Genomic DNA, 57,671 nt, shown 5'->3' on the forward strand with positions numbered 1-57,671 from the left:
CTCAGAGACTTGGTATTCATTTATTGTCCGAAGACATTAAGAATCCATGTCACTTTGAGTGCCCACACAGATTGTCTGATAAATTGTTAAAGAGCAGTGCAACGCGGCTTTCGCTCACCGTTGCGAGGTGGCGTATATTACGCTTTCCTCTTTCAGAGTCAACCCGTTATTTCAGGATTTTTTCTCTTCAACCGAACCGCTTGTTGTGTGAAGTGATTCACATCCGCCGTGTCGATGGAGGCGCATTATAGGGAGTTCCCGAACGACCGCAACCGAAAAGTTGCAAAAAAATGACTGACTGCTGCATTCCCCAGCAAAACCCCGCCTTATACCATTTTATGCACATAGTTATCCACAATCATGCACGGATCCGGACGCGATCCCACGAATTGAGCGGGAAGATCAACTATACTAGCGGCAAATACTCTCCTCTGTGCAGGCCGCTTCATGACCACACAACGCCTCACCCGTGACTGGCGTCTCCCTACCGCTGGGTTGATGCTGCTGGCAATTCTCTTTGCCGGTTTTACCCTGCATACGCACTGGAACGCCTTTATCCAGTGGTGTCTTGCCACGCAAATTACCCTGCACCGTTATCTGGTGATGTACCTGCTGCAGCTGAATAACCACCAGTACAGCGGTGGGTTATGGCTGTTAACGGGGGCTTTCCTTTATGGTGTTCTTCATGCCATCGGACCTGGGCACGGAAAATTCATTGTGACGACCTATCTGACCACCAATAAGGAAAGCGAGCTGGCCGCCCGGGTCGTCCCCTTCCTGGGTAGCCTGATGCAGGGCGTCAGCGCCATTCTGTTTGTCTTTATTCTAGCGGTGGGGTTCAACCTCGCCTCAGGGGATATCAGTACCAGCCGCTGGTACGTGGAGAAGATCAGCGCAGTACTTATTGGCGCATTCGGCGCATTTGTCATTTACCAGGCGCTGAAGAGTCTGCGCCCGCGCAGGATGTCTGTCTCAGCCATTAAGCCGCTTCATCAGCACGACGAACACTGTGGCTGCGGCCATCACGGCGTAGGTACAGACCTGACGCAGGGCGACTGGAAAACCCGTCTGGGCGTAATTCTGGCAATTGGGGCACGCCCGTGCAGCGGGGCGATCATGATTCTGATGTTTTCGAACGCGCTGGGCATCATTACCTGGGGAGTGGCCGCAGTCATGACTATGTCTTTGGGAACCGCGCTCTCTATTGTGGGGCTTTCCCTGGCTGTACGGTACGCCCGCGAACGTACGGTGACCTGGTTCGGAGAAAGCGCCTCATTAAGATGGCTGGTGCCGGCAGTCAAAATAGCCGGAGGGGTAGTCCTGATCCTGTTCGCGACGGTGCTGTTCCTGACGGTGATCCCCATCAGTGCCAATGGCGACTACATCGCCGCCGGATGCTAATAAAAGAAAACCCGCCGTTGGCGGGTTTCTTTATTACTCGTTGATGCGTGGATGCTGATCCACCAGTCGGGAGCGTTTTTTCTGCAGCTCTTCAATCTCGGCGTCAATATCCTCAATCTTCTGCTCTACATTATCGTAGTGCTCACGCAGGATCTCTTTCGCTTCCTGAATATCCGATGCCGCAGGCGTGGCGCCTTTCAGAGGACGATTCGCCGTCTCCTTCATGGTAATACCGGTAATCAAACCAATCACCGCGATCACCATCAGGTAATAAGCCGGCATCATCAGGTTCTGCGTGCTCTCCACCAGCGAGGCGGCAAGCGTCGGGGTCAGACCGGCAATCAGTACCGAGATGTTAAAGGCCGCGGCCAACGCGCTGTAGCGAATGTGGGTCGGGAACATCGCGGGCAGCGTTGAGGCCATCACCCCGATAAAGCAGTTAAGGATCACCGCCAGCATCAGCAGACCGGCAAAAATCAGCCCCAGCACATCGCTGTTAATCAGAATAAATGCCGGGATTGCCAGCGCAAACAGCGCAACGCTTCCCAGAATAATGAACGGTCGACGGCCAAAACGGTCACTCAACAGGCCCATAATCGGCTGTACAAACAGCATACCGACCATGATGGCGATAATAATCAGCACACCGTGATCTTCCGAGTAGTGCAGGTTATGCGACAGATAGCTCGGCATGTAGGTCAGCAGCATGTAGTAGGTCACGTTGGTCGAAATCACCAGACCAATACAGGTCAGCAGGCTGCGCCAGTGCTTAGTGGCAATCTCTTTGAACGATACCTTCGGACCATCCTGCAGCCCTTCACGGTCACCCTGTTCCAGCTTATCGACATGCTGCTGGAACGCAGGCGTCTCTTCAAGCGCATGACGCAGGTAGAGACCAATGATCCCCAGCGGCAGTGCCAGGAAGAACGGTATACGCCAGCCCCAGTCGAGGAAGTTCGCTTCCCCCACTACGGTTGAAATCAGCACCACCACGCCCGCGCCCAGAACGAACCCGGCAATGGAGCCGAAGTCCAGCCAGCTTCCCATAAAGCCGCGCTTACGGTCGGGGGAATACTCGGCAACAAAGATCGAGGCGCCGGTATATTCACCGCCCACGGAGAAGCCCTGTGCCATCTTACAGATCAGCAGCAGGATCGGTGCCCAAATGCCGATGGTGGCGTAAGACGGGATAAGACCGATACAGAATGTACTGATCGACATAATGACGATGGTGATAGCCAGGATCTTCTGACGACCATACTTATCACCGAGCATACCGAAGAACAGACCGCCCAGCGGGCGAATCAGGAAGGGAACGGAGAACGTACCCAGTGCGGCAATCATCTGCAGGCTGGGATCGGCCCCGGGGAAAAACACTTTACCTAACGCATAGGCCACAAAGCCGTAGACACCAAAATCGAACCATTCCATCGCATTACCGAGCGAGGCTGCGGTAATCGCTTTACGCAGTTTTGCGTCATCAATAATGGTGACGTCGCGAAGCGTGATGGGTTTAATCTTTTTCCTTCTCAGCATAGCTATCCTCGTTGACTCGGCCCTGTCTGTTTCACAGTCCAGTTTACGTTCTGTGAACCATGGGATCCGCTCCATGCGAATCGCCTTATTCAAGCGTAGCAGGTTTACTTACATTGACGTTTTACGTCGATACAACCGAACCTGTTGACGCCTGCCTGGGCAGTTAATGACCTTTTTACCCTACCAGCGTTTATATTTGTGATCAACTTCACACATATTTCAGCGTCAGGTCAACTCGTTCCCGGATTTGTCAATGAGTGCAAATAAGCACTTTCTCATCCCCGCCTTTAGAGCCCCTTCACACACATCATGAGTTCTTTCTCAACAAAAAAACAAACCACGTTTTCTCACATCCAATTTACATAAATTTTCATCATCAGGAAGCCATCGATGTTTTTACATTGAATATGTGACAAAGATAACTAAAACGATGTTTTATTTTCATTGAATCAATATTCCATTGATCGCATGATAAATCCGAATACAACGTTTCATGTGTTTTCCAATGAGGTTAATCGAGAGCACGCATTTATTTTCATTGCAGGGTTATCGAGAAATGCCTCTCAAGCAAAAACGCCAATCAATTGAATTTATTGACTAATTTTTAGCACCGTTCGCCCGTCAGGCGGGGTCAGATGTGAGGATTGTCTATGAAGATTAAAGCCACGATAGAACGCATACCCGGCGGTATGATGCTGGTTCCGCTGGTACTGGGCGCCATCCTGAATACCCTTGCCCCTGATACCGGGGCTTATTTTGGCGGTTTCACAAAAGGCATGATAACGGGCACGGTTCCGATTCTTGCTGTCTGGTTTTTTTGTATCGGTGCATCCATTAATTTACGGGCGACGGGTACCGTATTACGGAAATCCGGTACGCTGGTAATAACCAAAATAGCGGTAGCCTGGGCAGTAGCGATGATATGCGCGATGTTCATCCCGGAGACTGGAATTCAGACCGGGTTCTTCGCGGGATTATCGGTGCTGGCGATTGTCTCAGCGATGGATATGACTAACGGCGGATTGTACGCCAGCCTGATGAATCAGTACGGGACAAAAGAAGAGTCCGGCGCATTTGTGTTGATGTCTCTGGAGTCTGGCCCGCTGATGACGATGCTGATCCTGGGGTCTGCTGGCCTGGCCTCTTTTGAACCCCACCACTTTGTCGGTGCGATCCTGCCCTTCCTGATCGGCTTTGCCCTTGGCAATCTCGATCACGATCTGCGTGATTTCTTCAGCAAAGCCACGCCGGTGCTAATCCCGTTCTTCGGCTTCGCGCTGGGGAACACCATCAATCTGAAGGTTATCCTTGATACCGGCCTGCTGGGTATTGTGCTGGGTGTCGCCGTAATTATCATTACCGGTATCCCGCTAATCATTGCCGACCGCGCGATCGGCGGAGGAAACGGCACAGCGGGCGTCGCCGCCTCTTCAGCCGCAGGCGCTGCCGTCGCCAACCCGGTGATTATTGCCCAGATTAACCCGGCCTTCGAACCGGTGGCCGCTTCCGCGACGGCGCTGGTTGCGGCCAGCGTGATTGTCACCGCGATTCTGGTGCCGATCGTCACGGCGCTGTATGCGAAACGCTACGGGAATATGCAAGAGACCCAGCCTGAACCGAAACCAATTGAAATGAATCATTAACGCGCCGCACCAAACCATTCCCTCTCCCCCCCGGGGAGAGGATCAGGGTGAGGGGAAGAAGGGATTCACCCAAAAATCTCTTCCACCATCCCGTCCACCAGCCGTTTTGCCGAACAGAGCCTCGGCATTCCCAGCGCGACGGTCTGCCAGTTTTGCGTCACTGACCAGCTCACCGGATGCTTATCCGCCTGACACCAGTCCCCCAGCCAGCCCAGCATGTCTTTATGATCGATCAATCCCGGCGAAGCTGGCGTTGTCAGCCACTGGTGATAAAAATGGCGGGTCGTGGGGGAGGCATTGATGCCCTGCGCCAGATAGTTAGCCGCCATGCTGCGCAGGTTATCCTTAAGCATTGCCGCCACATCTTCGTTCGCGAGACGGCACGCGTCGCCAAATGCCCCCCAGCGCAGCTCCTCCAGGACGATAAAACAGCGCCCGGCCAGCGACCAGCCATCATAATGCCCGGCCCGCCAGCGGGTAAAAATTTGCTCGCTGTGCTCACCCGCCTGCACCGTCAGGCCGCGCTGGGTCAGCGCCTTTTCCTTATAGGCTGCGCGTTGGGTAAAATGAGACACGAGATCGGCGTACTGCTGCGTCAGTCCGGGGGACTGCAGGGTGCGCGGGTGAGTCTGCTGACGCAGCGCTATCAGCTTCTCTGCCATCAGCGTCAGCGCGAGATGACCCGGATCAAGCATGCTGGCCAGTTTTTCCGCCAGCCCCAGACGCAGCCCCGCATTTTCATTGAGCATCCCCGCCATCGCCCAGGGGCGTAGCCGGGTATGCGTCATGATTTCCTGCGTCAAACGCTCACGAAACTGCAGCTGCTGTGGTCCCAGGCGAGGATGACGCGCTGCGTCTCCCCCCTGCACCAGATCGACCATAAATTTTGGATTAATACACTCCAGCGTTCGCCCGGGGCCGTCCAGTAGTGGTGTTGTCATGGTTGCTCTGCCGCGAATAGGGTTTGAATATCATCGCGTAACAGTCGGGTATCTTCCTGTATCCACGTCGCAGTAGTGATGCTTTGCTTCAACAACTGGCAGAGCGCTCGGGTTGAGTGCTCATTTTGCTGACGCACTGCGAGGCTATCACGCAAGCTTTCCTGTAACCCGGTCAGGCACAACGAAAATTCTGCAAAGAACGTCGCCATTCCTGCCGTAACAGAGACATCGACCTGCGCGGACAAAGCTTTACGTATTTGTTCACAAAACTGATCAATATGTTGCTTAAATTTGTCATGTAGCTGCGCAATGTCGATAACATACCGCGTGCGCGTTTCCACATACTCGTCCCAGCCCCAGCCCGGATTATTGAGCCAACGAGAGACCGTTTCACGCATGCTGCTCCCGCTGGATGGGGGGACGGCCTGGCTGTCGTCCTGCGCAATCGCATCGTTGAACAGCGCCCGCGTATTGAAGTTAAGCTGGCTTGCCTGAAACGCCGGGAAGCTGATCCGCGCCCGAAAACCCGCATGGCTCAGATGCTCTTTAATACGCGTTTCGATGGGACGCATGGCTTCGTTCAGAGAGCGCGCCAGCGTGGACTCCAGCTGATCGAAGCGTAACGCCAGCTCCCGGCCGATCTTCGTCTGGGCATCCAGCATCACCTGCTCGCAGGAGGCGCGTAATTTACTCAGCGCAATCTGCGCCTGCCCTTCATCGTCCAGAACCAGCTGCTTCAGCACCTCACCGCGAAGGTTCGGCCGGTCGGTGCCTGGCAAATCAAGAATCGGGTGCGTGCTGAACACCAGGTCAATCTCATGGTGTAGCGCGGTTTTTTGGGACCCGATAAAGTCCGCGGTAGCGCTCAGCGCTTCCTCAACCTCGTGTTTCACCTCATCGCTCACCACGCACTGACGCGTCTGCAAAAGCGCCATGTCCTCTTCCAGACGTGCGATATTCAACTCCAGCGCCTCAAAGGCCACCGTCAGCCCCTGATAGCGGAAATCGAGATACTCGCGGGCATTTTGCGCGTAGTTGAGCAGCTTATGCGAGGCTGAACGCAGCGCGTATAGCGAGGCATTGGCATAGGCTGCGTAAATCAGTTTGCGTATCGGTTGCTCGAAGAGCGAATCTTCCCAGAGCAAATCGGCAGAATGTCGGATATGGTCGATATCGTCCAGGTCCGCCGTACGCCAGCGACGTCCGAGTGCCGCTTCGGCAAAATCCTGCACCCAGGGTTGCTCCTGATGATCCGGCAGTTGCCCGTGCGTACTCAGCTCGTAGCGCGCGCGGTTCGCCAGATACGCCCACATGGACGAAACGGGATAAATCTGCCCAGGCGAAATATTGCCTTTCATTAAGGTGCCGGAGATCATCGCCCGGATTTGTTCTTCATCGTCGCTATTGCGATCTTTCTGATCGAATTTATTCACCAGCGCATACAGCGGCACCGATTTTCCCGCCGCGGAAATGGCCTGGCGGACTTCTTCATCAGAGATGGATTTGAGCTGGGTATAATCCATCACGGCCAGCACCGCCGATGCGCGGGAGAGTTGCTCGCTGAGCATTTTTTGCAGATGCGGCTGTCCGGCCTCGTTCGGCCCGGGCGTGTCGAGCAGCGTCAACTGCCCGAGGTGGGCATCCAGGCCCGCAAGATGCACGAACTCCACTTCAATGACCGGGATATGTTCGATCGCCGCATATTCTGAGAACGGAAACGCCACGCCCAGCGCCTGGGAAAGTCTCACCAGGTCATTGAGGCTTTTCAGACAATGAAATATCGGCTGCGCGCCCAGATGGTGCTTCTCAAACGCTTCCCCTTTTTCAATGCGCTCCAGCAGCGTATTCATGTCTTTATCAATTTCCAGACGCTGGGCCAGCTTCCCGCGATCGTAATCGCATAGCTGTTTCTGAAGCAGTTGGATCAATTCATCAATCGGGGAGGCATGAGAGAAATGCAGCACCGGCTCCTTCTGGCCCGGCGTGTGGCGGATCAGCGTCGGCAGCGCCGTCATCGGACGATTGCGGTTCGGCAGCACTTCGGTACCCACAATCGCATTAATAGTGGTCGATTTTCCCGCTTTCATGGTGCCCACAATGGCCAGGACCATTTCCAGCCGGGTTATTTTCCGTAATTCATTATTCAGCATCGCCTGCTGCGCGTCGACGCCGCGCGCGCTAAAATGCAAAGGTAAAACGTTGTTCGTTTCGCCTGTAATAGCAGCCGCAGTGCTCTCCAGCATTGCAGTCGGCATTGATTTCAACGTATCAAGATTTTGCAGGGCAAGCTGTAACAAACGCTCCGCTTCCTGACTTAATTCAAAAATGGTCTGTGTGTGCATGATAAAAGCCTTTCCTTAACGCAAATTTATTACTTTTATTAAGCCACTTGTTTTAATTATGTCGTTCAGGCTTATATGATCACGTGTGGAAAACATGTTCGCCGAAATATAACTGATTGAAGATAATCAGAAATAATTCACTATCCTTGCATGGCGTGTATAGCTTCTCTCCTGGCCCGTTAGCCAAAAGAAAAAAGCGTAGCCCATTTTTAAGAAACTTCAGGATATATCATCATTATTTATCCACCTAAAAAGAGAGGTAATGCGCCACTGCCATAAGATATGTAGGGCAGTGAAGTCCGGCGATAAATAACAATGTGTCGCTTCACCTTATCCGAAATGGCAGAGCGTAGCAATTTGCTGCAATAAAATATTCGATATATTTATCGTCATTTCTTCCCACCGTGTTAATGGGTGTAAGCATCGCTTAACTGACTGACAGAACGTGTCACTCCCGATACGCTTTTTGCCTTTTTTAATTCACAATATCACCGACAACGGTGTGGATTTGCGTTATACTTGCCGCCTTTTTCGGCACCCTGCCGTCATTTTGCTGGCACTTTCCAGCGCGTTTACACTTTTGAGGATACCGATATGTCACTTCCACACTGCCCAAAATGCAATTCTGAATACACCTATGAAGATAATGGCATGTTCATCTGCCCGGAATGCGCTCATGAATGGAATGATGCCGAGCCGGCTCAGGATGCTGATGCGCTCATCGTGAAAGATGCGAACGGCAATCTGCTGGCGGACGGTGACAGCGTTACCGTCGTTAAGGACCTGAAGGTGAAAGGCAGTTCTTCCATGCTGAAAATCGGCACCAAAGTGAAGAATATCCGTCTGGTTGAAGGCGATCATAATATCGACTGCAAAATTGACGGCTTCGGTCCGATGAAACTGAAATCTGAGTTTGTGAAAAAGAACTGATTTACCCGCCCGGTGGCGCTTCGCTTGCCGGGCTTTCGGGAACTACACTTAATGGGCTTTTCTTACGTGAGGTAAAGATTATGCCGTTAAGTCCCTATATCTCTTTCGCCGGCAACTGCGCTGAGGCCACCGCCTTCTACCAGCAAGCCGTCGGCGCAGAGCTTCTCTATAAAATTACCTTCGGCGAAATGCCAAAAAGCGATAACAGCGATGAAGGCTGTCCGTCCGGTATGCAATTTCCGGATTCGGCTATCGCCCACTCCAACGTCCGCATTGCGGGCAGCGATATCATGATGAGCGACGGGTTGCCGCCCGGCAGTAACGCGCAGTACGCGGGCTTTACGCTGGTGCTCGACACCCAGGACGTCAATGAAGGCAAGCGCTGGTTCGACAACCTTGCCGATGGCGGGAATATCGAAATGGCCTGGCAGGAGACCTTCTGGGCGCACGGTTTCGGTAAAGTCACCGACAAATACGGCGTGCCGTGGATGATTAACGTCGTCAAGCAACAAACGTCGTAGGCAGGACACGCGCAGCGCATCCGCCCACAGCGCCGGTGGCGCTGCGCTGACCGGGCCTACGATGATTGTCATCAAACTCCGCTCAACTCTTCAAACTCCCGCAACCTGCACTTAACCCAAATGTCACATTGATGCGCCAGCATGAGGCCACATTTATCGTGAGGCCCAGCACATGCAAACTGTCATCCGCGTCGAGAAACTGAGCAAGACCTTCAATCACAACAAGGCTCTGCATGCCGTTGATCTGACCGTCCGGCAGGGCGACATGGTGGCGCTTCTCGGGCCTTCCGGCTCGGGTAAATCCACCCTTCTGCGCCATTTGAGCGGGCTTATCACCGGCGATAAAACACCGGAAAGCCACGTCGAGCTGCTGGGTAATACCGTGCAGCGCGCCGGGCGTCTGGCGAGCGATATCCGCAAGAGCCGTGCCCAGACGGGCTACATCTTCCAGCAGTTCAACCTGGTAAACCGCCTGACGGTGCTGGAGAACGTGCTGATTGGCGCGCTCGGCAGCACCCCGTTCTGGCGCACCTGTTTGCGCTGGTTCACCCCTTCCCAGAAGCAGGAAGCCTTACAGGCGCTGACCCGCGTCGGCATGGCGCACTTCGCCCACCAGCGCGTCTCCACCCTGTCCGGTGGACAACAGCAGCGCGTGGCGATTGCGCGCGCGCTGATGCAGAAAGCGCAAATCATTCTCGCTGACGAACCCATTGCCTCGCTGGACCCGGAGTCCGCCCGCATCGTGATGGAAACCCTGCGCGACATTAACCAGAACGACGGCATTACCGTGGTGGTCACGCTGCATCAGGTGGATTACGCCCTGCGCTATTGCGAACGCATCGTCGCCCTGCGTCAGGGACACGTGTTCTTTGATGGCGCGAGCCATCAGTTTGATAACGAACGTTTTGACCATCTCTACCGCAGCATTAGCCGCGTCGAAGAGAACGCGCAGGCTGCTTAATTAAACCCGATCCGAGGAAAGTACATGAGCTACAAAGCCGTTGCCGCGCTGGCCTTTACCAGCATGTTCAGCCTCAGCACCCTGTTAAGCCCGGCGTATGCACAAGAGCAGGAAAAAGCGCTGAACTTCGGCATTATTTCGACGGAATCACAGCAAAACCTGAAACCTCAGTGGGAACCGTTCCTGAAAGATATGGAAACCAAACTGGGGATCAAAGTGAACGCCTTCTTCGCCCCGGACTACGCGGGCATCATCCAGGGGATGCGCTTTAATAAAGTAGACATCGCCTGGTACGGCAACCTCTCCGCCATGGAAGCGGTGGACCGCGCGAACGGCCAGGTCTTTGCCCAGACCGTCGCGGCAGATGGCTCCCCGGGCTACTGGAGCGTGCTGATCGTCAACAAAGACAGCCCAATCAACAACCTCAATGACATGCTCGCCAAACGCAAAGAGCTGACCTTCGGCAACGGCGATCCGAACTCTACCTCCGGCTACCTTGTCCCTGGCTACTACGTCTTCGCCAAAAACAACGCCTCCGCCAGCGACTTCAAGCGCACGGTGAACGCCAGCCATGAAACCAACGCTCTGGCCGTGGCCAACAAGCAGGTGGATGTTGCCACCAACAACACCGAGAACCTCGACAAGCTGAAGACCTCCGCACCGGACAAGCTGAAAGAGATCAAGGTTATCTGGAAATCCCCGCTGATCCCCGGCGACCCGATCGTGTGGCGTAAAAACCTGTCCGAAAGCACCAAGGACAAGGTGTACGACTTCTTTATGACCTATGGCAAAACGCCGGAAGAGAAAGCAGTCCTCGAACGTCTGGGCTGGGCACCGTTCCGCCCGTCAAGCGACCTGCAGCTGGTCCCGATTCGCCAGCTGGCGCTGTTTAAAGAGATGCAGGGCGTGAAGGACAACAAAGGCCTGAAGGACGAGGAGAAGACCAGCAAAGTGGCCGCGATTCAGGCCCAGCTTGAAGACCTCGACCGCCTGACCGCCGCGCTCGGCGCGATGACGAGCGTGAATAAAGCGGTGCAGTAACGCTTTTCGCCCGGTGGCGCTGCGCTTACCGGGCCTACATTTTGGATCGTAGGCCGGATAAGCGTAGCGCCATCCGGCACATAAAGCCCCACGGAGCCAAACATGCAAACTATCACCCTCCCACCGCCAAAGCGCAGCTGGTTCTCGCTCATAAGCTGGGCCATCCTGCTGGCGGTGCTGGTTATCTCCTGGAAGGGCGCGGAAATGGATCCGCTGCTGCTCTTCAAAGACGCGGGCAACATGGCGACCTTCGCCGCCGACTTCTTCCCGCCGGACTTCAGCCAGTGGCAGGACTACCTCAGCGAAATGGCGGTCACCCTGCAAATCGCCGTCTGGGGCACCGCGCTGGCCGTTATTCTCTCTGTTCCGTTTGGCCTGATGAGCGCCGAAAACATCGTGCCGTGGTGGGTATACCAGCCCATGCGCCGCCTGATGGACGCCTGTCGAGCGATCAACGAAATGGTCTTTGCGATGCTGTTCGTGGTCGCCGTCGGCCTGGGTCCATTTGCGGGCGTCATGGCGCTTTTCATCCACACCACCGGCGTGCTATCCAAGCTGCTCTCCGAGGCGGTCGAAGCCATTGAGCCCGGTCCGGTGGAAGGCATTCGCGCCACCGGCGCCAATAAAATCGAAGAGATCCTCTACGGCGTCCTGCCGCAGGTGATGCCGCTGCTGATCTCCTACTCCCTGTACCGCTTTGAGTCCAACGTTCGCTCCGCCACCGTCGTCGGCATGGTCGGCGCAGGCGGGATTGGCGTCACCCTGTGGGAAGCGATTCGCGGTTTCCAGTTCCAGCAAACCTGCGCCCTGATGGTGCTTATCATCGTCACCGTCAGCCTGCTGGATTTCCTCTCTCAACGTTTGCGTAAGCACTTCATCTGAGAAGCGAGGCTTTGTTTTCTATGCACTTATCCAGACATCCGACCAGTTACCCTACCCGCTGGCAAGAGATTGCGGCGAAGCTCGAAGTGGAGCTGCGCACGCACTACCGCTGCGGAGACTACCTTCCTGCCGAGCAGCAGCTTGCCGACCGCTATGAAGTGAACCGACACACCCTGCGCCGCGCCATTGACCAGCTGGTCGAGCGCGGCTGGGTCCAGCGCCGCCAGGGCGTGGGCGTGCTGGTGCTGATGCGCCCGTTCGACTACCCGCTTAACGCCCAGGCGCGCTTTAGCCAGAACCTGCTGGATCAGGGCAGCCACCCGACCAGCGAAAAGCTGCTCTCTGTCTTACGCCCGGCCTCCAGCCACGTGGCGGACGCGCTGGGTATTCAGGAGGGCGACAACGTCATCCACCTGCGCACCCTGCGCCGGGTCAACGGCGTCGCGGTGTGCCAGATAGATCACTACTTCGCGGATCTCACCCTCTGGCCAGTGCTGCAGAATTTCTCCAGCGGTTCGCTACATGATTTTCTCCAGAATGCGACAGGCATTGCGCTGAAACGCACCCAGACGCGTATCAGCGCCCGCCGCGCGCAGGCGAAAGAGAGCAAAGTGCTCGAAATCCCCAATATGGCCCCGCTGCTCTGCGTGCGCACCCTCAACCACCGTGACGGCGAGATCGACGCGACGGAATATTCCGTCAGCCTGACCCGCGCCGACATGATCGAATTCACCATGGAGCACTGAATGCACTTCGACACCGCCACCCGACAGCGCTGGATGCGCGTGCTGGCCCACAGCCAGCCTGCTGCGCTGTCTGCCCGCATGAACGCCCTTAGCCTGGCCCCCGGGTACGACATCCTCCGCGCGCCGGAGATCGGCCTTGTGCAGATCCAGGCGCGCATGGGCGGCACCGGCGAGCGCTTTTTCGCCGGGGATGCCACCCTCACCCGCGCAGCGATCCGCCTGCACAGCGGCACGCTGGGCTACAGCTACGTGCTGGGGCGTGATAAAGCCCACGCCGAGCGCTGCGCGGTCATCGACGCGCTTTTACAGGAACCACCGCATTTCCAGACGCTGATGGAAACCCTTATTTCCCCGCTGGAGGCCGACCGCGCCGCACGTCTTGCCGCGCGTCAGGCCGAAGTGAATACCAGCCGGGTCGACTTCTTTACGCTCGTTCGCGGAGACAACGCATGACGCTTCAACCTGCTTTTACCCTGGCCGTCCAGGATGCCCAACACAGTTTTCGTCGCCTGCTGAAGGCCATGAGCGAGCCGGGCGTGATCGTCTCGCTGCACCAGCTCTCCCAGGGCTGGCTGCCGCTAAATCTGGCCACCACCAGCGTACTGCTGACCCTGGCCGACAACGATACCCCGGTATGGCTTTCGGGGGCTCTGTCGAACGATATCGCCAACCAGAACCTGCGTTTTCACACCGGCGCCCCGCTGGTCGATCAGCCCCGGCAGGCAATCTTTGCCGTGGCCGACGAACAAATCAGCCATGAACAGCTGAATGCCCTGAGCGAAGGCACCGCCATCGCGCCGGAGACCAGCGCCACGCTGATTTTGCAGGTTGCCAGCCTGAGCGGCGGCCGCATGCTGCGCCTGACGGGCGCAGGCATCGCCGACGAGCGCATGGTCGCGCCGCAGCTGCCAGAGTGCATCATTCACGAGCTGACCGAGCGCCCGCACCCGTTCCCGCTGGGCATTGACCTGATCCTGACCTGCGGCGAGCGCCTGCTGGCCATCCCGCGGACCACCCACGTGGAGGTGTGCTGATGTACGTTGCCGTCAAAGGGGGCGAGAAGGCCATCGCCGCCGCCCATGCGCTGCAGGCGCACAGACGACGGGGCGATGAACAGCTCCCCGAGCTGAGCGTCGCCCAAATCGAGCAGCAGCTAAACCTCGCCGTAGACCGGGTAATGACCGAGGGCGGCATCGCCGACCGAGAACTGGCGGCGCTGGCCCTGAAGCAGGCCAGCGGTGATAACGTGGAAGCGATCTTCCTGCTGCGCGCCTACCGCACCACGCTGGCGAAACTGGCGGTCAGCGAGCCGGTGAACACGGCGGAGATGCGCCTGGAGCGCCGCATTTCTGCCGTTTATAAAGACATCCCCGGCGGCCAGCTGCTTGGCCCTACCTGTGACTACACCCATCGCCTGCTGGATTTTACCCTGCTGGCGAACGGCGAGACGTCGCCGCTCAGCACCTCTGACGCCGAACAGGAACCGTCCCCGCACGTCTTCAGCCTGCTGGCGAAACAGGGTCTGGCGAAAACGGAAGCGGATTCAGACACGCAGCCGGATGACATCACCCGCACGCCGCCGGTCTACCCGTGTTCACGCTCGTCCCGCCTGCAGCAGCTGATGCGCGGCGACGAAGGCTATCTGCTGGCGCTGGCCTACTCCACCCAGCGCGGCTACGGGCGTAACCATCCATTTGCCGCCGAAATTCGCAGCGGCTACATCGACGTTGAAATCGTGCCGGAAGAGCTGGGATTTGCGGTGAACATCGGCGAACTACTGATGACCGAATGCGAAATGGTGAACGGTTTTGTTGCCCCCGAAAATGAAGACCCGCACTTTACCCGCGGCTACGGGCTGGTGTTTGGCCTTGGCGAGCGCAAGGCGATGGCCATGGCGCTGGTCGACCGCGCCCTGCAGGCGCCGGACTACGGCGAACACATCGCGGGCCCGGCGCAGGACGAAGAGTTCGTCCTGGCCCACGCGGATAACGTCGAGGCCGCGGGCTTCGTCTCACACCTCAAGCTGCCGCACTACGTCGATTTCCAGGCCGAACTGGAACTGCTGAAACGCCTGCAACGGGAGCGCAAACATGGCTAACTTAAGCGGCTACAACTTTGCCTATCTGGATGAGCAAACCAAACGCATGATCCGCCGAGCGATACTTAAAGCGGTGGCGATCCCGGGCTATCAGGTGCCGTTCGGCGGCCGCGAAATGCCGATGCCCTACGGCTGGGGCACGGGCGGTATTCAGATCACCGCCAGCGTGATCGGTGAAGCAGACGTGTTGAAAGTGATCGACCAGGGCGCGGACGACACCACCAACGCCGTGTCGATCCGCAACTTCTTTCAGCGGGTAACGGGCGTCGCGACCACGGAAAAAACCGAAGACGCGACGCTGATCCAGACCCGCCACCGCATTCCGGAAACCCCGCTCGCTGAAGATCAGATTCTGATTTTCCAGGTGCCGATCCCGGAGCCGCTGCGCTTTATCGAGCCGCGCGAAACCGAAACCCGCACCATGCACGCCCTGGAAGAGTACGGCGTGATGCAGGTGAAACTGTATGAGGATATCGCCCGCTTCGGCCATATCGCCACCACCTACGCCTACCCGGTGAAGGTCAACGGGCGCTACGTCATGGACCCGTCGCCGATCCCGAAATTTGATAACCCGAAGATGGACATGATGCCCGCCCTGCAGCTGTTCGGTGCCGGACGTGAAAAACGCATCTACGCCGTCCCGCCCTACACGCGTGTCGAAAGCCTGGATTTCGACGATCACCCGTTTACGGTGCAGGAGTGGGACGAGCCGTGCGCCATCTGCGGATCCAAACACAGCTATCTGGATGAAGTGGTGCTGGATGACACGGGCAAACGAATGTTTGTCTGCTCCGACACCGATTTTTGCCGCCAACAGAGCGAGGCGAACGGCCAATGAAACCGCTGCTTTCGGTTAACAACCTGACCCACCTGTATGCGCCGGGCAAAGGCTTTAGCGACGTGTCGTTCGAGCTGTGGCCGGGCGAAGTGCTGGGGATTGTCGGCGAGTCCGGCTCAGGCAAAACCACCCTGCTGAAGTCCATCTCCGCGCGCCTGACGCCGCAACACGGCGAGATACTCTATCAGGGACACTCCCTCTACGGCATGAGCGAGGCCGAGCGCCGCCGCCTGCAGCGCACCGAGTGGGGCGTGGTGCACCAGCACCCGATGGACGGCCTGCGCCGTCAGGTCTCTGCGGGGGGAAATATCGGCGAACGCCTGATGGCCACCGGCGCGCGCCACTACGGCAACATCCGCGCTACGGCGCAACACTGGCTGGAAGAAGTGGAAATCCCCGCCTCGCGCATCGACGACCTGCCCACCACTTTTTCCGGCGGTATGCAGCAGCGCCTGCAGATCGCCCGCAACCTGGTCACGCACCCGAAGCTGGTGTTTATGGATGAACCCACCGGCGGGCTGGACGTCTCGGTGCAGGCGCGCCTGCTCGACCTGCTGCGCGGCCTGGTGGTAGAGCTGAACCTGGCAGTGGTGATTGTCACCCACGATCTGGGCGTTGCGCGCCTGCTGGCGGACCGCCTGCTGGTGATGAAGCAGGGCCGGGTGGTGGAAAGTGGGTTAACCGACCGTGTGCTCGACGATCCCCACCATCCCTACACCCAGCTGCTGGTGTCGTCCGTGTTGCAGAACTGAGGTTGCTGCTGCCGGGTGGCGCTGCGCTTACCCGGCCTACGAATAGCGCACCTGTAGGCCGGGTAAGGCGTAGCCGCCACCCGGCAACACGAACACCGCATCTTGTAGGCCGGGTAAGGCGAAGCCGCCACCCGGCAAAACAAATCGCGAGGCCAACATGATCCACGTACAAAACATAAGTAAGACCTTTGTGCTCCACCAGCAAAACGGCGTGCGTCTGCCGGTGCTGCAAAATGCCTCTCTGGAGGTTAATCGCGGCGAATGCGTGGTGCTGCACGGCCACTCCGGCAGCGGAAAATCGACCCTGCTGCGCTCCCTCTACGCCAACTATTTGCCCGACGAAGGCCATATCCATATTCGCCACGGTGATGAATGGGTCGACCTGGTACAGGCCCCCGCGCGGAAGGTGCTGGAGGTGCGCCGCACCACGATCGGCTGGGTGAGCCAGTTTCTGCGGGTGATCCCGCGGATCTCCGCCCTGGACGTGGTGATGCAGCCGCTGCTGGATCTCGGCGTGCCGCGCGAAACCTGCGCCGCCAAAGCCGCCAGCCTGCTGACACGCCTCAATGTGCCCGAGCGCCTGTGGCACCTTGCCCCGTCGACCTTTTCCGGCGGCGAGCAGCAGCGCGTCAATATCGCCCGCGGCTTTATCGTCGACTACCCGATTTTACTTCTGGATGAACCCACCGCCTCGCTCGACAGCAAAAACAGCGCCGCCGTGGTGGAACTGATCGAACAGGCCAAAGCGCGCGGAGCGGCGATCGTCGGGATCTTCCACGACGAGAGCGTTCGCACCCGCGTCGCGGACAGGCTGCACCCAATGGGGACTCCCGCATGATTATCAATAACGTCAAGCTGGTACTGGACAATGAGGTGGTTGGCGGCTCGATTGAGATCCAGGACGGAACAATCCGCGCGTTTGCCGAAACCCAGAGCCGCTCACCCGAAGCGATGGACGGCGACGGCGGCTGGCTGCTGCCGGGGCTGATCGAACTGCATACCGATAATCTGGACAAGTTCTTCACGCCACGGCCGAAGGTGGACTGGCCCGCGCATTCAGCGATGAGCAGCCACGACGCGCTGATGGTCGCCAGCGGCATCACCACCGTACTGGACGCGGTGGCCATCGGTGACGTGCGCGACGGCGGCGACCGTCTGGAGAACCTGGAGAAGATGATCAACGCCGTGGAGGAGACGCAAAAACGCGGCCTCAACCGCGCCGAGCACCGCCTGCACCTGCGCTGCGAGCTGCCGCACCACACCACCCTGCCGCTGTTTGAAAAGCTGGTAGGCCGCGAGCCAGTCTCGCTGGTCTCCCTGATGGACCACTCGCCGGGGCAGCGTCAGTTCGCCAACATCGAAAAGTATCGCGAATACTATCAGGGCAAATATTCTCTCAGCGATGCGGAGATGGCCCGTTACGAAGAAGAGCAGTTGGCGCTTGCGGCGCAGTGGTCGCAGCCTAACCGTCTCAGGATCGCGGCGATGTGCCGGGACCGTAATATCGCGCTGGCCAGCCATGACGACGCCACACACGATCACGTGCTCGAATCCCACCAGCTTGGCAGCGTGATCGCTGAATTTCCCACCACGTTCGAGGCGGCTGAAGCCTCTCGCAGGCATGGGATGAACGTGCTGATGGGCGCACCGAACATCGTGCGCGGCGGCTCACACTCCGGCAACGTCGCGGCAAGCAAGCTCGCCTCCCTTGGCCTGCTGGATATCCTCTCGTCCGACTATTACCCCGCTAGCCTGCTCGACGCGGCGTTCCGGGTGGCCGACGACGAGGGCAACCGCTTTACGCTACCACAGGCGATTCGCCTGGTGACGAAAAACCCGGCCTCGGCGCTTAACCTGCAGGATCGCGGCGAGATAGCCGAAGGCAAGCGGGCGGATCTGGTGCTGGCCCACCGCAGGGGCGAGCACATCCATATCGACCACGTCTGGCGTCAGGGAAAGAGGGTGTTCTGATGGGAAGACTTATCTGGTTAATGGGACCGTCCGGCTCCGGTAAGGACAGCCTGCTGTCCGCCTTACGGCAGCAGGAGCATCCGCAACTGCTGGTGGCGCACCGGTACATTACCCGGGCGGCGAATGCGGGGAGTGAAAACCATATCGCCCTGAGCGAGCAGGAGTTTTTCACCCGTGCCGGGCAAAATCTGCTGTCGCTGAGCTGGCACGCCAACGGTTATTACTACGGGATCGGCATCGAGACCGATCTGTGGCTGCATGCGGGGTTCGACGTGCTGGTCAACGGCTCGCGGGCGCATCTTTCGCAAGCGCGCGCCCGCTATGGAGCGGCCCTACTGCCGGTCTGCCTGCAGGTTTCACCGGACGTCCTGCGCAGCCGGTTGCAGAGCCGGGGTCGTGAATCCGCCCGTGAGATCGACCAGCGGCTGGAGCGTGCGGCCCGCTATACCCCGTCCGACTGCCACGTCCTCAATAACGACGGAAGTTTGCTACAGTCAGTCGAGATCTTTTTATCGCTTATCCGTCAGAAGGAGAAACAGCATGCCTGACTGCACGCTTCGTCCCGCCACCGCCGACGATGCGCAAATCGTTTACGCGTTAATCTGCGAGTTAAAGCAGGCCGAGTTCGATCGCCAGGCGTTTCACGCGGGCTATCTTGCCAATCTGCAGGATCGCAATATGCGCTATCAGCTTGCCGAACTGGACGGGCAGGTGATCGGCATGATCGGCCTGCACCTGCAGTTTCATCTCCATCACGCGCGCTGGATCGGCGAGATCCAGGAGCTGGTGGTGATGCCGCAGGCGCGCGGATTAAAGGTGGGCAGCCAGCTGCTGGCCTGGGCGGAAGGGGTAGCACGAGAGGCCGGCGCGGAGCTGACCGAACTCTCCACCAGCGTGAAGCGCGTGGACGCCCATCGTTTTTACGTTCGTGAAGGATATACGCAGAGCCATTTCCGATTCACCAAACCGCTTTAGAGGTGCGCTATGAGTCTGACCATCACGTTGACGGGAACCGGTGGCGCCCAGTTGGTGCCGGTCTTTGGCTGCGACTGCGCGGCGTGTCGCCGGGCGCGCCTGCAGGATAACTATCGCCGTCGTCCCTGTAGCGCGGTGGTCAAATTCAACGATGCGGTGACCCTGCTGGATGCCGGTATTCCGCACCTGATGGACGACTGGGCCGCAGGCAGCTTTCAGCAATTTTTGCTGACCCATTACCATATGGATCACGTCCAGGGACTCTTCCCCCTGCGCTGGGGCGTGGGCGCGACGATCCCCGTTTACGGTCCGCCGGATGAAGCAGGATGCGACGACCTGTTTAAACATCCGGGGATTCTGGATTTCAGCCACACGGTCGACCCCTTTGTTATGTTTGAGCTTCAGGGTATGCGGGTCACGCCGCTGCCGCTCAACCATTCGAAACTGACCTTCGGGTATTTGCTGGAGTCGGCCCACAGCCGCGTGGCCTGGCTGTCCGACACCGCCGGACTGCCGGAAAAAACGGTGAAGTTCCTGCTCAACAATCAGCCGCAGGCGATGATTATCGACTGCAGCCATGCACCGCGCGACGAAACGCCGCGAAACCATTGCGACTTAAATACCGTGATGGCGCTAAACGAGGTGATTGGCTGTCCGCAGGTGATCCTGACGCACATCAGCCATCAGTTTGACGTATGGATGATGGATAACCCACTGCCCGACGGCATTGAAGCGGGGTATGACGGGATGGTGCTGGTACTGGACTGAGTTTTGCCGGGTGGCGGCTGCGCCTTACCCGGCCTACGGTCCAGGTTTTTGCAGGCCTGCGTCAGCGAAGCGCCACCAGGCTTTAGCCTCGATCGTAATCGTCTTCTAACCTGCGCTCATCCTCTTCTAACCGACGCCTGTCGTCATCCAGCTGGCGCTGGCGCTCGTCTAAACGGCGGCGTCTGTCTTCGAGCTGCCGACGACGATCGTCGTACTGTCGACTGTCGATTTGACGGCTGCGGTCATAACGATCGTCGTCGTCATTGCTGCGGCTGCTGCTGGGGTTGTAGGCATCGTTGATCGCCTGCTGAATGTTGCCAATAGCATCATCAACAATGTCGGCATGAGCCAGTTGGCTGGTGAGTGACAGCAGACCAAATAACAGAGCAGTTGAGTAACGTTTCATAAGGCCAGACTCGCAGGTGAACTGGCCTTACGATAATGAACAGCAGGAAACGGGGGTAGCGGAGGAATCTCAAATTCAGTTGTGTCCTGGGACTTCCATCAGTTGATTCGCACGCTGTTTATTTTCTGCGACCAGGACGATGCCGTAGCATTTTTGATCCGGCGAATGGCTCCAGATACGATCTTCGGGGATACACCCTCCGTCATAGATAACCTTGCTGCCATCATACGGCCAAAATGCGCCCTGCTCGGTATCGAGAACAAATACAGCGATTTGGTCAGACTCGCGGGCAATTTTCTGCCAGAGCATCTTCCCACCCTCATATTGTTCAAAGTCGCTGACAAGTGTCACGCCACACTGTAATACCAGGGCTTCATACAGGCGAGTTGCCAGTCCCTTGTCACGCTCGGCGGGATCAACACAGATACCTTCTACCTGAATAACATTGGCATCTTCCCAACAGCGCTCGACGGCAATGATATCTTCACCCAAATGCGTTTTACGTTGTAAATCCAGGGCAGCAACAACCCGATGCCGGGGCACCCCATCGAAGGTTTCGATATCCGCTTCAATAATCGCAGCTCTTGGAGTCTGACTATCAAAAATAACATGTAGCACTCGCCCGGAAAGCTCAAACTCATCAACGAGTTTAAACGACCTGGCAATTGTGCTCGGGCTGTATGTTGTAGGCATCACGATCATTTGTGAGTCCCCCTTTGTGAGTACCGGCATAATTCCTTTTATATCCCAATCTGCTAAATTTTGCGCAGATTAACATCACCGGCGTCAACGATGCTCTTGATGAAATCCTAAACAGGGGCATTTAAAAGCATATTTTCCGCAGAGCCTGCGCCAGCTGCGCCCGCGTAAACGGCTTACGCAATAACGGAACGTCCGGCAGCTGAGGATTATGCGAGGGCCGTAAATCCTGGCCGCTGATCAGCAGCACCGGAAGCTGCGGATAATGACTGCGCACATGGCTAATCACCTCGGCCCCGCTCAGGCTTCCGGGTAACATCAGGTCGCTGATAAACATGCCAATATCCGGCGACGCCGCCAGCATGTTCAGCGCCTGCTCGCCGTTGTCCGCTTCGAGCGTCAGATAGCCAAGCTGGTGCAACTGCTCGCACAGGGTCTGACGGACATCCGCTTCATCCTCCAGCACCAGCACCAGGCGCTCACTCTCGACGGAGGCGGTGGCTGACAGCGCTTCATCAGCTGCAGCGGCGGGCTGCGTCGAGCGCGGGAGGTGAAGCCGCACGGTCGTTCCCTGTCCCGGCGCGCTTTCAATCTCCACGCGACCACCGGACTGGCGCACAAAGCCGTACACCATCGACAGGCCTAACCCGCTCCCGCTCCCGGTCTGTTTGGTGGTGAAGAACGGTTCAAAGACCCGGGATTTGACCTCCTGCGACATGCCGCTGCCGCGGTCAATGACTTCCAGCGCCACCATATCCTGCCTGCGTCCGTCGCTGCGGGTAACGCGCTGATTCCAGGTGCGAATTTTAATCACCCCGCTTTGCCCTTCCATCGCATCGCGCGCGTTCATCACCAGATTAATGATGGCGTTCTCCAGCTGGCTGACGTCGATCCATGCGGGCCATGCCGGGGATTGCGCTTCAATTTCCAGGGTCAGGGTGGCGGGCAAGGAGTGACGCAGCAGTTCCCGGAGGTTCTCCAGCAGCGGCTGCATCTCTACCGCATGCGGCGTCAGGGATTGCTTGCGGGAAAACGCCAGCAGGCGCTGGGTCAGTAAGGCGCCACGCTCGGCCGCCTTCAGCGCCCGGCTGATGCGCGGCGCGTCGTTTGATTCGGGGTCGGTGAGCTCAAGACTGCCGATGATCACCGCCAGCAGGTTATTAAAATCATGCGCCAGCCCGCCCGTCAGCTGCCCAACGGCCTTCATTTTCTGGCTGTGCAGCAGCGCCTCTTCCAGCCCCTGACGCTCAATGCGGTCGATCTCCATCTGCGTGGTTTTTTCTTTCAGCAGGCGCGTGGTGTGCTCAAGCGAGGCGGTGTTGCGGGCAAAAACGTTAAACGCGCGCGCCAGTTCACCCAGCTCATCGCGCCGCTGCAGCGCGGGGACGGACACATCCTGTTCACCGTGAGCAAGACGCGACATCGCCCGGGAAATGGCCGTCAGGTTGGAGGCCAGATTGCGGTAGATATACCAGCAGGCACACCCGGTGATGATCAGCGCCAGCACGGCGAAAATGGTGATAAATACGCTGATGGATTGCAGTTCGTGATGGCTCTGGGCGGTGCGAAGCCGGGAGGCCTGCGCCACCTGCTCAACGTACTGATTGATGTCGCTGTTGAGGATCGCCACCAGCGCCTTGATGTGGAACATATACCAGCTTATCGCCAGATCGCTCTCCTCCAGCTGCTTCGACAGCGGGGCGAGCTGACCTAGCTCGGCATTAAAATCAGGCAGAACCGTATTTACGACCGGCTGTGCGGCACGCCGGGGCAACGTTGCGGCCACCGCGTCCAGTTGCTGGATGGTCGCGCGCGGCGAAGGGGTATCGATGGCGGCGGCGATCAGCCGGTCCATCTCCATCAGCTGCTGCGCACCCGGTACGTTACTGTCATAACGGCGGTTGATGTCCTGCAGATGACGCAGGTAACTCTGGCTTTGGTATAGCGAGCTCAGCAGCGCGTTACGCTCCAGATGGCGTCGCTGTCCGCGCTCCAGCATCTCCGTCACGCTCTGCTGTAGCTCATTGCTTCGTTGAATAATACGCGCCACCAGGGCTGGCTCCTGCTGCGCCAGCGGCGCCTCCGCAAGCTGCTCCAGCGAATGGCGCAGGGCCATTTGCGTCTGTTTCAGGCGCTCGGCTTCCCCTTTGTACTCGAGCGCCCCCACCACCTGCGAGAGCCGCACCGCCGCCGTCGCCACGTTGGCGGTATCGCGGGCCAGGTTCATGCTGCCGGTCATATCGTCCAGCGTTTGCTGCTGCACCTGCTCCTGGATTTGACTGGCGTGACGGAAGCCGAGTACCGCCACGCCGCTCACCATCAGCGTCACGGCGACCACCAGCAGATTGAAAATCAGCAGGCGACCGCGGGCGCTGGTGAAGAACGGGGGGCGGCGTGATGGCATGGATTGAGGCTCCTTTGCGGTTTGTTGTCCCCTCACCCTAACCCTCTCCCCAAAGGGGCGAGGGAATGATTTGCTCCCTCTCCCTTTCAGGGAGAGGGCCGGGGTGAGGGTAATTCAATAACTGTGATCCACATTAGCTATTCATAACTATGACAAATATGAACAGCTTCTGACATTTTGCATTTACGCACCTGTGATGAAGTGCAGAAATCGGCATTCACAGGAGATCCGCCATGAGCAGAACCCCGGTATTAGAGATGCGCAACATTGCCAAAACGTTTGGCAGTTTCCACGCGCTCAAGGGTGTGGATTTGACGGTTTATCCCGGTGAGATCCACGCGCTGATGGGCGAAAACGGCGCGGGAAAAAGCACGCTGATGAAAATCCTCGCGGGGGCCTATACCGCCACCCACGGCGAGATCCTGATTGATGGTCAGCCGTTTCACATTAAAGGGCCGAAGGATGCGCTGGCCGCGGGCATCACCCTGATTTATCAGGAGATGCAGCTCGCGCCCAATCTGACCGTAGCCGAAAATATCTTCCTCGGCAGCGAACTGTCGCGCGGCGGGATGGTGCAGCGCAAAGAGATGGCTGCCCAGGCGCAGGCGGTGATTGACCGCCTCGGCGCACAGTTCAGCGCCACCGATCTGGTGATGAAGCTCACCATCGCCGAACAGCAGCAGGTAGAAATTGCCCGCGCGCTGCACCGCAACAGCCGCATTCTGGTTATGGATGAACCCACCGCCGCCCTCTCCTCGCGGGAAACGCATCGCCTGTTTGAACTGATTTTACGCCTGCGCGATGAAGGGATGGCGATCATCTATATCAGCCACCGTATGGCGGAAGTGTATGAACTCTCTGACCGCGTCAGCGTTCTGCGCGACGGGCAGTACGTCGGCAGCCTGACGCGCGACAAACTCAACGCTTCCGAGCTGGTGCGCATGATGGTGGGACGACCGTTAAGCGACCTGTTCAACAAGGAGCGTGATATCCCCCTCGGCAGCCCGCGCCTCAACGTGCATCACCTCACCGACGGTAAAAAAGTACAGCCCTGCAGCCTGCAGGTGCGTTCCGGCGAAATCGTCGGGCTGGCTGGGCTGGTCGGGGCCGGACGTTCCGAGCTGGCACAGCTTATCTTCGGCGTGCGCAAAGCCACGGGCGGCATGATTGAGGTCGACGGCGAGCCGGTGGTGATCCATTCCCCGCGTGCGGCCATCGAAAACGGCATCGGTTTTCTCACCGAGAACCGCAAGGAGCAGGGGCTGTTTCTGGAGCTGGCGGCGCAGGAGAACATCACCATGGCGACGCTGGAGCGCGACGCCACCTTCGGCATGTTAAACCGCAAAAAAGCGCAGGCCATCTCCGATGACGCCATCGCCCTGCTTAACATCCGCGTGCCGCATGCTCAGGTGCGCGCGGGCGGGCTGTCGGGCGGCAACCAGCAGAAGCTGCTCATCTCCCGCTGGGTCGCGATTGGCCCACGCATTCTGATTCTGGACGAACCCACGCGCGGCGTGGACGTCGGGGCGAAAAGCGAGATCTACCGCATCATGAACCAGATGGCGCGTAAAGGGGTGGCGATTCTGATGATCTCCAGCGAGCTGCCGGAAGTGGTGGGGATGAGCGACCGGGTGTACGTGATGCGCGAAGGCAGCATCGCGGGCGAGCTTCACGGGCGTGACATCTCTCAGGAAAACATTATGACGCTGGCAACCGGCGTGAACGACACTCATCATCAGGCGGTGTAACCATGACAACTCCAACCCATCCGCAGCAGGTGGCGAAATCTGCCTCCGCCAAAAAAATGCTGATGAGCGATCTGATGCAAACGGTCGGTATTTTGCCAATTCTTATCCTGATTGTGGCGGTTTTTGGCTTTATTGCCCCGAACTTCTTTACCGAGAGCAACCTGCTCAACATTACCCGTCAGGCGTCGATCAACATCGTGCTGGCGGCGGGAATGACCTTTATTATCCTGACCGGCGGGATTGACCTCTCCGTGGGGTCGATTCTCGGCACCACGGCGGTAGCCGCGATGGTGGTATCGCTTATTCCCGAATTCGCCGGGCTGTCCATTCCCGCCGCGCTGATGCTCGGCATGGTGCTGGGCCTGTTTAACGGCGCGCTGGTGGCCTTTGCCGGGCTGCCGCCCTTTATCGTCACGCTCGGCACCTACACGGCGCTGCGCGGCGCGGCGTACCTGCTGGCCGACGGCACGACGGTCATTAACTCGAACATCAACTTCGAGTGGATCGGCAATAACTATCTCGGCCCAATTCCCTGGCTGGTGGTGATCGCCCTGGCGGTCATCGTGGTGTGCTGGTTCATCCTGCGCCGTACCACGCTCGGCGTTCATATCTACGCCGTGGGCGGCAACATGCAGGCGGCGCGCTTAACGGGCATTAAGGTCTGGCTGGTGCTGCTGTTTGTCTACGGCATGAGCGGCCTGCTCTCCGGCCTCGGCGGCGTCATGAGCGCCTCACGCCTGTACAGCGCTAACGGTAACCTCGGCACAGGTTACGAGCTGGATGCGATTGCGGCGGTGATCCTCGGCGGCACCAGCTTTGTCGGCGGGATCGGCACGATCACCGGCACGCTGGTCGGCGCATTGATCATCGCCACCCTCAACAACGGCATGACGCTGATGGGCGTCTCCTACTTCTGGCAGTTGGTGATCAAAGGGGCGGTGATCATCATTGCGGTGCTAATCGACAAATACCGTACCCGACACCATCAAAGTGCATAACAACAATACCCTACGAGTGAGGAAGACAAGATGCGTTTGAAACCGTTAGTAACCGCGCTCTGTGCTGGCGCGCTGCTTGCCGCAACGCCGTTTGCGCAGGCGAAAGATCTGAAGTCCATTGGCGTGACGGTGGGTGACCTGGCTAACCCGTTCTTCGTGCAGATCACCAAAGGTGCCGAGCTGGAAGCGCGCAAGCTGGCGGGGGATAACGTCAAGGTGACGCTGGTCTCCAGCGGGTACGATCTGGGCCAGCAGGTGGCGCAGATCGACAACTTCATCGCCGCGAAAGTGGACATGATCATCCTCAACGCCGCGGACTCCAAAGGGATTGGCCCGGCGGTGAAGCGCGCGAAGGACGCCGGGATCGTGGTCGTGGCGGTTGACGTCGCGGCGGAAGGGGCTGATGCGACCATCACCTCCGATAACACCCAGGCGGGTGAGATGGCCTGTAAGTACATTACCGACCGCCTGAAAGGGAAAGGCAACGTGGTGATCATCAACGGACCGCCGGTCTCAGCGGTGCAAAACCGCGTGGAAGGTTGCCAGACGGAGTTCAAAAAACATCCGGATATCAAGGTGCTCTCGGATAACCAGAACGCCAAAGGCAGTCGTGAAGGCGGTCTGGAAGTCATGACCTCCCTGCTGGCGGCTAATCCGAAGATCGACGGCGTGTTTGCGATTAACGATCCGACCGCGATCGGCGCCGATCTGGCCGCGAAACAGGCGCAGCGCAATGAGTTCTTTATCGTTGGCGTGGATGGTTCACCGGACGGTGAGGAAGCGCTGAAGCGCGAAAACTCGCTGTTTGTGGCGACCCCGGCGCAGGATCCGCAGGTCATGGCGGCAAAAGCGGTGGAGATCGGCTATGACATTCTCCAGGGCAAACCTGCACCGAAAGCGCCCGTGCTGATCCCGGTGACGATGATCGATAAAAAGAACGTCGGCACGTATAAGGGGTGGACGGTTAAATGATCCTTTTCCCTCTCCCGCAGGGAGAGGGAACTGTTTTCAAGGAGTCCCCATGAAACGCTCCGACATCAATGAAATCCTCGGCCACACGCGGCAGTTTTTCTCCATGCACGACGTTCATCTCCCGCCGTTTGCCAGCTTTCCGCCAACGAAATGGCAGCAGCTTGACCAGGCTGCATGGCAGGAAGTGTTCGACCTCAGGCTCGGCTGGGACGTGACGGCATTCGGCGGCAACAACTTTGCCGCTGAGGGCCTGACGCTGTTTACCTTGCGCAACGGCTCGCCCAACGGCGTGCCGTATGAAAAAAACTATGCCGAAAAAATCATGCACGTGCGTGACGGCCAGGTCACGCCGATGCATTTTCACTGGCGGAAACGGGAAGACATCATCAACCGGGGCGGCGGGAATCTGATCGTGGAATTATGGAATGCCGGGGCGCATGAAGAGACGGAAAACACCGACGTGACGGTCACCGTCGACGGCTGCCGTCAAACCCACGCCCCCGGCAGCCAGCTGCGCCTCACGCCAGGGGAAAGCATCTGCCTGACGCCCGGTCTTTACCACAGTTTCTGGGGCGAACGCGGCTTCGGCGACGTGCTGGTCGGGGAAGTGTCCTCGGTCAATGACGATGAACACGACAACCACTTTTTGCAGCCCGTTGCCCGCTATAACAACATCGAAGAAGACGAGCCGGCGCTGCTGGTGCTGTGCAACGAGTACAACCTGTTTCGGATATAAGGGGTGAATGATGCCATTGATTTCTCTTGCCGACGGTCTTGCGCACGCCAGACAACACCGCTATGCGCTGGGCGCGTTTAACGTGCTCGACTCCCACTTCCTGCGCGCGCTGTTCGCCGCCGCAAAGCAGGAGCGCTCGCCGTTTATCATCAACATCGCCGAAGTGCACTTTAAGTACGTGTCGCTGGATTCCCTTGTCGAAGCGGTGAAGTTCGAAGCCGCCCGTCACGACATTCCCGTGGTGCTCAATCTCGACCACGGCCTGCATTTCGAGGCGGTGGTGCGCGCCCTGCGCTTAGGGTTCAGCTCGGTGATGTTCGACGGCTCTACGCTGAGCTATGAGGAAAACATCCGCCAGACGCGGGAAGTGGTGAAGATGTGCCATGCGGTGGGCGTCTCGGTGGAGGCGGAGCTGGGCGCGGTCGGGGGGGATGAAGGCGGCGCGCTTTACGGACATGCGGATGAAGCCTTCTTTACCGACCCACAGCTGGCGCGCGAATTTGTCGATTCAACCGGCATCGACGCGCTGGCGGTGGCTATCGGTAACGCGCACGGCAAATACAGGGGCGAGCCGAAGCTCGATTTCCCGCGCCTGGACGCCATTCGCCAGCAGACGGGACTGCCGCTGGTTTTACACGGCGGCTCCGGGATTAGCGATGCCGACTTCCGCCGCGCCATCGAGCTGGGCATTCATAAAATCAATTTCTATACCGGGATGTCGCAGGCCGCGCTCGCCGCCGTGGAGCAGCGTATGGCAAAACGCCAGCCGCTCTACGACGAGTTTGCCGAGCTGCTGCTGGGCATAGAAGAGGCGATTACGGATACGGTCGCCGAACAGATGCGCATCTTCGGCAGCGCGGGGCAGGCATAATGGAACGCAAAGGCATCATCGCCGCAGGCAATATGCTGGTGGACCACGTCCACCAGATCGTGCAGTGGCCGGAGCGCGGCTGGCTGGCGGAAATCACCCACAGCGAACGCTCAACCGGTGGCGCGCCGCTCAACGTCCTGCTGACGCTGGCGAAAATGCACGTTGGCCTGCCGCTGCAGGCGGTGGGGCTGATTGGTGAAGACAGCGACGGGGACTACATTCTGGCGATGCTCGACCAGTACCACGTCAACCGCCAGCGCGTACAGCGCACCACCTTTGCGCCAACCTCCATGTCGCAGGTGATGACCGATCCCAGCGGACAGCGCACCTTTTTCCACTCACCGGGGGCCAACCGCCTGCTGGATCTTCCCGCTTTCGATCGCTTAGATGGATCGATGAAGATCTTCCATCTCGGCTATCTCTTGCTGCTCGACAGCCTGGATATGCCCGATGACGAGTTCGGCACCCGCAGCGCGCGGCTGCTGGCACAAATGCGTGACCAGGGGTATGAAACCTCGCTCGACCTGGTTTCCCGCAAGGGTGACCCACGCTATCAGCCGCTGGTGCTCCCTGCCCTGCGCCATCTCGACTATCTGGTCATTAACGAGCTCGAGGCCGGTGAGTTTAGCGGCCTGACAATGCGTGACGAAAACGACGCCCCGCACATTGCCCATATCGCCGATGCCGCGGCGCAGCTGCTGGCGGCTGGCGTACGCCAGCGGGTGGTGATCCACTGTCCGGAAGGCGCATGGGGAGAAGCCCGCGGTGAAGAGGGTCGCTGGATCCCGTCATGGATGCTGGAGCAGGAAGAGATTATCGGCAGCGTCGGCGCGGGCGATGCCTTTTGCGCGGGCTTTTTATACGGCTGTCATGAATCACTCCCGTTAACAGAGAGTATTTATCTGGCACACGCCTGCGCGCGGGCAAGCCTGCTGGCCGCCAATGCGATTGACGGCGCAAAAACGCTGGCCGAGCTGCAGACGTTTATTCGCGAGAGCGTTTAATTTAACAATAATTGCGATATTTCATTACAGTTCTATGAATTTTACATCCCCGAACTACACTATCTCCATCTGGCATATTCGGCGTGGGCAGCACACTGTCCGCACGCTTTTCCGAAATGAGATAGAAAGAGGACAAGGGAAAAATGTTCGCAGCCATCATCATCGGTATTTTCATTATCAGCGTTATTTATGCTCATTCACGCGGCAAAGAAAAACAGACGCTTTCTCGTCAGCTCTTCGACCATTCGACGTTCATGGCGCCCATCAATATGTTTATGACGGCGTTTTCTTCCCTGCCCGCCAGGCAGCCTTTCTTTGAAACAGAACGCTTCCCGGAATTAAATAAGCTGACGGAAAACTGGCTGGTTATTCGCGAAGAGGCGCTGCGTTTGCAGCATCATATTAAGGCGGCGGAAAATAATAACGACGCTGGCTTTAACACCTTTTTTAAACGCGGCTGGAAACGTTTTTATCTGAAGTGGTATGCCGATGCCCATCCCTCCGCGCAGTCTTTATGCCCGGTGACGACCCGGCTGGTAAGTGAAATCCCCTCGGTGAAGGCGGCCATGTTTGCCGAGCTGCCGGCGGGGGCGAAGCTTGGCAAGCACCGGGACCCGTACGCGGGCTCGGTTCGTTACCATCTGGGCTTATTCACACCGAATGACGATCGCTGCTTTATTGAAGTCGACAGGCAGCGCCACAGCTGGCGGGATGGAGAAGCCGTTATTTTTGATGAGACCTACGTCCACTGGGCAGAGAATAAAACGGATCAAACGCGCATTATTCTCTTCTGCGATATTGAGCGTCCGATGAAATGGCGCTGGGCGCAGGCGGTTAACCATTGGGTGGGAACCACGCTAATGTCTGCAGCCAGCTCACCGAATGACGAAAATGACAGCACTGGCGGCATTAACCGTATTTTTAAATACGTTCATGCAGGTCGCGAGCGGGGGCAGCGTCTGAAAAAAAGAAACCGTAAGGCCTATTACGCCCTCAAGTATCTGTGCATCGCTGCAATCTTTGCCGCCATCATTGTTCCGGCGATAACGTAAGCCTTATGCCGCCTGTTCGGGCCGGCTCACATCGGTGGCAAACACGTAACCCAGCCCGCGGATCGTTTTGATAAGCGCAGGCTGATGCGGGTTAGCCTCTATTTTCCGGCGCAGGCGCATGATCAGCACGTCAATCGTGCGATCGAACACGTCGGCGCTTTCGCTGTGGGTCAGCTCGAGCAGCCTGTCACGGCTCAGCACCCGACGGGCATTTTGCGTGAGCGCCAGCAGCAGGCCGTACTCGCCCTGGGTTAAGGGCACAGGATTACGCTGCGGATCGCTCAGCTCGCAGCGGGTGGTATCAAGCGTCCATCCGTTAAACGCAATGCCCGCGACGGGCGCTGCGGGAGCTTCCGCCGCCAGCACGCCCGTACGGCGCAGCACCGCTTTCACCCGGGCAACCACCACGCGCGGGTTAAACGGTTTGCCAATATAATCGTCGGCCCCCATCTCCAGCCCCACCACCACGTCTGACTCGCTGCCCAGCCCGGTTAACATCACAACCGGTAGCGCCGGACGCTGCTTTTGCAGCTGCAGCAGAACCTGCAGGCCGTTGATATCCGGCAGCATCATATCCAGCAGCACAAGCGCGATATTCGGCTCCTGCTGCACCTGGCGCAGCGCATCCTGGCCGTTATGGCAGACAAGCACGCTAAAGACGTGCTCGCTCAGCACGTCCTGAAGCAGTTCGCAGACTGCCGTATCGTCATCAACCACCAGAATCGCCGGTTTCATCGTATGCTTCCGTCAGGGGATTATGTTAAGTCTGAACTATTCTGCCGTCGGCTCCAGTCAAAAGGTTTTTTCAGTGACGGAAATTCAACCCATGTCACATCCGCCGCCCTGTCGACACGTCAATTTTGACGATTGACTGCTTTTTGTCAGGGTTTTCACCCCGAATGGGCCGTAAAGTCAGGGTATACCCCTACAAAAAACATGGCATAGAAGCTGCATAGTGGGTGCGAACGATTCGATTAACTGGAGCAGACTGATGAAAAAAGTCGTCACGGTTTGTCCTTATTGTGCCTCAGGTTGCAAGATCCACCTGGTGGTCGATAACGGCAAAATCGTCCGGGCGGAGGCCGCGCAGGGGAAAACCAACCAGGGCACGCTGTGCCTGAAAGGTTACTACGGCTGGGATTTTATTAACGATACCCAAATCCTTACCCCGCGCCTGAAAACCCCTATGATCCGCCGCGAGCGCGGCGGCAAGCTGGAAGCCGTCTCCTGGAACGAGGCGCTGGATTACGTCGCCACGCGCCTGAGCGCCATCAAGGCCAAGTATGGCCCGGATGCCATCCAGACTACCGGCTCTTCCCGCGGGACGGGAAATGAAACCAACTATGTGATGCAAAAATTCGCGCGCGCCGTTATTGGTACTAATAACGTCGACTGCTGCGCTCGCGTCTGACACGGCCCATCGGTTGCAGGTCTGCACCAGTCGGTCGGTAACGGCGCAATGAGTAATGCCATCAACGAGATAGATAATACCGATCTCGTCTTCATCTTTGGTTATAACCCGGCGGATTCTCACCCTATCGTCGCGAACCACGTTATTCGTGCTAAACAGAATGGGGCGAAAATCATCGTCTGCGATCCGCGCAAAATTGAAACCGCGCGCATTGCGGATATGCACATTGCATTGAAAAACGGCTCGAACATCGCGCTGTTGAACGCAATGGGACACGTCATCATTGAGGAGAACCTGTACGACCAGGCGTTTGTCGCGACCCGTACAGAAGGCTTTGAAGAGTATAAGAAAATAGTCGAAGGCTATACACCGGAGTCGGTTGAAGCGATTACCGGCGTCAGCGCGCAGGCGATCCGTCAGGCGGCCAGGATGTATGCCGGGGCGAAAACCGCCTCCATCCTCTGGGGCATGGGCGTAACCCAGTTCTACCAGGGCGTGGAAACCGTGCGCTCGCTGACCAGCCTCGCGATGCTGACCGGTAATCTGGGTAAAGCCCACGTTGGCGTGAACCCGGTGCGTGGTCAGAATAACGTGCAGGGCGCCTGCGATATGGGCGCGCTGCCGGATACTTATCCGGGCTACCAGTACGTGAAATTCCCGGAGAACCGCGCCAAATTCGCGAAGGCCTGGGGCGTGGAAAGCCTGCCGGAACACACCGGGTACCGCATCAGCGAGCTGCCGCACCGCGCGGCGCATGGCGAAGTGCGTGCAGCCTACATCATGGGTGAAGATCCGCTTCAGACCGACGCCGAGCTCTCTGCAGTGCGTAAAGGGTTTGAGGATCTGGAGCTGGTGATTGTCCAGGATATCTTCATGACCAAAACCGCGGCGGCGGCGGATGTCATTTTACCGTCGACCTCCTGGGGCGAGCATGAAGGCGTCTACACAGCGGCCGACCGCGGCTTCCAGCGCTTCTTCAAGGCGGTCGAGCCGAAGTGGGATCTGAAAACGGACTGGCAGATCATCAGCGAAATCGCCACCCGTATGGGCTACCCGATGCACTACAACAACACCCAGGAGATCTGGGACGAGTTGCGGAGCCTGTGTCCGGACTTCTACGGCGCCACCTATGAAAAAATAGGTGAGCTGGGATACATCCAGTGGCCGTGCCGGGATGAGTCGGAGGCCGATCAAGGCACGTCCTATCTCTTTAAGGAGAAATTCGACACCCCGAACGGGCTGGCGCAATTCTTCACCTGCGACTGGGTCGCGCCCATTGATAAACTCACCGATGAGTATCCAATGGTGCTCTCCACCGTACGTGAAGTGGGCCACTACTCCTGTCGTTCGATGACCGGCAACTGCGCCGCGCTGGCCGCGCTGGCGGACGAACCGGGCTATGCGCAAATCAACACCGCCGATGCGGAACGCCTTGGTATTGAGGACGAGGCGCTGGTGTGGGTGAATTCGCGCAAAGGGCGGATCATCACCCGTGCGCAGGTCAGCGATCGTCCAAACAAAGGTGCGGTCTATATGACCTATCAGTGGTGGATTGGTGCCTGCAACGAGCTGGTAACGGAGAACTTAAGCCCGATAACCAAAACGCCGGAGTATAAATACTGCGCCGTCAACGTTGAGCCGATTGCGGATCAGCACGCGGCGGAACAGTACGTGATCGACGAATATAACAAGCTGAAAGCCCGACTGCGCGAAAGCGCAATGGGTTGAAGCCGTTAATTTATCGTTTAATAAAGGGAGTGATATATTCACTCCCTTTTTATTTTCGATTAATCCATAAGAAATAGAAATTATTATTCTGGAAAGCGGCTCGCAGAAATAATGTAATTTTCGCGAAAAGGAATTACATCTTTGCATTTTAATTCAGAGAGATAAGATATGCGGCGGGTGCTTAAGACTTTCTGTCTTGAGCATTGTTGAGGGACAGAAAGTAGAAAGCCCCGGGAAATTTTCATTTACCCGAGGCTACTCCCTCAACTCCAACAAGTTGAGAGTAGCCTCTTATTCTTTTTTTGACAAGGAGTAAAAGGCATGACGCCATTAAAAACTGCGTTAGGCATCGTCTTTATTGTTTGCCTGACGATAGTGATCTTTACCTTTATTACTCGCGGTAAGCTCTGTGAGTTTTCAATAAAGAGTGAACATCAGGAGGTGGCGGCTAAATTAGCCTGCAACCCAGGCTAACCTCTACGGGCGGAACAACGGTTCCGCCCGGCTTGTAGGATGCTGAGGTCTTAATGCACCCATTTTTTTCTTTTGCGCCCGCGATTATACTGCGCGGCGTGTACCCAGATGATAAGAATCCATGAAAGCCATTTTTCTGTTGTTAGTGTTTTTAACGTCCTTCGTCCGCGCGGATGAGATAGGCAGCCAGTATCGGAAACAGGCGGAAGCCGGTGATGCGCGTGCCCAGTATTATCTTGCCGATACGTACTTCAGCTCCGGCGACAGCAAGCAGGCCGCGCTGTGGGCCGAGAAAGCCGCGAAAGGCGGCGATGTCGACGCCATGGGGTTGCTCTCGCAAATCCTCTTTACGCAGGGCGATTACGCACAGGCCAAAGCCCTGGCCCAACAGGCAAACATTGCTGGCAGCAAACGCGGCGCGATCATGCTGGCGCGCATTCTGGTAAATACTCAGGCGGGGAAAACGGACTATCCGCAGGCTATCAGACTGCTGCAAACGGCAACCGAAGATATCGACAGTGACTCTGCGGTCGATGCGCAGCTGTTGCTAGGGCTGATTTATGCCAACGGCGTCGAGGTAGCGCAGGATGACGTGCAGGCCGCCTCGTGGTTCAAGCGAAGTTCAGCCCTTTCGCGTACCGGCTATGCCGAGTACTGGGCAGGGATGTTGTTCAGGCAGGGTGAGAAAGGCTTTATCACGCCCAATAAACAGAAAGCACTGTACTGGTTGAACCTGAGCTGTACGGAAGGGTTTGATACGGGGTGTGAAGAGTTTGATGCGTTGAGCGGGGAGTAAAGTGCCGGGTGGCGGCTTTGCCTTACCCGGCCTACAAAACCCGTAGGCCCGGTAAGCGCAGCGCCACCGGGCTTAGGATGTTACTGGTCAGCCGTCTTATCAAAACGACCCAGCACTTCGCGTTCATACGCCAGCGCCTTTTTACGATCGAATTTGTGCTCCCACTTGGCGATAACCAGCACCGCCAGGGCATTCCCCACCACGTTCAGCGCCGTACGCGCCATGTCGAGGATACGGTCCACGCCCGCGATAAAGGCCAGACCTTCCAGCGGAATACCGACGCTGCCCAGCGTCGCCAGCAGTACCACGAACGAAACGCCCGGTACGCCTGCGATACCTTTAGACGTCACCATCAGGGTCAGCACCAGGACGATCTCCTGCCACAGCGACAGGTCAATGCCATACAGCTGCGCAATAAAGATAGCGGCGATACTCTGATACAGCGTGGAACCATCCAGGTTAAAGGAGTAACCGGTCGGCACCACGAAGCTGGTGATCGACGCTGGCGCGCCGTAGGCTTCCATCTTCTCAATAATACGCGGCAGCACGCTCTCAGAGCTTGCCGTGGAGTAGGCCAGAATCAGCTCATCTTTCAGGATACGGATCAGAATCCAGATGCTCAGCCCGCACAGACGCGCCACGATGCCCAGCACCACCAGCGCAAAGAACAGGATCGCGAAGTGCACCAGAATCACCAGCTTCGCCAGCGGCCAGAGGGAGGCAAAACCGAAGTTCGCCACGGTGACGGCAATAAGCGCAAACACCCCTACCGGCGCGTAACGCATCACCATGTGGGTCACTTTAAACATGGTCTCGGAGATAGAGCGGAACACGGTTACCAGCGGTTCGCGGTGCGTCGCGGGCAGAGAGGAGAGCCCCAGACCAAACAGGACCGAGAAGAAGATAATCGGCAACATCTCACCCTTCGCCATCGATGCCACGATGTTGGTCGGTACCAGAGAAAGGATAGTGCCCATCAGGCCGTGCGCATGGCTCTGCACGTCAGCGGTTGTACTTTGGTATTTCGAAATATCCACCGTAGCCAGCTGCGACATATCAATCCCGGAACCCGGCTGGAACACGTTCGCCAGGGTGATACCGAGAATGATCGCAACCGTAGTGATCACTTCGAAATAGATAATGGTTTTCGCACCAATACGACCTAACTGCTTCGCATCGCCGACGCCCGCAATCCCCACCACCAGCGTCGAGATCACAATCGGTACCACAATCATCTTGATCAGATGAATAAAGATATCCCCTGCCGGTGAAAGCAGGTTCGCAATCAGCCAGTCGCGGCTGTCGCTGTGATAGTGGAGGTAACTGCCCAGCAAGATGCCCAGCACAAGGGCAATTAAGATCTGCCAGGCCAGGCTGACTTTAACGTTTTTCATAGAAACTGACTTCCTCAATGAAGCGCCTTATTCACTCAAACTGCATGAATAGGGGGACATACTGATAGGGTATGAATTGTGTTGCGTCGATTTATGGGATTTTTTAACGCGGCGTATGAGTATCATTTGCGCGGCCTGTTGCGCAAGCCTTAAAGAACGACGCATTTCACTCGTAAAAGCGTCCGTGACGGGAGTTTATCCTGTTTCTAATAAATAACCTTTTGTTATAAAAACGCTTTTTTAAACATAAATGTGAATAATCGTCAGCATAAATTATTTTCCTTCAAAGTTTCATTCGCTCATTTTTCAACCTGTTCAAACAATGCGTGATCTGTAGCCCAAATAATAAACAAAGCTTGTAAAGCCCCTACTATTAACGTTTTTGCGACATATTATTAACATCTTACAAGGAGAAAAAAAGCCATGAGCCAAATACACAAACATGACATTCCCGCAAACATTGCGGACCGTTGCCTGATCAACCCGGAGCAGTACCACGAGAAATATCAGCAATCTATCACCGCCCCGGACACCTTCTGGGGTGAGCAGGGTCATATCCTGGACTGGATCAAACCTTATCAGAAGGTGAAGAACACCTCCTTTGCGCCCGGTAACGTCTCCATTAAATGGTATGAAGATGGCACGCTGAACCTGGCGGCGAACTGCCTTGACCGTCACCTTGCCGCGCGCGGGAACGAGACGGCGATTATCTGGGAAGGCGATGATGCCTCGCAGAGCAAACACATTACTTATAAAGAACTGCACCGCGACGTGTGCCGCTTTGCCAACGTCCTGCTGGAAAAAGGCATTAAAAAAGGCGACGTGGTCGCAATCTATATGCCGATGGTGCCGGAAGCGGCGGTGGCCATGCTGGCCTGCGCGCGTATCGGCGCCATTCACTCGGTTATCTTTGGTGGGTTCTCGCCAGAGGCGGTTGCGGGTCGTATTGTCGATTCAAGCTCAAAACTGGTGATCACCGCCGATGAAGGCGTGCGTGCAGGACGCGGTATCCCACTCAAGAAAAACGTCGACGAAGCGCTGAAAAACCCGAACGTCAAAACGGTCAGCAACGTCATCGTCCTTAAGCGTACCGGCGGCAAAATCGACTGGCACGAGGGGCGCGACCTGTGGTGGAGCGACCTGATTGAAAAAGCGAGCGACCAGCATCAGCCTGAAGAGATGAATGCGGAAGATCCGCTCTTCATTCTTTACACCTCTGGCTCAACCGGCAAACCGAAAGGCGTGCTGCACACCACCGGCGGCTATCTGGTCTACGCGGCCACCACCTTCAAATACGTCTTCGACTACCACCCGGGCGACATCTACTGGTGTACCGCCGACGTGGGCTGGGTCACCGGGCACAGCTACCTGCTGTACGGCCCGCTGGCCTGTGGCGCAACAACGCTGATATTTGAAGGCGTGCCCAACTGGCCGACCCCGGCGCGTATGTGCCAGGTCGTCGACAAGCATCAGGTCAACATTCTCTACACCGCGCCTACGGCGATCCGCGCCTTAATGGCGGAAGGCGATAAAGCCATCGAAGGGACCGACCGTTCTTCCCTGCGCATTCTTGGTTCCGTGGGCGAGCCCATTAACCCGGAAGCCTGGGAGTGGTACTGGAAGAAAATCGGCAACGAGAAATGCCCGGTCATGGACACCTGGTGGCAGACCGAAACCGGCGGTTTCATGATCACACCTATGCCGGGCGCCACGCAGCTGAAAGCAGGCTCGGCAACCCGTCCGTTCTTCGGCGTGCAGCCTGCGCTGGTGGATAACGAAGGCAACCCACTGGAAGGTGCCACCGAAGGCAACCTGGTGATCACGGACTCGTGGCCGGGTCAGGCGCGTACCCTGTTCGGCGATCACGATCGCTTCGAGCAGACCTACTTCTCGACCTTTAAAAACATGTACTTCAGCGGCGACGGCGCGCGTCGTGATGAAGATGGTTATTACTGGATCACCGGACGCGTGGACGACGTGCTGAACGTCTCCGGCCACCGTCTGGGCACCGCGGAGATTGAATCAGCGCTGGTGTCGCATCCGAAGATTGCCGAAGCGGCCGTTGTCGGTATTCCGCACAACATTAAAGGCCAGGCGATTTACGCCTATGTCACTCTGAACCACGGGGAAGAGCCGTCGCCAGAGCTTTATACAGAAGTGCGCAACTGGGTGCGTAAAGAGATTGGCCCGCTGGCCACGCCGGACGTGCTGCACTGGACCGACTCGCTGCCGAAAACCCGCTCCGGCAAAATCATGCGTCGTATCTTGCGCAAAATCGCGGCAGGGGACACCAGCAACCTCGGTGATACCTCAACGCTCGCGGATCCTGGCGTTGTGGAAAAACTGCTCGAAGAGAAGCAGGCCATCGCAATGCCATCGTAATCTTTTCTCCCTCTCCCCGTGGGAGAGGGCCGGGGTGAGGGCATCAGACCGCACCTTCCTCCCCTCACCCTCACCCTCTCCCCATAGGGGAGAGGGGATAAAAACAAACCAACCTTACCTTTGGAGACTCTGTGATGAATGACCATATTTGTCAGCAGATAGAGAATAGTGCGCACTACAGGGAGCTCGTCGATAAGCGGCAACGGTTTGCCTTCACCCTTTCCATCATCATGCTGATTATCTATGTCGGCTTTATTCTGCTGATCGCCTTTGCGCCGCACTGGCTGGGCACCCCGTTACACGAGGGTACCAGCGTGACGCGCGGTATTCCCATTGGCATTGGCGTGATTGTGATTTCATTTGTGCTCACCGGCGTCTACGTCTGGCGCGCGAACGGTGAATTCGATCGTCTTAATAAAGCGGTACTGCAAGAGGTAAAAGCATCATGAAGCGAGTCCTGACGGCGCTAGCCGCCACACTTCCCTTTGCCGCCCACGCGGCGGATGCCATTACCGGCGAGGTACAGCGTCAGCCAACCAACTGGCAGGCGATTATCATGTTCCTGATTTTCGTGGTGCTGACGCTGTACATTACGTACTGGGCGTCGAAACGCGTGCGCTCCCGTAACGACTACTACACCGCAGGCGGCAACATTACCGGCTTCCAGAACGGCCTGGCGATTGCGGGTGACTTTATGTCCGCCGCCTCGTTCCTCGGGATCTCCGCGCTGGTCTACACCTCCGGCTATGACGGCCTGATTTACTCCCTCGGCTTCCTCGTCGGCTGGCCGATCATTCTGTTCCTGATTGCCGAGCGCCTGCGCAACCTGGGCCGCTATACCTTCGCCGACGTGGCCTCGTATCGCCTGAAGCAGGGGCCGATTCGCACCCTCTCCGCCTGCGGTTCGCTGGTGGTGGTGGCGCTGTATCTGATCGCACAGATGGTGGGCGCGGGTAAATTGATCGAGCTGCTGTTCGGCCTGAACTACCACATCGCGGTGGTACTGGTGGGCGTGCTGATGGTGATGTACGTCCTGTTCGGCGGCATGCTGGCCACCACCTGGGTGCAAATCATCAAAGCCGTCCTGCTGCTGTTCGGCGCCAGCTTTATGGCCTTTATGGTGATGAAGCACGTTGGGTTCAGCTTCAATAACCTGTTTACCGAAGCCATGGCGGTCCACCCGAAAGGGGAAGCCATTATGAGCCCGGGCGGGCTGGTGAAAGACCCGATTTCTGCCCTGTCGCTCGGTCTGGGCCTGATGTTTGGTACCGCAGGTCTACCGCACATTCTGATGCGCTTCTTCACCGTGAGCGATGCGCGTGAAGCGCGCAAGAGCGTCTTCTACGCTACCGGCTTCATGGGCTACTTCTATATCCTGACCTTTATCATCGGCTTTGGCGCGATCATGCTGGTGGGGGCAAACCCGGCATTTAAAGATGCCGCGGGCGCGCTGATTGGCGGTAACAACATGGCGGCGGTGCATCTGGCCGACGCGGTGGGCGGCAACCTGTTCCTCGGCTTTATCTCTGCCGTGGCCTTCGCCACTATTCTTGCGGTGGTTGCGGGTCTGACGCTGGCCGGGGCGTCGGCGGTCTCGCATGACCTCTACGCCAACGTTTTCCGCAAAGGCGCGAGCGAGCGCGATGAGCTGAAGGTCTCCAAAATCACCGTGCTGGTGCTGGGCGTTGTGGCGATCCTGCTGGGCATCCTGTTCGAGAAGCAAAACATCGCCTTTATGGTGGGGCTGGCCTTCTCCATCGCGGCAAGCTGTAACTTCCCGATCATCCTGCTCTCCATGTACTGGTCGAAACTGACCACCCGTGGCGCGATGATTGGCGGCTGGCTGGGGCTGCTGACGGCGGTGATCCTGATGATTCTGGGCCCGACAATCTGGGTGCAGATCCTCGGTCACGCCAGCGCCATCTTCCCGTATGAATACCCGGCGCTGTTCTCCATTGCCGTGGCGTTTATCGGTATCTGGGTCTTCTCGGCCACCGACAATTCGCCGGAGGGTAACCTGGAGCGCGAGAAATTCCGCGCCCAGTTTATTCGTTCACAAACCGGTCTTGGCGTTGAGCAGGGCCGCGCGCACTAAACCTTTCTCCCCGGCCATTCTGGTCGGGGAGCTTAAAACATCACCCACGCCACCAGCGGCGCAACCAGCACCATCACCACGCCCGACAGCATCATCACCAGGCTCGCGACAACGCCCTCCTGCTGGCCCAGCTCATAGGAACGTGCCGTGCCCGCGCCGTGCGACGCCGCGCCAAACCCCGCGCCTTTAGCCATTCCTTCCCGAATAGAAAGCCGCAGAAAGAGCATATCGCCCACCGCCATTCCAAAGACGCCCGTCACCACCACAAACAGCGCCACCAGGTCTGGCTGTCCGCCGAGGGGTTTAGCCGCCGCCAGCGCAAACGGCGTGGTCACCGAGCGCACGGCCAGGCTGCGCTGAATTTCATCGGGCAGCGTAAACAGTCTCGCCAGCCAGACGGAGCTACAGACCGCGACCACCGTGGCGGTGATCACGCCTGCGCTGAGCGACATCCAGTGGCGCCTGATAATCGCCAGGTTGTCATAAACGGGCACGGCAAAGGCGATGGTCGCCGGGCCGAGCAGCCACAGCAGCCAGTGGGATTCACCAATGTAGTTCTGCCAGGAAATGTGGCCTAAGACCAGCATCAGCACCAGCAGGATCGGCGTGAAGACCAGCGGCATCAGCGGCAGCGCATGAAACCGGCGATACAGCCGCTTGTTGGCGAAGTAGATCCCGAGCGTCGCGATCAGGCACAAGACGCTGATCTGAAAGTTAGTCATGTTTGTGCCTGCTGATTTCAAACCGGTAGACTTTATCCACGACCCAGGCGGTCGCCCCCAGCACCATCAACGTACTCAGCGCGATCACCGCAAAGATTCGCCAGCCGTCCACCATCAGCAGTTGCGCATAGTTCACCACCGCCACCACGGCAGGGACAAAGAACAGCAGCATCTCCGCCAGCAGCCAGCGCGCCCCGGCGCGCACCCAGTTAAGGGGGATCACGCGACAGAGGATGAGTGTCAGCATCAGCAGCATCCCCACCAGGTTGGCAGGCAGCGGCAGGTGGAGCCAGCCGACAAGATATTCGGCGAAAACAAACAGTCCCGCGTAGAGCAGTACCTGAACCGGGACCTGGAGTCGTTGTACAACGGCAGGCGTAACACGGCTTAACGCCACGGCCATGGGGGTTTTCCTCAAAAATGAGACGAGGCGCCAGTATAGTGAGCGCACGGTGTGGACTGAAATGAATTAAAATCATCAAAGGTATAGTTTCGAGGAATAATCATGGACATAAGAACGCTGCGCTATTTTGTCGAAGTGGTTCGTCAGCAAAGTTTTACCCGCGCAGCGGAGAAGTTGTTTGTTACCCAGCCCACCATCAGCAAAATGCTGAAAAACCTCGAAGATGAACTGAACTGTACCCTGCTGATCCGCGACGGGCGCAAGCTGCTGCTGACCGACACCGGACGCGTGGTGTTCGAACGCGGGCTGGCGATTCTGGCGGAGTTCCGCCAGCTGGAAGCAGAGCTGGACGATATTAATCATCTGACCAAAGGGGTGCTTCGCCTCGGCATTCCCCCGATGGTCGGCATGATGATGGCCGGACCGATTAGCCTGTTTCGCCAGCGTTATCCCGGCGTAGAGCTGAAGATTTCGGAGTTTGGTGGGTTAACCGTCCAGCAGGCGGTCACTAACGGCGAGCTCGACGTGGCAATGACCGCCCTCCCCGTTGAGGAAGAGAGCGGCCTGGCGACGCTTCCGCTCTTTAGCCACCCGCTGTGCGTGCTGGTGCCCCGCTCCGGCGACTGGCTAAAGAGGGAATCGGTGAAGCCTGAACTGCTCGGCGAGCACCCTCTGCTGATCTACAACGAAGACTTCGCCCTCAGCCGCCAGCTGATGACGCTGTTTAACCAGCATAACGTCAAGCCGCGCATTGCGGTACGCAGCGGACAGTGGGATTTCCTGGCAGCGATGGTGCAGGCCGGCGTGGGGATTGCCATTCTGCCGCAGCCGATTTGCGAGCGTCTGGATAAAAACACGCTGCGCTGGATCCCACTGGAGAGCGATCTGCACTGGCAGTTAGGGATGATCTGGCGTGAAGGGGTTTATTTGTCGCAGAGCGCGCAGGCGTGGCTGCAGTGTTGTGAGGGGTTTTGGGTGCGGTCTGAATAGTGCCCGGTGGCGCTTACCGGCCTACGTTCGAACCGTAGGCCGGGTAAGGCGAAGCCGCCACCCGGCAAAACAGCGCTACTGATTCTCTATCAACAGCGCTTCCAGCAGGTCCAGATCGTGCAGCAGCTTTTGCAGCGTCTCGTTGCTGATCTGGCGCGTGGCGCGCAGGTGGTACAGTTCGGCACGCTCTGAGCGCAGCGCTGCCAGACGGAACCGGCGTTCCAGATTCTCCTCCTGCAGCGAGCTTTCCACATCGTTACGCCCGTCCGCACGGCGGCGAAGGTTACCAATTACGCGGGAACTCACCTCCGTCAGCAGCTGATTATCGATGTTCTCTTCCGCATCCGCGGCCAGGCGCTCTTCCATTTTCTGGATGGCGACAATCGCCACTTCGGCGGTGGCCGCACGCGCAATGCGCTCTTCCTTGTGCTGCTGGGTCGAATCACCGACATCAATATGCTGGAGTAAAATCGGCAGCATAATTACGCCGACAAACAGTGAGAACAGAATGACGCCCGCCGCCAGGAACACCAGCTCGTAACGCGCCGGGAAGACGTCGCCCGTCGGCAGCAGCAGCGGAATGGAGAGGACACCGGCAAGGGTTATCGCCCCGCGTACGCCCGCAAAAGAGGCAATCAGCAGTTCACGCGTTGTCCACGAACCAAACTCCATCGGCTTTTTCTTCAGGAAGCGGACGCTGAAGTTTTTCATCGTCCACAGCCAGCCGAAACGCACCAGCATCAGCGCCAGGTAGATCAACACGATGTCGGTAAACAGCATCCAGACTTCAACGTTCGGATCGGCTTCGGCCGCCACCAGCGAGGATTCCATAATGCCCGGCAGCTGCAGGCCCAACAGCAGGAACACCATGCCGTTAAAGACAAACTCCAGCATGGCCCAGGTGCTGTTTGCACGCAGACGCATAGCCAGCGGCGCGCGGCGCATCACGCCAGAGCGGGTAATGGTCATCCCTGCCGCCACTGCCGCCAGAATGCCCGACACGCCGATATGTTCGGCAATCAGATAAGAGGCGAACGGCAGCAGGAACAGCAGTACGATCTGCGTAGCGGGTTCATCGCCACCCCAGCGGCTGAGGAAGCGCAGCGAGCGGCCGTACAGCCAGCTCACCACGAAGCCCGCGAGAATACCGCCAATCGCCACCTTGAAGAACTCCAGCGTCGCACCGCCGACGGTAAAGACCATCGTGCCCATCGCAACGGCCACGGCAAACTTCAGGGCAACCAGGCCGGAGGCGTCGTTCATCAGCGCCTCCCCCTGTAAAATTCCCATAATTTTCTTCGGAATACGGCCTTCACCCACAATGCCGGACAGCGCCACGGCATCGGTTGGCGACAGCACGGCGGCCAGCGCAAAAGCCGGTATTAACGGAATGCCCGGTACCGTCCAGTAGATCAGAAAACCAATCCCGACGACGGTGACCACCACCAGCGCCAGCGCCAGGCCGAAGATCTCTCGCCCGTGCTCAAGGAATTCGCGCGTGGGCGTTTTCCAGCCATCGGCAAACAGCAGTGGCGGGATGAACAGCACGAGGAACAGTTCGGGGTCAAATTCCACGTGCAGGCCAAACGTCGGCCACGCCAGCAGCGCGCCGATGGCAATTTGCATTAATGGCAGGGGGACCTGAAAGGGCAGTACGCGTGTAACCACCCCGGATAGCGAGACCACAAGGGTCATGATGAGTATTGTGAAGAAGATTTCCATGCGTTCCCTGTTTGCTGTGTTGCTTATGTACTCCGGAAGGCGTCGTGCCTTTTATTCTATCTTCACCAGAGTAACGCAAAAGGCAACAGGATGAGTCCTGAAAATAAAAACGGGCGGCCTGAGCCACCCGTTTTCGCATCAAAGGCCAATTTAGATTGCCCAGCCGCCCGCGTAAAACGCCACCAGCGCAACGGCAATCACAACGGTGCCAACGTTCAGCTTGCGCCATTCCCCGGAGACCAGACGACCAATCACCAGCGACGCGAAACCGATCATAATGCCGGTCACGATGTTACAGGTCAGCACGATAAAGACCGCGGTAATCAGGCCAGACATCGCGTCCACGAAATCCGCAAAGTCGATTTTCGCCACGTTGCTCAGCATCAGCAGGCCAACGTACATCAGCGCTGGTGCGGTCGCGTACGCCGGAACCAGGTAGGAGAGCGGAGAGAGGAACAGGATCAGCATGAACAGCACGCCAACGGTGATCGCCGTCAGGCCGGTTTTACCGCCTGCCGCTGTACCCGCTGCGGACTCGATGTACACCGCCGCAGGCGCTGCGCCCACCAGGCCTGAGAAGACGCTGCTCAGGGAGTCCGTCGTCAGCGCTTTGCCACCGTCAATAATCTGACCGTCTTTATCCAGCAGGTTCGCCTGACCGGCCACCGCACGAATGGTACCGGTCGCGTCAAACACCGCGGTCATTACCAGCGCCAGCACGCTTGGCAGGATGACCGGGTTCAGCGCGCCAACGATATCCAGGCTGCCAATCAGAGAGTTGCCTTTGTCATCGCTCAGCGACGGCATGGCGAAAATGCCGGAGAAATGGACGTTCGGATCGAAAATCAGGCCGACAATGGAAACGCCGATAATGGTCAGCAGAATGCCGCCCGGGACTTTCAGTTTTTCCAGACCGATAATCACCGCCAGCCCGATCAGCGACATGATCACCGGGAAGCTGGCGAAATGGCCGAGCGCCACCGGCAGACCGTCCAGCGGGTTCTTGATGACCAGACCGACGCCGTTGGCGGCGATCAGCAGCAGGAACAGGCCGATGCCGATGCCGGTACCGTGCGCCACGCCCTGCGGCAGGTTGCGCAAGATCCAGCTACGGATGCCGGTCGCTGAAATAACGGTAAACAGCACACCCATCAGGAACACGGCGCCCAGAGCAACCGGTACGCTGATGTGCTGGCCCAGCACCAGGCTGAACGCGGTAAACGCGGTCAGGGAGATGGCGCAACCAATCGCCAGCGGCAGGTTCGCCCACAGGCCCATCACGATAGAGCCCACGCCGGCCACAAGGCAGGTCGCTACAAAGACAGCTGCTGGCGGGAAGCCCGCTTTGCCCAGCATGCCCGGCACAACGATGACGGAATACACCATCGCCAGAAACGTTGTCAAACCGGCAACGATTTCCTGGCGCACGGTGCTGCCGCGGGCCGAAATTTTAAACATGGCGTCAAGTGAACCGCCAGTACGCGCAGATGGCGTAGACATAGAAAACATCCCCTGAGAGTTTTTTAGGAAGTCCGTAAGCGAGGTGGAGACGCCACTGCCAGCTAAACGTCAAATCCTTGTGTTGCGTTTGCGACGAAAGGGCGTCACAGAAAAAGCAAACGTTTAACTCCGCGCTTACAAACGGGTGGTCAAATTAAGGCAAACGATTATCTAGCCTAATCCCCGCCCTTTTCAACTGAACTTTATCGTTTTTCGCTAAAATTCACTTATGACGCTGAAGAAATAAACAGAGGATGCGCAAACGTTATCGTCTATGCGCAATTTGTTTACATTTCAATCCTCCCCTGGGATGGATAACGGCCCCCCTTGTGCCAGGGTTCGTTGCCAGCCAGGGCTGTTTTCAACCTTCGTTTTCCATGCCTGACTATGCGGCAGGTTATTAATACCGCCGCGCGCCAGCAGGGCAAAGATCGGGAAGCTCATCTGGATGTCGGCCATGCTGAGCGAATCCCCGGCAAACCAGCTGTTTTTAGCAAGGTGCGACTCAATAAAGCGTGCATGGGTTTCCAGCTGGCGGTTGAGGTACGCTTTCTGCACCCCCTGCCCCAGCGCTTTCCCCAGGGTTCGGATACCAAACGGCACCGGCGGCTTGCCGAGGCTGTTGAAGACCAGCTTCATTAACAGCAGCGGCATCAGCGATCCTTCCGCGTAGTGCAGCCAGAAGCGGTACTGCACCTTATGCGCCGGATCTAAAGGCTTAAGCCGCGACTCGGGATCGTACGTCTCCTGCAGATACTCCAGAATGGCGCCTGACTCTGCGAGGATCAGTCCGTTATCTTCGATGACCGGTGATTTGCCCAACGGATGCACCTTTTTGAGCGCCTCAGGTGCCAGCATGTTCTTTTCGCGCTGATAGTGAACGATCTCATAAGGCAGACCGAGTTCTTCCAGCGCCCAGATTACGCGGTGCGAGCGCGACTGGTTTAGGTGGTGTACCGTGAGCATGGCTTTCTCCTGTTATTCATACTTTTTAACTATAGAAAATTGAACAACACCGCGAAAAAAATTCGGCTAAAAACCGGTCAGCGTCGCTGGCGAAAAAACGGGCCTTGCATAGAATTAAAGTGTCAGCACAATCCGGAACCTCCCCAACCAGCTCGACACGAGGGGTGCTGATGTCGGGGGAAACCCTCCCGTGAACCAGCGGGATAGAGAGAAAGACAAAGACCGGGAAAAACTAAAGCGCCCTTTGTGGCGCTTTAGTTCTTTATGTATGTGGGGTTTTGCCGGGTGGCGGCTACGCCTTACCCGGCCTACATTTGACGGTTTGGTAGGCCGGGTAAGCGAAGCGCCACCCGGCAAACCGATCTCAATCCTCTTCCAGCAACCGCGCTCCCGTTCCCTGCTCGCCCAGTTTGTCGCCGGGGTTACGCAGCGGGCAGTCGCTGCGCGACAGGCAGCCGCAGCCAATGCAGCCATCCAGTTCGTCACGCAGCGCGACCAGCGTATGAATACGCCTGTCCAGCTCTTCACGCCACTGGGACGACAGCTCTTTCCACTCTTTCGGGCTCAGCGTGTGCCCTTCCGGCAGCACGCCAAATGCCTCGCCGATCGTGGCCAGGGGAATTCCGATTCGTTGCGCAATTTTGATAATCGCCACGTAGCGGAGCACGTCGCGGGTATAGCGACGCTGGTTGCCGCCGTTACGGATGCTTTTAATTAACCCTTTGCTTTCATAGAAGTGGAGCGCCGATACCGCCACGCCGCTTCGCTTTGCCACTTCGCCGGGGGTTAACAGCGCTTTAATGCGCGGCAATCTCTTTTCCATAAAACCTCTTTACCTCAAGTTAACTTGAGGAATTATACTCCCCCGCAGAGAAAACGACGAATTAACCGAGATAGTTGTATCTACAGAGGGGCAACCTTATGTCGCATCAGCAGATTATTCAGACGCTTATTGAATGGATTGATGACCATATCGACCAACCGTTGAACATTGATGTGGTCGCGAAAAAGTCGGGCTATTCGAAATGGTATTTACAGAGAATGTTCCGTACGGTCATGCATCAGACGCTGGGTGAGTACATTCGTCAGCGCAGACTGCTGCTGGCGGCGCAGGCGCTACGCTCAACGCAGCGGCCGATTTTTGATATCGCGATGGATCTTGGCTATGTGTCGCAACAAACCTTTTCCCGCGTGTTTCGCCGCGAGTTTGACCGCACGCCGAGCGACTATCGCCACCAGTTAAATTAATCACGCTCAGTGCAAAGGTTGCTGCTGCCAGGTCATAAATTCCTGGGGCGGCATCGCTTTCGCGAAGTGCCATCCCTGACAAAACTGGACGCCGCGCTTCAACAGCCAGCTCACCTGCTCTGCCGTCTCAACCCCTTCCGCAATGGTTTTCAGCCGCAGGCTTTGCGCCATCTCGATAATATGCTCGGCGATCAGGTGGCTGGTGCTGTTGGTCGTTAAGGTATCGATAAACGATTTGTCTATTTTCAGAATATCGACGTTCAGCGAGTAGAGATTGTGCAGGTTCGAGTAGCCGGTACCGAAATCATCGATCGCCACTTCATACCCCGCCTGACGAAAAGCCTGAATCACCGGCGTGGTTTTAGGCACATCGATAAAACCGCGTTCCGTCACTTCAATTTTGATTTGCTGCGCGCGGACGGCATAGTGGCGGGCCTTCTCAGAAATCATGGCGATCAGCCGCGAGGAGTGGAAATCCGTCGCCGACAGGTTAATCGAAATATAGAGATGCGGATGCTCGGCCAGGAAATGGCCTAAATCACTGAACACTTCCTCAACGACATAATCCGTAATCCGCTCGCTCATCCCCTCATTTTCAGCCAGCGGAATAAACTCAGCCGGGCTCATCACCTGCCCGTTAAAACCAGGCCAGCGTAATAACGCCTCCGCGCCGACACACCGGTTGTTCTTGATATCAATAATCGGCTGATAGTGCACGCAAAGCTGGCGTTTGTTCAGCGCCCTGTGCAGTAAACGCCCTGGCGAATTGAGCTCACGATGGGTGCGGGACCAGACCAGCAAAATAATAATGCTGCAAATCATTCCCAGCGGCAGCGTTAATGTCGCCTGATGATAAAGCGTTTCATAAAAGCGTTTATTCGATGTCGACACGATGGCCGCAATCGGTCTTTTGGGTGATGTGACGATCGTATAAAAACGGTTATCTTTTTGAAATACCGATTCCTTATCCCGAATCATCGAATTTAATAAAGAAACATTGGCTTTCTGACTGACGGAAAAGAAAGCATTGGTTACCGTGTCGTATACACCCCACGAGAGAGAATGATCCGCGGACATGACTTCGCTGTATGAAAGCGGATTAACGACCACCACATAATTTCCACGCTGCATATATGTCATTTTATAACCAGTATAAAATGGGGTGTCGCGATAATAATAGATAGCGACGTCAGGTTTACGCGTGTAATTAGCGACGGGAATGGCGTAAGGACGATCCGGTGTAAAAACGGTCGAACAAAGAAAATTCTGACCTTCAGCATAAATTAAATCGGCAACGAACAGGCGGCCACGAACAACGTTCAACATATATTGACGGTGTCCCGGGGTGCAAAGCTCGCCCCGATATTTTTCCGCCTCGTCCCGGGCCAGATCAACCTGCTGTATAACCAGCTCTGTTTTGTCTAAAGCCAGTTCAGCAAATGTCCGTAGCTGGGCGCTTGTTTCAGACACGGCTCTTAGCTGGGCAAACCATAGCGCAAGCATCACCGGCAGCATAACTACCATGATGATCCCTACCACCCTGAGCATCTTGCGCTGCGCGCTACGATTCATTTCCCGCCCTATATCCCTGCATGTTGTACGCCTGTAGTAATGAAGGCCGGATGCTGTGTTAAACAGGTGATTACGTTGCATGAATCATGCGAAGTTAGCAACTGACTTTTCGTATTAAAAATCTTAAATTTCGTTATGACGATAATATTTTCCCGTAAGTGAAACTGTAAGTATTCGTTCCGTTTCAATTAAGGAAAATAATTATCCAGCCCGTAAGGGCGGTGGGAAGATAACACAACAGACGATTGTTGATTAAGCCAAACTTCTGGCAGCATGAAAAAAGCACACTGTCATAATGACGTTTTATGCTATTTGATCGGGTGTATTGTGTTCACTGATTTATAAATAATCAGCCGCCACCACCGTTTTTCCTCGCCCCAAATGCTTAGCCTCATATAACGCTTTATCAGCACGCCTTAGCAAGGCTGAAGTATCCCGCTGTCCCCCGCGGACTTCCACGACCCCTGCGCTAAACGACAGCGACAGCGTTCTCTCGCCCACTATCAGCGGATGAGTTTGCAAAACGGTGCGCAACCTGGCGGACAGTTGCGCAGCGCCATTACCGTCAGTTTGCGCCAGAAGGAGCAAAAATTCCTCCCCTCCCACGCGCCCTAATGCGGAGCCTGAAGGGGCCAACTCACGGATAGCATTACAGAAGTGAAGAAGCGCCGCATCGCCCACCGGGTGTCCCCACTCGTCGTTGATCTGTTTGAAAAAATCCAGGTCAAACATCAGAACGCAAAAATGGCTGTTAGCCTCCTGCCTGGCACTGGCGGCCAGCGCAAGCTCCAGCTGCTGCAAAATCGCCGACCGGTTAAAGCAGCCGGTGAGATCGTCAGTGGTGGCTTTAACTTCGAGCTGCTGTTCGGCTTTTTTCCGCTCGGTGATATCCAGCCCAATATTCAGGATAGAGTTGTCCGGCAACAGAATGTTTGACCACAGCACCGTCAGCGGGGTGCCGTCTTTGCGTAGCGGATGCCATTCATACATATCCTTCAGCGGCGAGACATTGACCGACTCTCTTACCCGCCGCCGCTCTTCAGGATCGGGATAAAACAGCGAAAGCGGATCGGCATGTTCCGCGATCTCCGCCATCGTCCAGCCGAATACTTTTTCACATTCGGCATTCCACAGCACGCAGCGGTTAAATTTGTCGAAAGAGTTCATTAAAACCGGGGCGCGTTCAAAGAGCGTCTTATATTGCGTCACGACGCGCTGCATTTCCTGCGCCGTTTTTTCTCGGGCAATAATTTCCGCAAAATAGTCTTTTAATTTTTCGACCAGCACCACGACGATATTTTTCAGGATCGGCAAAGAAGAAAGCCTTTCTTCGAACGCTAAAAAGAAATAGCCGCTGCAGTGCCAGTTTTGGGTGGAAAGCTTGCACAGCACACCGCTTTGCAGTTGCGCATAGCCCGGGTGCTGAGGAGGAAATAACGTGCGGCCAATATTCTCTTTCCAGTAGACCACCCGCCACGATCGATGATGTCGCTGAAGCAGCGTGTTCGCCAGGAAATCGGCCACGTCGAGGGGATGGCAGGTCATCTCCCCGGCGGACACCACGCGCTTCAGCCCGTCATCACCGTTAACGCTGACCCAGGCAAGGCTTGCGCCCAGCGCGCGACTGATGGTCGCCAGCATGTCGGCCAGAGAACATTGAGCATGAAGCTGGGGCATTAGCTTAGCCAGCGCATGCAACGCCTGCATGCTGTCATTAACAATCTCACGTCGGTTTTCTTTCATTTTTTTCGCTGATTATCAGGCGATAAACCGGACGCAACTTTCTTCAGATTCGAAAAATCGACAAACCAACGCGCAGGCTGAATCTCAGCGTAGCGAATTAAAAACAACGTTGTGTGTAATTAAAAACGTACAAAAAAATAAAAAAATAATGAAATTCAAAAACCTGAAAGGTTAGCTGCGAGTAAAATTAATTGTCCACTCAAGCATAAGCCATAGGGTTATTGCTGTAAACATTGTACAGAGTGCGTCCTTTTGCATCAGTTTTGCTATCTTAATGAATTCATTATAAAGAGTGCGGGAACTGGAGAACTTAGCCAGCAAAGATATATTTTCACTCAGGCATCCACTGATTCTCGGCAACTATGAATCGCTCGTTTTTCATCATCCCGGGACTGGCGAATAAAACAGCAAACGTGATATAGTTCACACAACTTATGTAACGAAAATACTCTGTTTCATTCAGTTCGTCTGTTTTATAGAGGATGGGTTTTATGGCAACCATTACTACCAGCATGGTACTCCTGCGCTGGCCTTTGTTGAGTGCGGTACTGATGTTTTTGGCCAGCACGCTGAACATTCAGTTTCGTAAATCTGACTACGCGGGTCTCGCTGTCATCAGCACGCTGTTGGGGCTGGGGGCTGCCTGCTGGTTTGCAACGGGTCTGCTTGGCATTACCCTGCTGGATATGGCCGCCGTCTGGGAAAATATCAAAGTGGTGATGGTTGAGGCGATGAGCCACACGCCACCAGACTGGCCGATGGTGATTACCTGATCCCTTATGGAATAAAAAAACCCAGACGATGTCTGGGTTTTTTGTTTGGGGAACGCGGAAATCAGAACGGAATGTCGTCGTCGAAATCCATTGGCGGTTCGTTAGACGGTGCAGGAGCAGACTGCTGCTGCGGGCGAGACTGCGCGCCGCCGCTGAACTGGTTGCCACCCTGCGGCTGCTGAGGCTGACCCCAACCGCCCTGCTGCTGGCCGCCACCTGCTGGTGCGCCGCCGCCCTGACGGCCACCCAGCATCTGCATGGTGCCGCCGACGTTAACCACCACTTCCGTCGTGTACTTCTCAGCACCGGACTGATCGGTCCATTTGCGGGTGCGCAGCTGGCCTTCGATATAGACCTGAGAACCTTTACGCAGATACTCACCGGCCACTTCGGCCAGTTTGCCAAACAGCACAACGCGGTGCCATTCGGTCTGCTCTTTCATCTCACCGGTCGCTTTATCACGCCAGGATTCGGAAGTAGCCAGCGTAATGTTGGCAACTGCGCCACCACTCGGCATGTAGCGTACTTCCGGGTCCTGGCCCAGATTACCGACGAGAATCACCTTGTTTACGCCTCTGCTGGCCATGTTCGTGTCTCCTGAATACGTTTCTTAATAGTGTAAACGCGCGAGTGTACCATTTCCATGCTGCACTTTGATAGTTGCGTAGCACGTTCCAGAGTTCTCCCGCAACTCGACATTGTTACACAGCGAATCAGAAAATGCATTCCAATACTGTATATTCAAACAGGTCAAATTGTGTCATAATTAGCCGTTTCTGACAGCCGTTTGTCCTTCAAACAAACCAGGCAATCCGTGTTCCAACCGGGAAAGGTGAATGGATAAGATCGAAGTTCGGGGCGCCCGCACCCACAATCTCAAGAATATCAACCTGATAATCCCTCGCGACAAGCTGATTGTCGTGACCGGGCTGTCGGGGTCTGGCAAATCCTCACTGGCTTTCGACACCCTGTATGCCGAAGGACAGCGTCGTTACGTTGAATCACTCTCTGCGTACGCGCGTCAGTTCCTGTCGCTGATGGAAAAACCGGATGTCGACCACATTGAAGGGTTGTCCCCTGCTATCTCTATTGAGCAGAAATCCACCTCGCATAACCCGCGTTCAACGGTCGGTACCATTACCGAAATCCATGACTACCTGCGTCTGCTGTATGCCCGCGTGGGTGAGCCGCGCTGCCCGGACCACGACGTCCCGCTGGCGGCACAGACCGTCAGCCAGATGGTGGACAACGTCCTGTCGCAGCCGGAAGGCAAGCGCCTGATGCTGCTGGCGCCGATCATCAAAGAGCGTAAGGGTGAGCACACCAAAACGCTGGAAAACCTGGCAAGCCAGGGTTATATCCGCGCCCGTATTGACGGCGAAGTGTGTGACCTGTCCGATCCGCCCAAGCTGGAACTGCAGAAGAAGCACACCATCGAGGTGGTGATTGATCGCTTTAAGGTGCGTGACGATCTCGCCACGCGTCTCGCAGAATCGTTTGAAACGGCGCTGGAACTCTCCGGCGGCACGGCCGTGGTCTCCGACATGGACGACCCGAAAGCGGAAGAGCTGCTCTTCTCCGCCAACTTTGCCTGCCCGATTTGCGGTTACAGCATGCGCGAGCTGGAACCGCGCCTGTTCTCGTTCAACAACCCGGCGGGTGCCTGCCCGACATGTGACGGCCTGGGCGTGCAGCAGTATTTCGATCCGGACCGCGTGATCCAGAATCCGGAGCTTTCGTTGGCGGGCGGCGCCATTCGCGGCTGGGACAAGCGTAACTTCTATTACTTCCAGATGCTGAAGTCGCTGGCAGAGCACTACAAGTTCGACGTGGAAGCGCCGTGGGCCAGCCTGAGCCCGAACGTACACAAAGTGATCCTGTTTGGCTCTGGCAAAGAGAACATCGAGTTCAAATACATGAACGATCGCGGTGATACCTCCGTGCGTCGCCACCCGTTCGAAGGGGTGCTGCACAATATGGAGCGCCGCTACAAAGAGACCGAATCCAGCGCGGTGCGCGAAGAGCTGGCGAAGTTCATCAGCAACCGCTCCTGCGCCACCTGCGAGGGCACGCGCCTGCGTCGCGAAGCGCGCCACGTGTTTGTGGAAAATACGGCGCTGCCGACCATCTCAGACATGAGCATCGGCCACGCGATGGACTTCTTCAATAACCTGAAGCTCTCTGGCCAGCGCGCGAAAATCGCCGAAAAAGTGCTGAAAGAGATTGGCGATCGCCTGAAGTTCCTGGTGAACGTCGGCCTGAACTACCTGACGCTTTCCCGTTCGGCAGAAACGCTCTCCGGCGGTGAAGCCCAGCGTATTCGTCTGGCGAGCCAGATTGGTGCGGGCCTGGTGGGCGTGATGTACGTGCTGGACGAGCCGTCAATCGGCCTGCACCAGCGCGATAACGAACGTCTGCTCGGCACCCTGATCCACCTGCGCAATCTCGGTAACACGGTGATTGTGGTCGAGCACGACGAAGACGCGATCCGCGCCGCAGACCACGTGATCGACATCGGCCCGGGTGCTGGCGTGCACGGTGGCCAGGTGGTGGCGGAAGGGACGCTGAAAGACATTATGGCGGTGCCCGAGTCGCTGACCGGCCAGTACATGAGCGGCAAGCGCAAGATTGATGTACCCAAACAGCGCGTAGCAGCGGATCCGGAAAAAGTGCTGAAGCTGACCGGCGCGCGCGGCAACAACCTGAAAGACGTCACCCTGACCCTGCCCGTCGGGCTGTTTACCTGTGTCACCGGCGTGTCCGGCTCCGGTAAATCGACGCTGATCAACGATACGCTGTTCCCAATTGCACAGACCGCGCTAAACGGTGCGACGCTGGCAGAGCCGGCACCGTACCGCGACATTCAGGGGCTGGAGCATTTCGATAAAGTTATCGATATCGACCAGAGCCCGATTGGCCGTACGCCGCGCTCTAACCCGGCAACCTATACCGGCGTTTTCACGCCCGTACGTGAACTGTTTGCCGGTGTGCCGGAAGCGCGTTCACGCGGGTATACGCCGGGACGTTTCAGCTTTAACGTACGCGGCGGCCGCTGCGAAGCGTGCCAGGGCGATGGCGTGATCAAGGTTGAGATGCACTTCCTGCCGGATATCTACGTGCCGTGCGACCAGTGCAAAGGCAAACGCTATAACCGCGAAACGCTGGAGATTAAGTACAAGGGCAAGACCATCCACGAAGTGCTGGACATGACCATTGAAGAGGCGCGCGAGTTCTTTGACGCCGTTCCGGCGCTGGCGCGTAAGCTGCAGACGCTGATGGACGTCGGCCTGACCTACATTCGTCTGGGTCAGTCCGCAACGACGCTGTCCGGCGGTGAAGCGCAGCGCGTGAAGCTGGCGCGCGAGCTGTCAAAACGCGGTACAGGCCAGACGCTGTATATCCTGGATGAGCCGACCACCGGTCTGCACTTTGCTGACATCCAGCAGCTGCTGGACGTGCTGCATCAACTGCGCGATCAGGGCAACACTATCGTGGTCATCGAACATAACCTGGACGTGATTAAAACCGCGGACTGGATTGTCGATCTCGGCCCGGAAGGCGGCAGCGGCGGCGGTGAAATCCTCGTCTCCGGTACGCCAGAGACCGTTGCAGAGTGCGAAGCCTCGCACACCGCGCGCTTCCTTAAACCGTTGCTGTAATTGTCACACGGAGAGCTGCTGTCGGGTCGTTTCCGGCAGCAGCTCAACCGCCTGCTGATAGGATGCGTCCACCAGGTAGTAAATTTGTGAGCCTGGAATCGATCCATCCAGATAGACGGTGCTCCAGTGCGCCTTATTGAGGTGCTGGCTCGGCCTCACGTCATCATGCTGCTGACGGAGTAAATCGGCCAGTTCAGGGCTGGTTTTCAGCGACGCCGCCGGACGGCCTTCCACCTCTTTCACCATCGCAAACAGCACATCCCCCACCTTAACCTGCGTGGCCTTCCAGTCGCTGTGGACGCTCTGCTCCGCGCCGGGCTTGCTCATGCAGTACTGAAGTATCTCCGAAATTGTCATCTTTATTCCCCTTGTAGCGTGGCGATAATTTTACGCGAACCACCGTGAATGCGATGCTCTCCCAGCCAGATCCCCTGCCACGTGCCCAGCAACAGCCGCCCGTTGTGGACCGGCAGCATCAACGATACGCCCAGCAAAGAGGATTTAATATGCGAAGGCATATCGTCCGCCCCCTCATAGTCATGCTCGTAAGGGGCGTTGTCCGGGACGCTCTTCAGAAAATGCCGCTCCATGTCAGACCGGACGGTGGGATCGCAATTTTCATTCAGCGTCAGAGAGGCAGACGTATGCTGAAGCAGCAGATGCAGCAAACCCGTTCTGACGCGCGACAGGTCGCGGAGTTGCCCGATGACTTCATCCGTCACCAGGTGAAATCCGCGTGGCTTCGCGCTTAAGGTCAGGGTCTGTTGGTACCACATAGGCTGCTCCGTGATGAAAGATGAATCTTTCTAAGTGTGCAGCAAGAAGACGAAAGGTAAAACCCGCAGCAGCGAGATTTG

54 protein-coding genes are annotated in these 57,671 nt (G+C 57.1%); 35 read left to right on the top strand and 19 right to left on the bottom strand.

The window, feature by feature from the left end; translation table 11 throughout:
- Positions 1-447 precede the first annotated feature (447 nt).
- Positions 448-1,401, top strand: coding sequence for a nickel/cobalt transporter (locus tag BFG58_RS08810; protein ID WP_069719678.1), 954 nt, complete (start codon positions 448-450; stop codon positions 1,399-1,401).
- A 33-nt stretch (positions 1,402-1,434) separates the two neighbouring features.
- Here the strand turns inward: BFG58_RS08810 and proP are convergent, their stop codons facing one another.
- Positions 1,435-2,937 (bottom strand): glycine betaine/L-proline transporter ProP, encoded by a 1,503-nt coding sequence (proP, locus tag BFG58_RS08815; protein ID WP_024906762.1) that lies wholly within the window; start codon positions 2,935-2,937, stop codon positions 1,435-1,437.
- Positions 2,938-3,587: 650 nt separating this feature from the next.
- Here proP and kdgT point away from each other — a divergent pair.
- The gene (gene kdgT / locus BFG58_RS08820) at positions 3,588-4,580 is read left to right on the top strand and encodes a 2-keto-3-deoxygluconate transporter (protein ID WP_045909208.1); all 993 of its coding nucleotides are present in this window, start codon (positions 3,588-3,590) and stop codon (positions 4,578-4,580) included.
- A gap of 65 nt (positions 4,581-4,645) precedes the next feature.
- Here the strand turns inward: kdgT and BFG58_RS08825 are convergent, their stop codons facing one another.
- Together BFG58_RS08825 and crfC are read right to left on the bottom strand one after the other, a co-directional pair.
- Complete coding sequence (locus BFG58_RS08825; RefSeq protein ID WP_045909207.1) at positions 4,646-5,521, bottom strand: diguanylate cyclase regulator RdcB family protein; 876 nt, start codon at positions 5,519-5,521, stop codon at positions 4,646-4,648.
- On the bottom strand, positions 5,518-7,863 hold the full coding sequence (crfC, locus tag BFG58_RS08830) for a clamp-binding protein CrfC (protein ID WP_069719679.1): 2,346 nt from the start codon (positions 7,861-7,863) through the stop codon (positions 5,518-5,520). The genes BFG58_RS08825 and crfC overlap by 4 nt, the downstream gene beginning before the upstream one ends.
- Positions 7,864-8,457: 594 nt before the next feature.
- Between crfC and BFG58_RS08835 the strand changes: the two genes are divergently transcribed.
- From BFG58_RS08835 to phnP, 16 genes are all read left to right on the top strand, one after another.
- On the top strand, positions 8,458-8,793 hold the full coding sequence (locus BFG58_RS08835; RefSeq protein WP_008500067.1) for a zinc ribbon domain-containing protein YjdM: 336 nt from the start codon (positions 8,458-8,460) through the stop codon (positions 8,791-8,793).
- Positions 8,794-8,873: 80 nt separating this feature from the next.
- Positions 8,874-9,314: a VOC family metalloprotein YjdN gene (gene yjdN / locus BFG58_RS08840; RefSeq protein WP_069719680.1), complete on the top strand. Its 441-nt coding sequence runs from the start codon at positions 8,874-8,876 to the stop codon at positions 9,312-9,314.
- A gap of 172 nt (positions 9,315-9,486) precedes the next feature.
- On the top strand, positions 9,487-10,275 hold the full coding sequence (gene phnC, locus BFG58_RS08845) for a phosphonate ABC transporter ATP-binding protein (protein WP_069719681.1): 789 nt from the start codon (positions 9,487-9,489) through the stop codon (positions 10,273-10,275).
- 24 nt (positions 10,276-10,299) lie between these two features.
- Complete coding sequence (gene phnD, locus BFG58_RS08850; protein ID WP_024906756.1) at positions 10,300-11,316, top strand: phosphonate ABC transporter substrate-binding protein; 1,017 nt, start codon at positions 10,300-10,302, stop codon at positions 11,314-11,316.
- A 102-nt stretch (positions 11,317-11,418) separates the two neighbouring features.
- On the top strand, positions 11,419-12,198 hold the full coding sequence (phnE, locus tag BFG58_RS08855; protein ID WP_048226491.1) for a phosphonate ABC transporter, permease protein PhnE: 780 nt from the start codon (positions 11,419-11,421) through the stop codon (positions 12,196-12,198).
- A gap of 20 nt (positions 12,199-12,218) precedes the next feature.
- Positions 12,219-12,944, top strand: coding sequence for a phosphonate metabolism transcriptional regulator PhnF (gene phnF, locus BFG58_RS08860; protein WP_023326523.1), 726 nt, complete (start codon positions 12,219-12,221; stop codon positions 12,942-12,944).
- Positions 12,945-13,397, top strand: coding sequence for a phosphonate C-P lyase system protein PhnG (gene phnG, locus BFG58_RS08865; protein WP_045909201.1), 453 nt, complete (start codon positions 12,945-12,947; stop codon positions 13,395-13,397).
- A complete protein-coding gene (gene phnH / locus BFG58_RS08870) occupies positions 13,394-13,978 on the top strand; it encodes a phosphonate C-P lyase system protein PhnH (RefSeq protein ID WP_069719682.1) in 585 nt (194 codons plus the stop codon). Before phnG ends, phnH begins: the two co-directional genes overlap by 4 nt.
- Positions 13,978-15,042, top strand: coding sequence for a carbon-phosphorus lyase complex subunit PhnI (locus BFG58_RS08875; protein ID WP_069719683.1), 1,065 nt, complete (start codon positions 13,978-13,980; stop codon positions 15,040-15,042). Before phnH ends, BFG58_RS08875 begins: the two co-directional genes overlap by 1 nt.
- Positions 15,035-15,880: an alpha-D-ribose 1-methylphosphonate 5-phosphate C-P-lyase PhnJ gene (locus BFG58_RS08880; RefSeq protein WP_032650644.1), complete on the top strand. Its 846-nt coding sequence runs from the start codon at positions 15,035-15,037 to the stop codon at positions 15,878-15,880. Before BFG58_RS08875 ends, BFG58_RS08880 begins: the two co-directional genes overlap by 8 nt.
- Positions 15,877-16,632, top strand: coding sequence for a phosphonate C-P lyase system protein PhnK (gene phnK, locus BFG58_RS08885; protein ID WP_069719684.1), 756 nt, complete (start codon positions 15,877-15,879; stop codon positions 16,630-16,632). Before BFG58_RS08880 ends, phnK begins: the two co-directional genes overlap by 4 nt.
- A 157-nt stretch (positions 16,633-16,789) precedes the next feature.
- Positions 16,790-17,470 (top strand): phosphonate C-P lyase system protein PhnL, encoded by a 681-nt coding sequence (gene phnL, locus BFG58_RS08890; RefSeq protein ID WP_069719685.1) that lies wholly within the window; start codon positions 16,790-16,792, stop codon positions 17,468-17,470.
- The gene (gene phnM, locus BFG58_RS08895) at positions 17,467-18,603 is read left to right on the top strand and encodes an alpha-D-ribose 1-methylphosphonate 5-triphosphate diphosphatase (protein WP_069719686.1); all 1,137 of its coding nucleotides are present in this window, start codon (positions 17,467-17,469) and stop codon (positions 18,601-18,603) included. Before phnL ends, phnM begins: the two co-directional genes overlap by 4 nt.
- Positions 18,600-19,151 (top strand): ribose 1,5-bisphosphokinase, encoded by a 552-nt coding sequence (gene phnN / locus BFG58_RS08900; protein WP_139125300.1) that lies wholly within the window; start codon positions 18,600-18,602, stop codon positions 19,149-19,151. Before phnM ends, phnN begins: the two co-directional genes overlap by 4 nt.
- Entirely contained in the window at positions 19,144-19,578 is a 435-nt protein-coding gene (gene phnO / locus BFG58_RS08905; RefSeq protein ID WP_045909193.1) for an aminoalkylphosphonate N-acetyltransferase, read from the top strand. The genes phnN and phnO overlap by 8 nt, the downstream gene beginning before the upstream one ends.
- Before the next feature lie 9 nt (positions 19,579-19,587).
- Positions 19,588-20,346 carry a phosphonate metabolism protein PhnP gene (gene phnP, locus BFG58_RS08910; RefSeq protein WP_069719688.1) on the top strand — a complete coding sequence of 253 codons (759 nt, stop codon included), beginning with the start codon at positions 19,588-19,590 and terminating at the stop codon, positions 20,344-20,346.
- 82 nt (positions 20,347-20,428) lie between these two features.
- On the opposite strand, the gene yjdP is transcribed toward phnP, so the two are convergent.
- The 3 genes from yjdP to BFG58_RS08925 all read right to left on the bottom strand — a co-directional run bounded on the left by yjdP (position 20,429) and on the right by BFG58_RS08925 (position 23,855).
- Complete coding sequence (yjdP, locus tag BFG58_RS08915; RefSeq protein ID WP_033144428.1) at positions 20,429-20,752, bottom strand: DDRRRQL repeat protein YjdP; 324 nt, start codon at positions 20,750-20,752, stop codon at positions 20,429-20,431.
- Positions 20,753-20,827: 75 nt separating this feature from the next.
- The gene (locus BFG58_RS08920) at positions 20,828-21,454 is read right to left on the bottom strand and encodes a GNAT family N-acetyltransferase (RefSeq protein ID WP_008500049.1); all 627 of its coding nucleotides are present in this window, start codon (positions 21,452-21,454) and stop codon (positions 20,828-20,830) included.
- Between the two features lie 121 nt (positions 21,455-21,575).
- The gene (locus BFG58_RS08925; RefSeq protein WP_069719689.1) at positions 21,576-23,855 is read right to left on the bottom strand and encodes a hybrid sensor histidine kinase/response regulator; all 2,280 of its coding nucleotides are present in this window, start codon (positions 23,853-23,855) and stop codon (positions 21,576-21,578) included.
- A gap of 233 nt (positions 23,856-24,088) precedes the next feature.
- Between BFG58_RS08925 and BFG58_RS08930 the strand changes: the two genes are divergently transcribed.
- From BFG58_RS08930 to lpxO, 7 genes are all read left to right on the top strand, one after another.
- Positions 24,089-25,603, top strand: coding sequence for a sugar ABC transporter ATP-binding protein (locus BFG58_RS08930; protein ID WP_069719690.1), 1,515 nt, complete (start codon positions 24,089-24,091; stop codon positions 25,601-25,603).
- Between the two features lie 2 nt (positions 25,604-25,605).
- On the top strand, positions 25,606-26,601 hold the full coding sequence (locus BFG58_RS08935; RefSeq protein WP_048030254.1) for a ribose ABC transporter permease: 996 nt from the start codon (positions 25,606-25,608) through the stop codon (positions 26,599-26,601).
- Positions 26,602-26,631: 30 nt separating this feature from the next.
- Positions 26,632-27,573: an ABC transporter substrate-binding protein gene (locus BFG58_RS08940; protein WP_021242935.1), complete on the top strand. Its 942-nt coding sequence runs from the start codon at positions 26,632-26,634 to the stop codon at positions 27,571-27,573.
- 49 nt (positions 27,574-27,622) lie between these two features.
- Positions 27,623-28,309, top strand: a complete 687-nt coding sequence (locus BFG58_RS08945) for a D-lyxose/D-mannose family sugar isomerase (protein ID WP_045909188.1) — start codon at positions 27,623-27,625, stop codon at positions 28,307-28,309.
- A 10-nt stretch (positions 28,310-28,319) separates the two neighbouring features.
- Positions 28,320-29,180: a ketose 1,6-bisphosphate aldolase gene (locus BFG58_RS08950; RefSeq protein ID WP_063622853.1), complete on the top strand. Its 861-nt coding sequence runs from the start codon at positions 28,320-28,322 to the stop codon at positions 29,178-29,180.
- Positions 29,177-30,184 carry a carbohydrate kinase family protein gene (locus BFG58_RS08955; protein WP_139125301.1) on the top strand — a complete coding sequence of 336 codons (1,008 nt, stop codon included), beginning with the start codon at positions 29,177-29,179 and terminating at the stop codon, positions 30,182-30,184. The genes BFG58_RS08950 and BFG58_RS08955 overlap by 4 nt, the downstream gene beginning before the upstream one ends.
- Before the next feature lie 143 nt (positions 30,185-30,327).
- Complete coding sequence (gene lpxO, locus BFG58_RS08960) at positions 30,328-31,236, top strand: lipid A hydroxylase LpxO (RefSeq protein WP_008500041.1); 909 nt, start codon at positions 30,328-30,330, stop codon at positions 31,234-31,236.
- 3 nt (positions 31,237-31,239) lie between these two features.
- Here lpxO and BFG58_RS08965 read toward each other — a convergent pair whose 3' ends face one another.
- Positions 31,240-31,971, bottom strand: coding sequence for a response regulator (locus BFG58_RS08965; RefSeq protein WP_045909185.1), 732 nt, complete (start codon positions 31,969-31,971; stop codon positions 31,240-31,242).
- A gap of 256 nt (positions 31,972-32,227) precedes the next feature.
- Here BFG58_RS08965 and fdhF point away from each other — a divergent pair, with 256 nt between their 5' ends.
- The 3 genes from fdhF (at position 32,228) to BFG58_RS08985 (ending at position 35,645) form a co-directional block, all read left to right on the top strand.
- Positions 32,228-34,375 (top strand): formate dehydrogenase subunit alpha, encoded by a 2,148-nt coding sequence (gene fdhF / locus BFG58_RS08975; protein ID WP_083261470.1) that lies wholly within the window; start codon positions 32,228-32,230, stop codon positions 34,373-34,375.
- A gap of 321 nt (positions 34,376-34,696) precedes the next feature.
- Entirely contained in the window at positions 34,697-34,849 is a 153-nt protein-coding gene (locus BFG58_RS08980) for a Hok/Gef family protein (protein ID WP_045909184.1), read from the top strand.
- Positions 34,850-34,970: 121 nt separating this feature from the next.
- The gene (locus BFG58_RS08985) at positions 34,971-35,645 is read left to right on the top strand and encodes a tetratricopeptide repeat protein (RefSeq protein ID WP_069719693.1); all 675 of its coding nucleotides are present in this window, start codon (positions 34,971-34,973) and stop codon (positions 35,643-35,645) included.
- Positions 35,646-35,725: 80 nt separating this feature from the next.
- Here the strand turns inward: BFG58_RS08985 and gltP are convergent, their stop codons facing one another.
- Positions 35,726-37,039, bottom strand: a complete 1,314-nt coding sequence (gene gltP, locus BFG58_RS08990) for a glutamate/aspartate:proton symporter GltP (protein ID WP_069719694.1) — start codon at positions 37,037-37,039, stop codon at positions 35,726-35,728.
- 423 nt (positions 37,040-37,462) lie between these two features.
- Between gltP and acs the strand changes: the two genes are divergently transcribed.
- The 3 genes from acs to actP all read left to right on the top strand — a co-directional run bounded on the left by acs (position 37,463) and on the right by actP (position 41,516).
- Positions 37,463-39,421 (top strand): acetate--CoA ligase, encoded by a 1,959-nt coding sequence (gene acs, locus BFG58_RS08995; RefSeq protein ID WP_069719695.1) that lies wholly within the window; start codon positions 37,463-37,465, stop codon positions 39,419-39,421.
- Between the two features lie 134 nt (positions 39,422-39,555).
- Positions 39,556-39,870: a DUF485 domain-containing protein gene (locus BFG58_RS09000; protein WP_008503396.1), complete on the top strand. Its 315-nt coding sequence runs from the start codon at positions 39,556-39,558 to the stop codon at positions 39,868-39,870.
- Positions 39,867-41,516, top strand: coding sequence for a cation/acetate symporter ActP (actP, locus tag BFG58_RS09005; protein ID WP_045909181.1), 1,650 nt, complete (start codon positions 39,867-39,869; stop codon positions 41,514-41,516). The genes BFG58_RS09000 and actP overlap by 4 nt, the downstream gene beginning before the upstream one ends.
- A gap of 32 nt (positions 41,517-41,548) precedes the next feature.
- Here actP and BFG58_RS09010 read toward each other — a convergent pair whose 3' ends face one another.
- Positions 41,549-42,238: an LrgB family protein gene (locus tag BFG58_RS09010; RefSeq protein WP_069719696.1), complete on the bottom strand. Its 690-nt coding sequence runs from the start codon at positions 42,236-42,238 to the stop codon at positions 41,549-41,551.
- A complete protein-coding gene (locus BFG58_RS09015) occupies positions 42,231-42,641 on the bottom strand; it encodes a CidA/LrgA family protein (protein WP_021242769.1) in 411 nt (136 codons plus the stop codon). The genes BFG58_RS09010 and BFG58_RS09015 overlap by 8 nt, the downstream gene beginning before the upstream one ends.
- Positions 42,642-42,743: 102 nt before the next feature.
- Here BFG58_RS09015 and BFG58_RS09020 point away from each other — a divergent pair, with 102 nt between their 5' ends.
- Positions 42,744-43,631: a LysR family transcriptional regulator gene (locus BFG58_RS09020; RefSeq protein ID WP_024906729.1), complete on the top strand. Its 888-nt coding sequence runs from the start codon at positions 42,744-42,746 to the stop codon at positions 43,629-43,631.
- Positions 43,632-43,706: 75 nt separating this feature from the next.
- On the opposite strand, the gene BFG58_RS09025 is transcribed toward BFG58_RS09020, so the two are convergent.
- The 4 genes from BFG58_RS09025 to soxR all read right to left on the bottom strand — a co-directional run bounded on the left by BFG58_RS09025 (position 43,707) and on the right by soxR (position 48,642).
- Positions 43,707-45,353, bottom strand: a complete 1,647-nt coding sequence (locus BFG58_RS09025; protein WP_008503391.1) for a Na+/H+ antiporter — start codon at positions 45,351-45,353, stop codon at positions 43,707-43,709.
- A 150-nt stretch (positions 45,354-45,503) separates the two neighbouring features.
- Complete coding sequence (gene ghxP, locus BFG58_RS09030) at positions 45,504-46,853, bottom strand: guanine/hypoxanthine transporter GhxP (RefSeq protein ID WP_008503390.1); 1,350 nt, start codon at positions 46,851-46,853, stop codon at positions 45,504-45,506.
- A gap of 294 nt (positions 46,854-47,147) precedes the next feature.
- Positions 47,148-47,819 carry a glutathione S-transferase family protein gene (locus BFG58_RS09035; protein ID WP_048989830.1) on the bottom strand — a complete coding sequence of 224 codons (672 nt, stop codon included), beginning with the start codon at positions 47,817-47,819 and terminating at the stop codon, positions 47,148-47,150.
- A gap of 364 nt (positions 47,820-48,183) precedes the next feature.
- Positions 48,184-48,642, bottom strand: a complete 459-nt coding sequence (gene soxR, locus BFG58_RS09040; protein ID WP_008503388.1) for a redox-sensitive transcriptional activator SoxR — start codon at positions 48,640-48,642, stop codon at positions 48,184-48,186.
- 98 nt (positions 48,643-48,740) lie between these two features.
- Here soxR and soxS point away from each other — a divergent pair, with 98 nt between their 5' ends.
- The gene (soxS, locus tag BFG58_RS09045) at positions 48,741-49,067 is read left to right on the top strand and encodes a superoxide response transcriptional regulator SoxS (protein WP_008503387.1); all 327 of its coding nucleotides are present in this window, start codon (positions 48,741-48,743) and stop codon (positions 49,065-49,067) included.
- A gap of 6 nt (positions 49,068-49,073) precedes the next feature.
- Here the strand turns inward: soxS and BFG58_RS09050 are convergent, their stop codons facing one another.
- On the bottom strand, positions 49,074-50,639 hold the full coding sequence (locus tag BFG58_RS09050; protein WP_048030238.1) for an EAL domain-containing protein: 1,566 nt from the start codon (positions 50,637-50,639) through the stop codon (positions 49,074-49,076).
- Between the two features lie 339 nt (positions 50,640-50,978).
- Positions 50,979-52,382 carry a sensor domain-containing diguanylate cyclase gene (locus BFG58_RS09055; RefSeq protein WP_048030236.1) on the bottom strand — a complete coding sequence of 468 codons (1,404 nt, stop codon included), beginning with the start codon at positions 52,380-52,382 and terminating at the stop codon, positions 50,979-50,981.
- 491 nt (positions 52,383-52,873) lie between these two features.
- Here BFG58_RS09055 and BFG58_RS09060 point away from each other — a divergent pair, with 491 nt between their 5' ends.
- Positions 52,874-53,155: a YjcB family protein gene (locus BFG58_RS09060; RefSeq protein WP_045261050.1), complete on the top strand. Its 282-nt coding sequence runs from the start codon at positions 52,874-52,876 to the stop codon at positions 53,153-53,155.
- 61 nt (positions 53,156-53,216) lie between these two features.
- On the opposite strand, the gene ssb1 is transcribed toward BFG58_RS09060, so the two are convergent.
- Positions 53,217-53,741 (bottom strand): single-stranded DNA-binding protein SSB1, encoded by a 525-nt coding sequence (ssb1, locus tag BFG58_RS09065; protein ID WP_008503384.1) that lies wholly within the window; start codon positions 53,739-53,741, stop codon positions 53,217-53,219.
- 250 nt (positions 53,742-53,991) lie between these two features.
- Here ssb1 and uvrA point away from each other — a divergent pair, with 250 nt between their 5' ends.
- Positions 53,992-56,814 carry an excinuclease ABC subunit UvrA gene (uvrA, locus tag BFG58_RS09070; protein WP_045909175.1) on the top strand — a complete coding sequence of 941 codons (2,823 nt, stop codon included), beginning with the start codon at positions 53,992-53,994 and terminating at the stop codon, positions 56,812-56,814.
- A 3-nt stretch (positions 56,815-56,817) separates the two neighbouring features.
- Here uvrA and BFG58_RS09075 read toward each other — a convergent pair whose 3' ends face one another.
- Both BFG58_RS09075 and BFG58_RS09080 read right to left on the bottom strand, forming a co-directional pair.
- The gene (locus BFG58_RS09075) at positions 56,818-57,171 is read right to left on the bottom strand and encodes an MmcQ/YjbR family DNA-binding protein (protein ID WP_008503382.1); all 354 of its coding nucleotides are present in this window, start codon (positions 57,169-57,171) and stop codon (positions 56,818-56,820) included.
- A gap of 2 nt (positions 57,172-57,173) precedes the next feature.
- The gene (locus BFG58_RS09080; RefSeq protein WP_045909174.1) at positions 57,174-57,590 is read right to left on the bottom strand and encodes a secondary thiamine-phosphate synthase enzyme YjbQ; all 417 of its coding nucleotides are present in this window, start codon (positions 57,588-57,590) and stop codon (positions 57,174-57,176) included.
- Positions 57,591-57,671: the final 81 nt, after the last annotated feature.

Source organism: Enterobacter sp. ku-bf2 (genome assembly GCF_001742765.1).
GTDB lineage: Bacteria > Pseudomonadota > Gammaproteobacteria > Enterobacterales > Enterobacteriaceae > Enterobacter > Enterobacter quasiroggenkampii.

Coding starts and splice junctions, on each gene's coding strand:
- BFG58_RS08810 (WP_069719678.1), top strand. CDS start 448: ATGACCACACAACGCCTCACCCGTGACTGGCGTCTCCCTACCGCTGGG.
- proP (WP_024906762.1), bottom strand. CDS start 2,937: ATGCTGAGAAGGAAAAAGATTAAACCCATCACGCTTCGCGACGTCACC.
- kdgT (WP_045909208.1), top strand. CDS start 3,588: ATGAAGATTAAAGCCACGATAGAACGCATACCCGGCGGTATGATGCTG.
- BFG58_RS08825 (WP_045909207.1), bottom strand. CDS start 5,521: ATGACAACACCACTACTGGACGGCCCCGGGCGAACGCTGGAGTGTATT.
- crfC (WP_069719679.1), bottom strand. CDS start 7,863: ATGCACACACAGACCATTTTTGAATTAAGTCAGGAAGCGGAGCGTTTG.
- BFG58_RS08835 (WP_008500067.1), top strand. CDS start 8,458: ATGTCACTTCCACACTGCCCAAAATGCAATTCTGAATACACCTATGAA.
- yjdN (WP_069719680.1), top strand. CDS start 8,874: ATGCCGTTAAGTCCCTATATCTCTTTCGCCGGCAACTGCGCTGAGGCC.
- phnC (WP_069719681.1), top strand. CDS start 9,487: ATGCAAACTGTCATCCGCGTCGAGAAACTGAGCAAGACCTTCAATCAC.
- phnD (WP_024906756.1), top strand. CDS start 10,300: ATGAGCTACAAAGCCGTTGCCGCGCTGGCCTTTACCAGCATGTTCAGC.
- phnE (WP_048226491.1), top strand. CDS start 11,419: ATGCAAACTATCACCCTCCCACCGCCAAAGCGCAGCTGGTTCTCGCTC.
- phnF (WP_023326523.1), top strand. CDS start 12,219: ATGCACTTATCCAGACATCCGACCAGTTACCCTACCCGCTGGCAAGAG.
- phnG (WP_045909201.1), top strand. CDS start 12,945: ATGCACTTCGACACCGCCACCCGACAGCGCTGGATGCGCGTGCTGGCC.
- phnH (WP_069719682.1), top strand. CDS start 13,394: ATGACGCTTCAACCTGCTTTTACCCTGGCCGTCCAGGATGCCCAACAC.
- BFG58_RS08875 (WP_069719683.1), top strand. CDS start 13,978: ATGTACGTTGCCGTCAAAGGGGGCGAGAAGGCCATCGCCGCCGCCCAT.
- BFG58_RS08880 (WP_032650644.1), top strand. CDS start 15,035: ATGGCTAACTTAAGCGGCTACAACTTTGCCTATCTGGATGAGCAAACC.
- phnK (WP_069719684.1), top strand. CDS start 15,877: ATGAAACCGCTGCTTTCGGTTAACAACCTGACCCACCTGTATGCGCCG.
- phnL (WP_069719685.1), top strand. CDS start 16,790: ATGATCCACGTACAAAACATAAGTAAGACCTTTGTGCTCCACCAGCAA.
- phnM (WP_069719686.1), top strand. CDS start 17,467: ATGATTATCAATAACGTCAAGCTGGTACTGGACAATGAGGTGGTTGGC.
- phnO (WP_045909193.1), top strand. CDS start 19,144: ATGCCTGACTGCACGCTTCGTCCCGCCACCGCCGACGATGCGCAAATC.
- phnP (WP_069719688.1), top strand. CDS start 19,588: ATGAGTCTGACCATCACGTTGACGGGAACCGGTGGCGCCCAGTTGGTG.
- yjdP (WP_033144428.1), bottom strand. CDS start 20,752: ATGAAACGTTACTCAACTGCTCTGTTATTTGGTCTGCTGTCACTCACC.
- BFG58_RS08920 (WP_008500049.1), bottom strand. CDS start 21,454: ATGATCGTGATGCCTACAACATACAGCCCGAGCACAATTGCCAGGTCG.
- BFG58_RS08925 (WP_069719689.1), bottom strand. CDS start 23,855: ATGCCATCACGCCGCCCCCCGTTCTTCACCAGCGCCCGCGGTCGCCTG.
- BFG58_RS08930 (WP_069719690.1), top strand. CDS start 24,089: ATGAGCAGAACCCCGGTATTAGAGATGCGCAACATTGCCAAAACGTTT.
- BFG58_RS08935 (WP_048030254.1), top strand. CDS start 25,606: ATGACAACTCCAACCCATCCGCAGCAGGTGGCGAAATCTGCCTCCGCC.
- BFG58_RS08940 (WP_021242935.1), top strand. CDS start 26,632: ATGCGTTTGAAACCGTTAGTAACCGCGCTCTGTGCTGGCGCGCTGCTT.
- BFG58_RS08945 (WP_045909188.1), top strand. CDS start 27,623: ATGAAACGCTCCGACATCAATGAAATCCTCGGCCACACGCGGCAGTTT.
- BFG58_RS08950 (WP_063622853.1), top strand. CDS start 28,320: ATGCCATTGATTTCTCTTGCCGACGGTCTTGCGCACGCCAGACAACAC.
- lpxO (WP_008500041.1), top strand. CDS start 30,328: ATGTTCGCAGCCATCATCATCGGTATTTTCATTATCAGCGTTATTTAT.
- BFG58_RS08965 (WP_045909185.1), bottom strand. CDS start 31,971: ATGAAACCGGCGATTCTGGTGGTTGATGACGATACGGCAGTCTGCGAA.
- BFG58_RS08980 (WP_045909184.1), top strand. CDS start 34,697: ATGACGCCATTAAAAACTGCGTTAGGCATCGTCTTTATTGTTTGCCTG.
- BFG58_RS08985 (WP_069719693.1), top strand. CDS start 34,971: ATGAAAGCCATTTTTCTGTTGTTAGTGTTTTTAACGTCCTTCGTCCGC.
- gltP (WP_069719694.1), bottom strand. CDS start 37,039: ATGAAAAACGTTAAAGTCAGCCTGGCCTGGCAGATCTTAATTGCCCTT.
- acs (WP_069719695.1), top strand. CDS start 37,463: ATGAGCCAAATACACAAACATGACATTCCCGCAAACATTGCGGACCGT.
- BFG58_RS09000 (WP_008503396.1), top strand. CDS start 39,556: ATGAATGACCATATTTGTCAGCAGATAGAGAATAGTGCGCACTACAGG.
- actP (WP_045909181.1), top strand. CDS start 39,867: ATGAAGCGAGTCCTGACGGCGCTAGCCGCCACACTTCCCTTTGCCGCC.
- BFG58_RS09010 (WP_069719696.1), bottom strand. CDS start 42,238: ATGACTAACTTTCAGATCAGCGTCTTGTGCCTGATCGCGACGCTCGGG.
- BFG58_RS09015 (WP_021242769.1), bottom strand. CDS start 42,641: ATGGCCGTGGCGTTAAGCCGTGTTACGCCTGCCGTTGTACAACGACTC.
- BFG58_RS09020 (WP_024906729.1), top strand. CDS start 42,744: ATGGACATAAGAACGCTGCGCTATTTTGTCGAAGTGGTTCGTCAGCAA.
- BFG58_RS09025 (WP_008503391.1), bottom strand. CDS start 45,353: ATGGAAATCTTCTTCACAATACTCATCATGACCCTTGTGGTCTCGCTA.
- ghxP (WP_008503390.1), bottom strand. CDS start 46,853: ATGTCTACGCCATCTGCGCGTACTGGCGGTTCACTTGACGCCATGTTT.
- BFG58_RS09035 (WP_048989830.1), bottom strand. CDS start 47,819: ATGCTCACGGTACACCACCTAAACCAGTCGCGCTCGCACCGCGTAATC.
- soxR (WP_008503388.1), bottom strand. CDS start 48,642: ATGGAAAAGAGATTGCCGCGCATTAAAGCGCTGTTAACCCCCGGCGAA.
- soxS (WP_008503387.1), top strand. CDS start 48,741: ATGTCGCATCAGCAGATTATTCAGACGCTTATTGAATGGATTGATGAC.
- BFG58_RS09050 (WP_048030238.1), bottom strand. CDS start 50,639: ATGAATCGTAGCGCGCAGCGCAAGATGCTCAGGGTGGTAGGGATCATC.
- BFG58_RS09055 (WP_048030236.1), bottom strand. CDS start 52,382: ATGAAAGAAAACCGACGTGAGATTGTTAATGACAGCATGCAGGCGTTG.
- BFG58_RS09060 (WP_045261050.1), top strand. CDS start 52,874: ATGGCAACCATTACTACCAGCATGGTACTCCTGCGCTGGCCTTTGTTG.
- ssb1 (WP_008503384.1), bottom strand. CDS start 53,741: ATGGCCAGCAGAGGCGTAAACAAGGTGATTCTCGTCGGTAATCTGGGC.
- uvrA (WP_045909175.1), top strand. CDS start 53,992: ATGGATAAGATCGAAGTTCGGGGCGCCCGCACCCACAATCTCAAGAAT.
- BFG58_RS09075 (WP_008503382.1), bottom strand. CDS start 57,171: ATGACAATTTCGGAGATACTTCAGTACTGCATGAGCAAGCCCGGCGCG.
- BFG58_RS09080 (WP_045909174.1), bottom strand. CDS start 57,590: ATGTGGTACCAACAGACCCTGACCTTAAGCGCGAAGCCACGCGGATTT.